Here is a 42155-nt window from a genome sequence, read left to right as displayed (position 1 = left end):
ACGAACATCTTGAGCGTTACCGCGTGCTTCCATACCATCTACGCGACCACGACGAGATGTGATGTTACCCATAATGTCTCCAAGGTAATCCTCAGGTACAATTACTTCAACATTCATCATTGGTTCCAAGATGACAGGATTACATTTCTTAGCCGCGTTACGAAGAGCCATAGAAGCAGCCACTTTAAAGGCCATTTCATTGGAATCGACATCATGGTAAGATCCGTCATATAATTTCGCTTTAATATCGATTAGCGGATATCCTGCAAGCACACCATTTCCTAGTGCACCTTCAAGACCTGCTTGAACTGCTGGGATGTATTCACGTGGAACAACACCACCAACGATAGCGTTCTCGAACTCAAAGCCTTTTCCTTCTTCGTTAGGACTGAATTCAATCCAAACGTGACCATATTGTCCACGACCACCTGATTGACGAACGAATTTACCTTCGACTTGAGCAGATTGGCGGAATGTTTCACGGTAAGAAACTTGTGGATCACCCACGTTAGCTTCTACCTTGAATTCACGTTTCATACGGTCTACAAGGATGTCTAAGTGAAGCTCACCCATACCAGAGATGATTGTTTGACCAGTTTCTTGGTCAGTCTCTGTACGGAATGTTGGATCTTCTTCTGCAAGTTTCGCAAGAGCTTGACCCATTTTATCTTGGTCTGCTTTTGATTTAGGCTCAATCGCAACCGAGATAACTGGTTCTGGGAATTCCATAGATTCTAAGATAATTTGATTCTTTTCATCACATAGAGTGTCCCCAGTTGTAGTATCTTTAAGACCTACAGCTGCAGCAATATCACCAGAGTAAACGATATCGATTTCTTCACGGTGATTCGCGTGCATTTGTAGGATACGACCTACACGTTCACGTTTACCTTTAGATGAATTTTGAACGTAAGAACCTGAGTTCAAAGTACCTGAGTAAACGCGGAAGAAAGTAAGACGACCAACATAAGGGTCAGTCATAACTTTAAATGCTAATGATGAGAATGGCTCTTCGTCACTTGCATGACGTTCTGCTTCATCTTCGCTATCTGGTAAAATACCTTTGATAGCTGGAACATCAGTAGGAGCTGGAAGATAATCAAGTACTGCATCAAGCATCGGTTGTACACCTTTGTTTTTGAATGCTGTACCACATACAACAGGATAGAATTCTACAGCTAGTGTTCCTTTACGGATCGCAGCTTTCAATTCTTCTTTTGTAGGTTCTTCGCCTTCCAGATATTTCATCATAAGATCTTCATCTAAATCTGCAACAGCTTCAATTAGCTTGCCGCGATATTCTTCAGCTTGATCTTTAAGGTCAGCTGGGATTTCACGGATTTCAGGATCATTTCCTACATCATCAAGATAATACAAAGCGTTCATCTCAACTAAGTCAATAATACCTTCAAAAGTGTCTTCTGCGCCGATAGGTAATTGGATTGGGTGTGCATTTGCATCAAGACGGTCATGTAATGTACCTACTGAATACAAGAAGTCAGCACCGATTTTATCCATTTTATTAACAAATACTACACGAGGAACCCCGTAAGTAGTTGCTTGGCGCCAAACTGTTTCTGTTTGTGGTTCAACACCTGATTGTGCATCAAGAACGGCAACAGCACCATCTAATACACGTAGTGAACGTTCAACTTCAACCGTGAAGTCTACGTGTCCAGGAGTATCGATAATGTTTACGCGGTGACCTTTCCATTGCGCAGTTGTCGCAGCGGATGTGATCGTGATACCACGTTCTTGCTCTTGCTCCATCCAGTCCATTTGGGATGCGCCTTCGTGTGTTTCACCAATTTTATGAATACGCCCTGTATAGAAAAGGATACGCTCTGTAGTAGTGGTTTTACCAGCATCAATATGTGCCATAATACCAATATTACGCGTCTTTTCTAAGGAGAACTCTCTAGCCATGGGTATTTCTCCTTCCATTATTAACGATTTAGTTAGGCAGCAATTGTTGCCCGGTTTGTGCGGATAAGAAAAATCTTACCAGCGATAGTGAGCGAATGCTCTGTTTGCATCTGCCATTTTGTGTGTGTCTTCGCGTTTCTTAACGGAAGCACCAGTATTGTTAGATGCGTCAAGAATTTCGTGTGCAAGACGTTCTACCATAGTTTTCTCTCCACGTAGACGTGAATAGTTAACTAACCAACGTAGACCTAGTGTTGTACGACGATCAGCACGAACTTCAATCGGAACTTGATAGTTAGCACCACCGACACGGCGAGCTTTAACTTCAAGAACTGGCATGATGTTCTTGATTGCTTCGTCAAATACTTCCATAGGATCTTTACCACTTTCTTGTGCAATGATATCAAAAGCTGAATAGATGATAGATTGTGCTTTACCACGTTTACCATCAATCATAAGTTTATTGATTAGACGTGTTACCAATTTCGAATTATAAATCGGATCGGGCAATACGTCACGTTTAGCAACAGGACCTTTACGAGGCATTGGATATCCTCCTTTCTAATGAGTTTAGTTTATTTCTTAGGTTTTTTCGTTCCGTATTTAGAACGGCTTTGTCCTCTATTTTCAACACCAGCTGTATCTAAAGCACCACGTACGATATGGTAACGTACCCCCGGTAAATCTTTAACACGTCCTCCGCGAATAAGTACTACACTATGTTCTTGTAGGTTGTGTCCGATACCTGGGATATAAGCAGTTACTTCAAGACCGTTTGTCAAACGTACACGGGCATACTTACGAAGCGCTGAGTTAGGTTTCTTCGGAGTCATTGTACCGACACGAGTACATACACCACGTTTTTGTGGAGATGAAACGTCAGTTAATGATCTTCTGAAAGTATTCAGGCCTTTGTTAAGTGCTGGAGAATCTGATTTTTGAATTTTAGATTGACGCGGTTTGCGAACTAATTGATTAATTGTAGGCATTTTTTGGTTTCCTCCTTCCGGAATTTGTAGAGCCACACATCCAGGTGGTTCATTTTTTCTTTAAAATAAAATTGCTGATAGGTTCCCCTAGCAACAGCTTCTATTTTCTATACCTCAACACAAGTGAGAGAGGCACCTTTGATATAATAACACTTATCCGGTGATGTTGTCAAGGGTTTCGATTATATCTTCCCGCTTAAAAAGAATAGCTAAAACAGCCGTTTGGATTCGGTTGCTCTAGCTATTTCTTTCAAATTACTTATTTTTTGACGTAAGCTAGTCGGTAAGAGATATTTCGACCAAATGGATAGATTTGAACGCCTTCACGTTCGGGTCTAGCAAGTATGCTGTTGCGCCTTGATAAAATGGTGCAATAGCGGCATCGGTTTGGATGAGTTGCTTCTCAAGTGCCAGCATTTCATTCCAGCGTTTCTCTGGCTCAGTCGCGTATGTGCTCTTAACCGCATTTAGCCCCGCGTCATAAGTCTTGCTCTTATATTTCGAAAAATTAAGACCGCCATCGGATTGATAAACTTCTAAAAAGTTGATCGGATCACTGTAGTCTGGTGACCATGTACCATAGAAAATGTCATAATCGCCAGCTGTTGTAAGGGCTAGACGGTTCTTTAATGGGACACTTTTTAGTTTGATAGTGAGTCCAGGTAGGTTTTTCTGGATTTCGCTTTGTAGGAATTCGACGGTTTTCTTGGAGACTTCGGTGTCGGATGATAGGATTTCTAAAGTTAGTTTGTCAACGCCGAGTTCTTTTTTAGCTGTTGTCCATTCTGATTTTGCTTTGTCTGGATCGAATGTTACTAGGTCACCATTTTCAGCGCGGAAGTCTTTGTTGTTTGCTGGGTCTTTGGCGAAGTCGGCAGGAATGTAGCCGTTTAGTGGTTTGGAGCCGTCGCCGAGTATTGTGTTTGTGTAGGCTTCTTTGTCGAATGCCATGGATAGTGCTTTGCGCAGGTGAACATTGCCGGTAGATGCGCGGTCTTCGTTAAATCCGAGATAACCGATTAGTGATTTGGAATCGGAATGATAGGCTTTGTCGTTTTTGTATTTTTGGACGAATTCGTCGGTTAGAGCGGTGTATTGGACAGCCCCTGTTTCGTAGAGATTGACGCCTGCGCCTGTGTCTTTAGCGACTTGAGTGGCTATTTTGTTTAGTTTGACGTTTTTGGCATCCCAGTAGTCTTTATTCTTGATGTATGTCCACGATGTGCCGATTCCTGACCAGTCTTTTAATAGGAAAGGACCGTTGGATAGGACGGTGTCTGCGGATGTGCCGTATTTAGAGCCCTTAGATGTAACGAATTTTTCATTTTGTGGCAAAAATGGTGTGCCGGTTAGTAGTTTTGGTAAGTATGGAATTGGGTTTTCTAGTGTGATTTCAAGTGTTTTGTCGTTTATGGCTTTAACGCCTAATGTGCTTGGTTCTGCTTTTTCGTTGCGAATGAGATTCGCGTTTTTGATAACGTCGAGTTGGTTGGAGCTTGGGGATGCTGTTTTTGGGTTGACGACTTTTTGGAATGCGTAAACGAAGTCGGCGGCCGTGACTGGGTCCCCGTTTGACCATTTGGCGTCATCGCGTAATTGGAATGTGTATACTTTTTTGTCAGCGCTCACGGTTGGTTCGGCTTTAGCGATGCCTAATTCTGCCTCGTTATCGGGATTGACGCGGTATAAGCCTTCGGAAATTTGGCCGATGGCATCTGAACTGAATGTGTCGCTGTACAGCGCGCTGTCGAGTGTCGCGATTTCGCCTGCGGACGTGACTTTGATTGCTTGTTTTGTTTCGCTAGTGCTTGCTTGTTGCTTGTCCCCTTTACTACCTCCGCATGCCGCGATAACGACGCCGAGCAGTAGAATCATCGTGATAAGTATCCCATTTTTCATGTTGTTTCCTCCCTTTTGCTAACGTAATGTAGCTCTCTTTTTAAAATTTATTGGCGTTGCATTGTAAAATTGTTTGATAGCGCTATGTTCGGCGCTTTTTATGAACTCTTGGAAAAGGCGTTGCATTCCAATGTCGGTTTCGGCGATTAATTCTGGGTGCCACTGGACGCCGATGACGAATTGTGCGCCAGGCTTTTCGATTGCTTCGATGACACCATCTGGGGCTGTGGCACTTACGTGAAGGCCCGCGCCTAATGCATCGATTGCTTGGTGGTGAAAAGAGTTGACCTGCGCTGTATTACCTAACATTTTTGAAAGTCGTGATGTTTGTGCGATTTGCACGGAATGCGTCGCTGTGGTCGCAGTTACTTCTTGCATATGTGACAAGTTCGTGTGCTCCATGTAGCTCGTATCCTGATGCAACGTGCCTCCAAATGCAATATTTAAAAGCTGGGCGCCGCGGCAAATTGCTAGTATCGGTTTCTTTTGCGCCAACGCTTCTTGTAAAAGTGCTAATTCAAAAATGTCGCGGGCGTGTGATGTGTGACCTAACTTGCCGGTTGGTTCTGAGCCATATAGCGACGGGGAAACGTCCTGGCCACCAGATAAAATCAAGCCATCAATCTGATTGACAAAAGTAGTGACGAGGCTTGCGTCCGTGACTGGTATAACAAATGGCGCTGCCCCGCTTTTTGCAACGACGGATATGTAGTCGCCACCGACAAATGTACCATTGCGTGAAATCGTGTTCGGTATCTGCTCGCTTAGTTGTGCTGCAGAAATTCCAATAATAGCAGTCATGGTCGTGCCTCCCTTTTTAACAATTCGCATCGTTTTACTCGGAATTGATATTTCACTTATTATACCGCGTTCGAAATGGAAAGTAAAGTAATTTCAAAAAAACCTGAAAAGTCGCGCAGACCTCTCAGGTTGGATGACTATTTATAGAACGATTCGATAACTGGTTTCATTTTATCAATGACAAGGCCACTACCGCCACGGCCGTTGACGCCTTCAATCATAGCTAGCATTAAATACTGTGGATTATCACTATCGAATGCAAGTAGAAAGCCATTTTCAAGACCACTTTCGCCTTGCTTTTGTTTCAGTTCGGCTGTTCCTGTCTTGGCTGCGATGTTTTTGCCAGCGATTTGTAGTTTATGCGCGGTTCCTTCTGGTTTGGAAACAGCTTGCACGAGTGCATTTTTGACTGTATTAGCTGTATCTGCGCTCATGGAATCTTTGGCCGCTTTTGTTTTTTCTGTTTTCGGTTAGTTTTGGATAGACCATCTTGCCGTTGTTCGCGAATGGTGTGTAAGCTACAGCTTGTTGGATTGGTGACATGAGAAGTTCGCCTTGGCCGTATGCTGTATCTGCTAGTAAGATATCTTTTTTGATACCATTATTGGAAATTTGAGCAGGTTCCATGTTGAATGGTAAATCAAATTCTTCGCCAAAATCGAATTTCTTCAAGCCATCTTGGAATTTCGTTTCACCCATTGCTAAACCTTCTTGGGCAAAATAAATATTATCCGAGTTCACTAATGCGTCAACCATGTTTACTTTCGGAATATCATGAACACGGGTTACGAAATAGTTACCCCATGATGTGTCTTTTTGCCACTTCAATCCGGAAATCTCGCGAACTTTATCTGGCTTGGTAGTACCATTTCCTAGACCTACTGCTGCTGTGATTGTTTTAAAAGTCGAACCTGGTGCGTAGCGTGTGGCATAGCGGGCTAGGAATGGAAGTTTTTTGTCATCCGTGAGTTTCTTATAGTCTTCGCTAGAAATACCTGCTACCATTTGGTTCGTATCATAAGATGGTGAGCTCACTAACGCTACGAGGTTGCCGTTGGTTGGATTAATGACCGTCGCGGAACCTGCTTCGCCTTTTAGTGCATTAAATGCGTTTTGCTGAATCGTGCTATCGATTGTTAGTTTAATTGTTTCGCCATCTTTTTTCTTGTTTTCTTGAAGGACGGTCTCTTCTTTGGTGTCATCATTTACAACGATGATTTTACCGCCGTTTGTGCCGCGTAGTGCTTTGTCGTAGTAGCGTTCTAGGCCAGCTTTTCCGATGAAATCGCCGACGTTTAGCAACTTGTTCTTCTCGATGTCTTCCGCGCTAACTTCGCCAACATAGCCGATTAGATGTGCAGCGGCTTGACTTAGTGGGTAGTATCTCGTTTCAATTGTTGCGTAACTCACTCCTGTCATTTGCACAGGTGCACCAGTTGTTATAACTTTGATTGGAACAAATGTGTCCGCGTGTACCCAGCTTTGAGATAGTTTCTTCTCCAAATCGGCAACAGGAATGTCAAATTGCTTACTGATAGCCTCAAGATTTTTGGTCTTCGCCTCACCGTCTCCTAGTTCACTTGGGACGATGCCTGCTTCGCTCACGTTCTTGTTTATCGCAAGGCCTTTGCCATTAACGTCTTGGATTTGGCCTCGCTTGGCTTCGTCAGTTGTCAGGCGGACTTTATCTGATTTCACCATACCCGGAAAAATTAGGTTCGGCTGCCAGTCGACTTTCCAATTATCGTCTTCACTGGAGATTGTCGCTTTATAGTTCTGCTTGTCCATTTTGCCAAGCGTTGTTGTCATCGTTAAACTGTAGGCTAAGTTATATTTTTTTTTGCTGTCGTCATAGCTTACTTTTAGATTAGAAACGTTGATATCACGCGCATCGATGCCTGTATATACCGTTTCGTACTTCGCTTCCATTTCTTTTGCTGTAAAGCCACTTTGTTTTAATGATTGTTTGGTAACATCGTCGGATAGTTTGGTGAACTTTTGTTTCTTAATGTTGGTTGTGAAGTTTTCTGCTGCTTCGTTGGCTAGTTTCTCGTTCTTGGCACTGCTATTCATGAAATAATAGTACGCGCCTCCGCCCGCAATAACTAGTACTACAGCAACAATGATACTGATCCACAAGCCTTTTCTACTTTTCTTTTGTCTGCGCACCTTGGTTCCCCCAATTCTCTTTTTCCATCATTATAGCAAATATTACAAAAGCTAGCACTTAGCTAACGTTAATCTTTAATAATTCTTTATCTTCTTTAAACTGTTGTGTAAAATCGCGCTTTAACTCTAATAAATACCGCAAATCATTTAAAAACTGGAAAAGTAAAGCACGTCCTTCGAATTCTTCACGTGTTTTTGGTAGTTCACTTTGACGAAAATCTGTTAGGATTTGGTTTACGTCTTTGATTAAGTCTTCTGCGGGGTTTTGTTCAGAGAGTGATAAGGCGGTTTTTTCGACTAGCTCGGCCATTTTTGTAGCGTGGTTGGTTAAGATGCTGACACTGTGAATAGAAAGACTCATTTGTTTGATGACGCGGAGTTGGACAGTTCGCATATCGATGTATTTGATATAATATCGTGAATCCGCGAACAATTGATTGTCAAAATGGCGCCTTGATTGTTCGTTAGCCTCTGTAAGATAGGAGGATAATTGTTTGATGAGCTTCTTTTCGTCTAGGTAAACTGGTTCTCTTTTCAAATCTTGCGCGAAACAGAAGAAAATTTGACGCATGATTGATTCAATTTTTTGACGTTGTTGTTTCATCTCGATGTCCATTTTTGGCATGTAGAGGTTTAGGAGGATGCCGATTCCTGCGCCGACTGCCATGAGGAGCATTTCGTTGGTGAACCAGAATAGGGATAGTGATTGCTCGACTAGGATGTGTGTGACTAGCACGGAGCTTACTACAATGCCGTCTGTTACTTTTAGGCGCACTGCGATAGGAATGAAGACGAGTAAGTATAGCCCAAATGCAATAGCGTTAAACCCAAGTAGCAGGAAAAATATTGCCGAAATTGTTAGGGCAATAATCGTCGAATAGACGCGCTGCACAGCTAATTGTATGGAGCCCTTTTTTGTGTTTTGAATGCTGAGTACCGTGATTAGCCCAGCGGAGACGGCGTATTCGAGGCCAAGCCATTCTGCGATAAGGATGGCAAGTGTCGCGCCGACTGCGGTTTTTACGGTACGCAATCCGATTTTCAAAGCCTTTCACCTCTTTTTCATATACGTACCTATTTTACACTATTTATGACAAATAAAAAAGCCACCCACGAAAAACGAAATTTCGCGGATGGCTGTTAATATTAACCGCTGAACTTCACAAAGAGATTCAGCATCTTGGTCTATCGTGCTTCACGCGCCAGACCTTCGGCACTTTGTTGCTACTCTTAGAAAATCATTTTCTTAGAGTAGCAATATGAGTGCGAATACCGTGAGCATTCGTTCCTTGCGGAGGCTCCAAGTGCTTTCAGGTCTAAACGGGCGCGTTCAGCATCTTGGTCTATCGAGCTTCACACGCCAGACCTTCGGCACTTTCACCTCCTCCGAAAAAGTCAAAAGAAGACTTTTCCTGCGGAGGCTCCAAGTGCTTTCAGGTCTAAACGGGCGCGTTCAGCATCTAATTAAATATGCGTCGTTTCTTCTACGTCGGCAACTTCTTGTTCTTTTCCTAGTACGGATGATTTCAGTTTGCGGTAGTGGTGGATACCTGTACCGGCTGGGATCAGTTTACCTAGGATAACATTTTCTTTCAGGCCGAGCAATTCGTCGGTTTTACCTTTGATTGCTGCATCAGTAAGAACACGTGTTGTTTCTTGGAATGATGCGGCGGACAAGAAGGAATCTGTTTCAAGAGACGCTTTTGTAATACCTAGCAACACTGGGCGTCCAGTTGCTGGTTGTTTGCCGGCAAGTAATGCGTCGCGGTTAGATTCTGTAAATGTATGCACGTCCATTAATGTACCTGGCAAGATGTTTGTATCACCAGTGTCCATTACGCGGATTTTACGCAACATTTGACGAACCATAACTTCAACGTGTTTATCGCCGATTTCAACCCCTTGCATCCGGTAAACTTTTTGTACTTCGGCAAGTAGATATTCTTGTACAGAAAGCACGTCGCGAACGCGAATCAATGCTTTTGGATCAATGGAACCTTCTGTTAGAGCTTCCCCACGGTCTACTTTATCGCCAACTTTAACACGGAGGCGAGCAGTATAAGGAATGCTGTAGCTACGACGGTCTTCATCTTTCCCTTGAATCACGATTTCTTGTTGACGATCACGCGCTTCATCGATAGAGATGACTTCACCTTCTACCTCAGTAATAACGGCTTGACCTTTCGGATTACGTGCTTCAAAAATTTCTTGGATACGTGGAAGACCTTGTGTAATATCGTCACCGGCTACCCCACCTGTATGGAACGTACGCATTGTAAGCTGTGTACCTGGTTCCCCGATGGATTGTGCCGCGATAATACCAACAGCTTCTCCGACTTCAACTTCTGTTCCTGTTGCCAAGTTTTTGCCGTAACATTTCTTACATACGCCGTGTTTTGTATTACATGTGAATGCAGAACGGATAGTTACTTTTTCGATACCAGCTTCAACGACTAGACGTGATTTCTCTTCTGTAATCAAGTCATTTTCAGCAACGATAACTTCGCCTGTTTCTGGATGTCTAATCGATTTACGAGCGTAACGACCTTCAAGACGCTCTTCCAATGCCTCGATAACTTCTGTACCTTCGCGAATTGCTTGAATTTCTAGGCCTCGATCGGTGCCACAATCGTATTCACGAATGATAACATCTTGCGCCACATCAACCAAACGACGAGTAAGATAACCAGAATCGGCTGTTTTAAGGGCTGTATCGGTAAGACCTTTACGAGCACCATGGGTAGAGATAAAGTATTCCAAGACAGTCAGACCTTCACGGAAGTTCGATGTGATTGGAAGTTCTACGATACGTCCAGATGGATCGGCCATCAGACCACGCATACCTGCTAGCTGTGTAAAGTTGGAAATGTTACCACGAGCTCCGGAGTCTTGCATCATGAAAATCGGATTTAAACGTTCCAAACTCAAAATCAGCTTGCCTTGGATGACATCTTTCGCTTCATTCCAAACGGCAATAACGCGTTCGTATCTTTCGTCATCGGTAATCAAACCACGACGGAATGTTTTGGTGATTTTCTCTACTTTATCATGCGCTTCTTCAAGAATGTCATGCTTTTCTTCAAGCGTCAAGATGTCGGCGATACCTACTGTGATACCCGCTTGCGTAGAAATTTTGAAACCTAGGTCTTTCATACGGTCCAACATTTTAGATGTTTCTGTAATGTGGAATCGTTTGAAGACTTCTGCGATAATATTTCCAAGGATTTTCTTCTTGAATGGATCTACGACTGGTTGTTCTTGAATATGTTTCTTCACGTCAACGTTCGTATCCACGAAGTATTTCTCAGGTGTTTCAACTTCTAAATTGTAGCTTGTTGGTTCGTTAATATATGGGAATGACGGTGGCAAAATTGTATTGAAAACAAGTTTACCAACTGTTGTAATTAGCAATTGTTTGCGTTGTTTGTCAGTGAATCTTTCATTATCGATTGATCCTGCAACAACACCGATACGCGTATGCAAATGAACATAGCCGTTTTGATAAGCTAGCAATGCTTCGTTAATATCAGTGAATACGGTCCCTTCGCCAACTGTGCCTTCACGTTCCAATGTCAAATAGTAGTTACCTAACACCATATCTTGGGAAGGAGTTACAACTGGTTTACCATCTTTCGGATTCAAAATGTTTTGAGCTGCAAGCATTAAAATACGTGCTTCTGCTTGTGCTTCGGCAGATAATGGAACGTGGACAGCCATTTGGTCACCATCGAAATCCGCATTATAAGCAGTACATACAAGCGGGTGAAGACGAATTGCGCGACCTTCAACTAGCGTAGGTTCAAAAGCTTGAATACCTAGTCTATGAAGTGTAGGTGCGCGGTTAAGCAAGACTGGATGCTCACGAATTACTTCTTCTAAAACATCCCAGATTTCTGGTGAAGAACGCTCAATTTTACGTTTTGCGCTCTTAATGTTATGAGCAAGGCCACGGCCAACGAGTTCTTTCATCACGAAAGGCTTGAATAGTTCAAGAGCCATTTCTTTTGGAAGTCCACATTGGTACATTTTAAGGTTCGGACCTACGACGATAACGGAACGACCAGAATAATCGACACGTTTACCTAGTAAGTTTTGACGGAAACGACCTTGTTTACCTTTAAGCATGTGCGATAGTGATTTCAATGGACGGTTACCTGGTCCTGTTACGGGACGGCCACGACGACCATTATCAATCAATGCATCTACTGCTTCTTGTAACATACGTTTTTCATTTTGCACAATGATGTTAGGCGCACCTAAATCAAGCAAGCGTTTCAAACGGTTATTCCGGTTAATAACACGGCGATAAAGGTCATTCAAATCACTTGTTGCAAAACGTCCACCTTCAAGTTGAACCATTGGGCGGATTTCTGGAGGGATAACTGGTAGTACGTCAAGAATCATCCAACTTGGATCATTGCCTGAGTGACGGAACGCTTCTAGCACTTCTAGTCGGCGAATCGCACGCGTTCTACGTTGTCCTTGTGCAGATTTCAATTCTTCTTTCAAGCCATTAACTTCTTTTTCAAGTTGAATGTCTTGTAAAAGTTTCTTGATTGCTTCTGCGCCCATTCCTGCTTGGAATGATTGGCTATATTTCTCGCGGTAAACGCGGTACTCTTTCTCAGATAGCAATTGTTTTTTCTCAAGTGGTGTATCGCCTGGTTCTGTAACAACGTACGAAGCGAAGTAAATAACTTCTTCTAGTGCACGTGGTGACATGTCTAAGGCTAACCCCATACGACTTGGAATACCTTTAAAATACCAAATGTGCGAAACTGGTGCAGCTAATTCAATGTGTCCCATACGTTCACGACGAACTTTGGACTTCGTAACTTCAACGCCACAGCGGTCACAAACTACGCCTTTATAACGAACACGTTTGTATTTCCCACAAGAACATTCCCAGTCTTTCATTGGTCCGAAGATTCTTTCGCAGAACAATCCGTCACGCTCTGGTTTTAGCGTACGATAGTTGATTGTTTCTGGTTTTTTAACTTCTCCGTGTGACCATGAACGAATTTTATCTGGAGACGCGAGACCTATTTTCATATACTCAAAATTTTTCACATCTAACAACTGGTCTACCTCCTAAATTCTAGCGAGTAGCTTATCCCAAATAAATCGGCGGCAAGCGATCGCATTCCGCCAATTTTGCGGACTTCCGGTTCTCACATACACAAGTATGCTCCGCTTCCGGCTTCCACAAAATTGGCGAAATACAATCGCTTTCGCTCGATTTGTGTGAAGCAGAATCTACATCTTAACCGAAAGTGCAAAAACTGGTTCGACACTCTACTCGTCTAACATTTTTGTTATTCAAGTTCTATTTTTAACTTCTCGCACCGTCTTCCTGATAAAAACGGTGCGTTCAGCTTTATATTTTACTGGTTAGAGTCAATGATACCCGCTGGCTTGGTTGGCTCGGATACGATGTTGAAAGCGTCATTTTGAGCGCCGAATTCTTCGTCTTCGAGGTCGCGTAATTCGATTTCTTCTTTGTCAGCAGAAAGGATTTTAACGTCCATTCCTAGACTTTGAAGTTCTTTAATTAATACCTTGAAGGATTCTGGTACGCCTGGTTCTGGAATGCTTTCGCCTTTGACGATAGATTCGTATGTTTTCACACGTCCTACTACGTCATCGGATTTAATCGTTAGGATTTCTTGGAGTGTATAAGCGGCACCGTATGCTTCTAGTGCCCAAACTTCCATTTCCCCGAAACGTTGTCCACCGAACTGCGCTTTACCGCCTAGTGGTTGTTGCGTTACTAGTGAGTAAGGACCAGTTGAACGAGCATGCAATTTATCATCAACCATGTGGGCAAGTTTAATCATATACATGATACCTACAGAAACACGGTTATCAAAAGGTTGCCCAGTACGTCCATCATACAAAATGGTCTTCGCATCTGGTGCCATACCTGATTCAGCTACTGTGCTCCATACATCATCATCGTTCGCACCATCAAATACTGGTGTCGCGATGTGGATGCCAAGGTAACGAGCTGCCATACCCAAGTGAAGCTCCAATACTTGTCCGATATTCATACGCGATGGTACCCCAAGTGGGTTAAGCATGATATCAACTGGCGTTCCGTCTGGCATAAATGGCATATCTTCTTCTGGTAAAATACGAGAGATAACCCCTTTATTTCCGTGACGTCCGGCCATTTTATCACCTTCGTGAATTTTACGTTTTTGAACGATGTAAACACGAACGAGTTGGTTAACGCCTGGTGGTAACTCATCGCCAGCTTCACGTGTAAAGATTTTCACGTCAAGGACAATGCCGTCGCCGCCATGTGGTACGCGTAGTGATGTATCGCGAACTTCACGTGCTTTTTCACCGAAGATAGCGTGTAGTAAACGTTCTTCTGCTGTAAGTTCTGTGACACCTTTTGGCGTTACTTTACCTACTAACAGGTCTCCGTCTTTTACTTCCGCTCCGACACGAATAATTCCGCGTTCGTCAAGGTCACGCAATGCGTCTTCCCCAACGTTAGGAATGTCACGCGTCATTTCCTCAGGTCCGAGTTTCGTATCACGAGCTTCTGATTCAAATTCTTCAATATGAATCGACGTGTAAACATCATCTTTTACAAGACGTTCACTCATGATGATCGCATCCTCGTAGTTGTAACCGTCCCAAGTCATGAACGCTACAAGAACGTTACGACCTAGTGCAAGTTCTCCAGCATCCATCGAAGGTCCGTTACCAAGGATTTCTCCTTTTGTTACGCGGTCTCCTTCTGCTACGTTTGGACGTTGGTTATAACAAGTACCATGGTTTGAACGGACAAATTTACGCAATGTATATTTATCAATTCCACCACTTACTTCTTTGCCATCTACTTCTGAGATACGGCGAACCCAGATTTGTTTTGCTTCTACGTGTTCTACAACGCCGTCATGTTTACAAACAACAGCAGCCCCAGAGTCACGTGCTGAAACGTGTTCCATACCTGTTCCAATGATTGGAGCTTCCGGATGCATCAACGGTACAGCTTGACGTTGCATGTTGGCTCCCATTAGCGCACGGTTGGAGTCATCGTTTTCAAGGAACGGAATACATGCCGTCGCGACCGAAACTACTTGTTTTGGCGATACGTCCATGTAATCGATACGTTCTTTTTCTACCGCTAAGTTGGCAGAACGGAAACGAGCCATTACTTCTTCTTCTGTAAAAGTACCAAGTTCATCCAATTTGGAGTTCGCTTGGGCTACTACGTAATTATCCTCTTCATCTGCAGTTAGGTAATCGATATGATCAGTAACGCGATTCGTTTCGGAATCAACGCGACGATACGGTGTTTCGATAAAACCAAACTTATTCACTTTCGCAAAAGATGATAAGGAGTTAATCAAACCAATGTTTGGTCCCTCAGGCGTTTCAATCGGACACATACGACCATAGTGAGAGTAATGCACGTCACGCACTTCATAACCAGCACGTTCACGCGTCAAACCACCAGGTCCAAGCGCTGAAAGACGACGTTTATGCGTCAATTCGGCAAGTGGATTCGTCTGATCCATAAACTGTGATAACTGAGAGCTACCAAAGAATTCTTTAATGGATGCCACAACTGGGCGAATGTTAATCAATTGTTGCGGTGTTACAGTGCTCATGTCTTGAATCGACATACGCTCACGAACAACACGCTCCATACGAGATAAACCAATACGGAATTGATTTTGTAAAAGTTCTCCGACTGAACGCAAACGACGGTTACCAAGGTGGTCAATATCGTCTGTGTCGCCTACTCCGTGAAGTAAGTTGAAGAAATAGCTGATTGAAGAAATAATATCGGCTGGCGTGATGTGCTTCACGTTTTCGTCGATATACGCGTTACCAATCACATTGATAATTTTCTCTTCTTCGCTGTTTGGTGCGTAAATTTTGATAGATTGAACAACAACGCTGTCTTCCATAACGCCATCTGTAGGGCGCAATGTACGGAAACCAACGCCATTTTCCAAGTTCTCAATGATTGAATCTAATTTACGACGATCTAAAATGTCACCTTTAGAAGCAATAATTTCACCAGTTTCTGGGTCTACTAATGTTTCTGCAAGTGTTTGATTGAATAGACGGTTTTTCAAATGCAGTTTCTTGTTGATTTTGTAACGACCAACGCTCGCTAAATCATAGCGTTTTGGATCGAAGAAACGAGATACTAGCAAGCTCTTCGCATTCTCAACAGTTGGCGGTTCACCAGGACGTAAGCGCTCATAAATTTCAAGCAATGCTTTGTCCGCATTATCTGTATTATCTTTCTCAAGTGTGTTGCGTAAGTAGTCATTTTCACCGATTAATTCTAAAATTTCGCTGTCGGAGCCGAATCCTAGCGCACGCAAAAGCACAGTAACTGGCAATTTACGCGTCCGGTCGATTCTCACGTGGACAACATCTTTCGCATCTGTTTCATACTCCAGCCACGCCCCACGGTTAGGGATGACAGTAGAACCGAAACCTTTCTTACCGTTCTTGTCTAGTTTACCGTTAAAATAAACACCTGGGGAACGCACTAATTGGGATACAATAACACGCTCGGCGCCATTGATAACAAATGTACCCATTTCGGTCATGAGTGGGAAATCACCCATAAATACTTCTTGGTCTTTCACTTCACCAGTCTCTTTATTGATGAGACGTAGCTTTACGCGTAGTGGTGCAGCGTAATTCGCATCACGGTTTTTCGACTCTTCTACTGAATATTTTGGTTCTCCCAAATCATAGTCGATAAATTCTAGTGACAAATTCCCAGCGAAATCCTCAATTGGAGAGATATCGCGGAACATTTCACGCAATCCTTCATCCAAAAACCACTGGTAGGACGCTGATTGAATCTCGATTAAGTTTGGCAACTCCAACACTTCACTAATACGAGCGAAACTTCTACGTTGGCGATGTCTTCCGTACTGAACTAGTTGACCTGACAACTCATTCACCCTCTCAAATAAACTAAATTTATTAAGCACATTGCAACAAAAATAGTACAATGGAACTTGGCAAAAATACCTAAAAAAGACAAAAAGAAAGTGGGCTCCTTAAAAGAAAACCACTATTTTCTTGCTATGTGAACCAAACAGGCTAAAACTGCAATTCCTCCATATTCACCGTCAAAAATGGCAATATCGATTCTTTTGGCATCTTACTATAATAGCATAGTGAAAAGACTGCGTCAACAAAATGCACTTCGTTGATTCAGCCTTTTTGTTTGGAGTTATTTGTATGGTTTGATATATGGAACAATGTCTGCTGTTGCACCGATTTCTGAGGCGCGGATGAATTTATGGTTCGCAATAGTTTTGAGATTTTTTTCTTGCCCCGTTACGATAATGCCTTGGATTTGTACTTCACTCCAGTTTAGCTTGTTATATTTTGCGTACATGTCCGCCATTTTGCTAGTTTTGTTTTGCAACTTATCCAGCCCAGCAAGGAAATTACTATAGTTTGCAGCGTACACTTCTTTAGTAGCGACTCCTGGAATTGGTTTTTGCAAGCCTTCAAATCCGTAAACTTGCGCCATATCTAACAGCTCATTCGTATTCTCAGCTTCCAGCCAAAACCACGCTATATTAAGATTAGTCGGTAGAAAACCTAGAACTTCTTGCAAATCGTATGGTTTATCAAATGAAATCGCAACCTCCATAACCTTATTCGCATTTCCCGTCAATCCTTCAAGCTCGTTTACCACTCTTTGATAGCTACCGTCAGGTTTATAAAAGTGCATCATTTTGTGATTCGTATTTTCTGCAAACTCTGTCGTACCATTCGTCTCGCTTATTGCACTCTCTTGGTACCAGTTATCTCCAGAATTGGTATAACTCGCATACACATCAGACCACGGAATTATGTATCCATCAACATCTTTCATTTGTTTATACATGAACTTACCACCAAATAAGTCTGCCGAAATTTTCACTTGATTCCCTAGTTTCACGTTTGGCGCGTTTACGATAGATTGATTCAGAACATCTTCATCTAATTGTACAGCGCTAGATGTCACAGATTTCAATAACACAACAAAAACAATGCCACAAAGAACTACCAGTGTCGCTAATGTCATTAAAATCTTTTTGGTACCAGTTTTCATAAATATGCCCTCATTTCATATGTTTTTCTTAATTATACGATATATGAACATATTTGACCACTAACAACTAGATATTGGCTATTTTATATACAAAAAGACTCCATTCAACAATTTCCCCACAAAAAAAGCCACCATCTTACTTAAAGATAGTAACTTCACTGCTCTTACTCTTTCACACTCCGATAAATAAAATACCCCTTATCCTTCGCCACAACTTCGACATTACCAAAAACCTCTTCCATCTTAGCCGCCGCAGAGGGCCCACCTTGCTTCTTCTGAATAACAATCCAAAGACTGCCGCCAGTTTGTAGGTGTTCAAAGCTTCCCGAAAGAATCTCATGCACAATTTTCTTCCCAGCACGAATCGGCGGGTTACTAATAATATCAGTATAATCACAATCCGCAACAGCGTCATACACCGAACTTTCAAAAACACGAACATTGCCCAAACCGTTATTCTTCGCGTTTTCTGCAGATAATTCCAGCGCCCGGTCATTCACGTCAACCATGTCCACTTGCACTTCCGGATAGCTTTTCGCAAAAGCAAGACCAATTGGGCCATAGCCACAACCGACATCCAAGAACTTCCCATCTGGACTTGTCGCTTCAAAGCTTTCAATTAACAAACGTGACCCAAAATCTACTGTTGTTTTCGAAAAAACGCCAGCATCACTAATAAATTGGATAGAAGAACCTCGTAGTTCAAAGCTCCATGTTTTACGGTTATGATCTAAATCACTATTTTTTGTATAGTAATGCTTATTGCTCATGTTCCCCGCCACCTTTCTATGTATAAAAAACGAAGAGCCCCAAGATCAGCATTAGGCTAACTTGGTGCTCTTCGTGTCTAGTTTCGCGTGCTGGTATCTAAACCCGCGCGCTACACTTATCGTTCTTATTTAACAACTACGTTAGCGCCAACTTCTTCAAGTTTAGCAACGATTTCGTCTGCTTCTTCTTTAGAAACGCCTTCTTTAAGAGCTTTAGGAGCGTTATCTACAACTTCTTTAGCTTCTTTCAAGCCAAGACCAGTGATTTCACGAACCACTTTGATAACTTTGATTTTTTGATCTCCAGCAGAAGCTAGTTCTACTGTGAATTCAGTTTGCTCTTCAGCAGCAGCGCCACCAGCAGCAGCACCAGCAGCTACAGGAGCAGCAGCAGTTACGCCAAATTCTTCTTCGATTGCTTTTACTAAATCGTTTAATTCTAATACAGTTGCTTCTTTTACGGAAGCAATGATTTCTTCAATGTTTAAAGCCATTTTGAAATTCCTCCATTATAATATATTTTCGGTCTATGCCGAGATTGGTTGTTGGTGAAGATTCACCATGTAAAACTTATGCGCCTTGTTCTTCTTTTTGGGTTGCAACAGCTTTTGTAGCAAGTGCCAAGTTACGAACTGGAGCTTGAAGTACGCTAAGCAGCATAGATAGCAAGCCTTCGCGTGATGGTAGAGAAGCAAGAGCTTTAACATCTTCAACAGAAGATACTTTACCTTCGATGATACCAGCTTTAATTTCTAATGCTTCGTGTGCTTTTGCGAAATCGTTAATGATTTTTGCAGGAGCAACAACGTCTTCGTTACTGAAAGCGATAGCGCTAGGGCCTGTCAATACTTCGTTCAAGCCTTCTAGTCCAGCAGCTTCAGCAGCGCGACGCATTAGCGAGTTTTTGTATACTTTAAAATCAATACCAGCTTCACGTAATTGTTTACGTAATTCGGTAATTTCAGCAACGTTTAAACCGCGATAGTCAACGATTACTGTTGAAGCACTGTCTTTTAATTTCGTAGTAATTTCGTTAACAGCACCTTGTTTTAATTCTAAAATTTTACTCATCTTTGTTTTCCACCTCCATCATGATTGTTTAAGTCAATACTGACTCAAAGCATATAAGAAACCCCTCACACCGTAGACGCGAGGGGTTCACGCAAGGACACAAAGTCACTTGCCAAAAATCCTCGGCGGGCAAATATTAAGCGTACATAGGACGCGCCAGCTGTCTACGGTTAGGATATTCTGTTTTGTTTCAACTATGCTATTCTATCAAAATAGAACAACGTCGTCAAGCTCATTTCTAAGATAAACTTAGAATGAAGATGGATCTACTTTTACGCCAGGTCCGAATGTAGTTGTAACAGTTACGTTTTTTACATAAGTTCCTTTTGCAGCAGCAGGTTTTGCTTTTTGAAGAACGTCGTTAATTGTACGGAAGTTCTCAATTAGCTTGTCAGTATCGAATGAAACTTTACCAATTGCAGTGTGGACATTACCAGACTTGTCAACGCGGTATTCTACTTTACCAGCTTTGATTTCGTTCACTGCTTTTGTTACGTCCATTGTTACTGTTCCTGTTTTAGGGTTTGGCATTAAGCCTTTTGGTCCTAGGACACGACCTAATTTACCAACTTCACCCATCATATCAGGTGTTGCTACGATAACGTCAAAATCGAACCAACCTTGGTTGATCTTCTCAACGAAATCTGCTTCTCCAACGAAATCAGCGCCAGCAGCCTCAGCTTCTTTTGCTTTTTCGCCTTTTGCAAATACTAATACGCGTTGTGTTTTACCTGTACCATTTGGAAGTACAACAGCGCCGCGGATTTGTTGATCTGCTTTTTTAGGGTCAACGCCTAAACGAAATGCTACTTCTACAGTTGCATCGAATTTAGCGAAGTCTGCTTTTTTAGCAAGTTCTACAGCTTCTTCAACCGAATAAGCTTTGTCAGCATCGATTAGCTTTACAGCATCTTGATACTTTTTACCTTTCTTAGCCATTCTTTTTTCCTCCTATTCTGTGGTTATATCGGAATTTCCTCCCACGTAAACCAGAACATTGTCTGATTTGAAATAAGAAAAGATGAACGTTTTATTCAAAAAATATGATAAACGGTTTGACCCGCTTCGTTCAGTGGTTCTTTTTCTTATTCCTGATACGCATTAAAGACATGATTGGTATTAGTCTTCGATTGTAATACCCATGCTACGCGCAGTACCTTCAACCATACGCATTGCAGATTCAACATTTGCAGCGTTTAGATCCGGCATTTTTAATTCAGCGATTTCTTGTACTTGAGCACGTTTCACAACCGCAACTTTATTACGGTTTGGTTCACCTGATCCTTTTTCAACTTTAGCTGCTTTTTTAAGCAAAACTGCTGCTGGCGGAGTTTTAGTGATGAATGTGAAAGAACGATCTTCATACACAGAAATCACAACAGGAATAATTAGACCAGCTTGATCGCTTGTACGCGCATTGAACTCCTTACAGAATCCCATAATGTTTACGCCCGCTTGACCTAGTGCTGGACCAACTGGTGGAGCTGGATTAGCTTTACCTGCTGGAATTTGCAACTTAACCTCTTTGATTACTTTTTTAGCCACGAGACACACCTCCTTAAGTCCGTGATGTGGTTTAATGGGGTTAATCATTTCCCCTCCCACGTTAAAAAGCACAAAAATTGTACCTCATATAGGATACCACTAACACGCTCTGATTGCAAGATTTTTTTGAGGTTATTCTGTAGCTTCAAACCTGTCTGTTGCAAAATTGTACGCGACGTTCTTGTTCGTTCGCCACATGTTGAGATATTCGGCGTAATGATATGCGGCTTGGCGCGCCCAATCTGGATTCATTTGCTTTAAAAGGCGAACCGTTTCTTCAAATGCTACTTTTCGCGTGTCGCCCTGGAGATCGTCGTCGTTTTTGCGAATATAAGTGAGATCGCGGTGTTTCAGTTCGTATGCAAGACCCATGCGAAATGCGAGATGGAGGAAAACTTCATATTTGAAGGTGTCAAAATCCTTTGTTTTGAAAAGGCTCACTCGTTCACCACGCTCGTCACCATACAGAAGATAACCGTCCGCATCATTCCAGTCCATGCAAAGTTCACCAAAGCCGCCGGAACTTTTTAAATATAGATGGAAATCGATATCGTAGAACGATGCAATGCTTTTTAGTTGGAAGTAGATAGATTCAGCGTACTCGTCTGCCATTTGCAAAACCTCCTTTTAACAAAGAAAGACCTGGATATATACCATCCAAGCCTCTCAATATTATTTTTTGATAGCTTTCCATATGATTGAGCCGCACATGAGCAATACGATAATGCCTAGGATGGCAATCAATGCTGCGGCTATAGCTGCTGATAGGCCTGAACTCATAGCATTACAGTCTTTCGATTTGGTCGAAATCAACCTCAACTGGTGTTTCACGCCCAAACATGTTAACCATAACTTTGGCTTTCGCTTTATCGTTATCGATTTCTTCTACTTTGCCTGAGAACTCAGCAAACGGTCCTTCTTTAACCATTACTGTTTCGCCAAGCTCGAAATCGGCTTCTTGACGACGTTCGTTCATACCCATGCTCTTCAGAATACGATCTGCTTCTTCCGGTAGCAAGGCAGTTGGTTTAGAGCCCGCTCCGGCAGAGCCGACGAATCCAGTAACACCCGGCGTATTACGAACCACGTACCACGAATCATCTGTCATAATGATTTCAACAAGTACGTAACCCGGGAAAACTTTACGTTTCAGTGTTTTTGTTTTACCATTCTTTACTTCTGTTTCTTCTTCTTCAGGAACCATCACGCGGAAAATCTTATCTGACATTCCCATGGATTCTACACGTTTCTCAAGGTTAGCTTTAACTTTGTTTTCATAACCAGAATACGTGTGTACAACATACCAATTCTTTTCCATGCTCTTGTTTGACCGCCACCAATTGGGGTCATCCTCCTTCTAAATGTATATAATAAAACCTCTATAATTCCTTAACATAGGTACTGTTCCAAAATAAAAAAACCCGAAATTGCCTCGGGTTCTATCTCAATAATTGTATTATAGCATTCTTTATCAAAAAAGCCTAGTCTTAAAGGATGAACTGAATAAGCATCTCGATTAAAAAGTCGACAACCATAAAGAACACAGCCATACAAGCTACGGCAATGATAACTGTAATTGTATATGTTCTAAGCTCTTTTCCAGTTGGCCATGTAACTTTGCTCATTTCAGACTTTACGTTACGGAAAAACTTTGAAATTGCTGACATGTTATAACCTCCAAATTCACTATTTTGTTTCGCGATGAAGTGTATGCTTATTACAGTGTCTGCAAAATTTCTTCACTTCGAGCCGTTCAGTTCGCGCTGTGCCACCGACACCGACGGAATAGTTTCGTGATCCGCATTCTGAACATGCAAGTGACGTCTTCTTCTTCATAATCACAATCAACTCCGCTTATTTCTATGTTTTAGTGCCAAAATCCCCATTCAACACTTTACATCCATAATAATATACCATTAAATGCTGAATTGAGTCAAGAGTGAAAAGTATTTTACACCTAGCAACCCGCGGCACTTCTATGTTTGAAAATCTTTATAGTGAATCGTCCACTTGCTTCATCATTTTCTTCTTTACCCGCTGAATCGCATTATCAATCGCTTTTTCTTTCTTTCCGAAGTGCTGGGCCATTTCTTGATAGCTCTTGCCTTCCAAGTACTGATATAAAACTTCTCGCTCAAACTCACTCGTTACTTCTTCAAGCTTATGTGCGACTCCTGCTAATTTCTCATTCTGAATCAAGAAATCTTCTGGCGTCATCGCTTCCTTCTCGGAAATCACGTCTAGCAATGTCCAATCAATCGTATCGCTTTCGTCAACGGGCGTGTCAATGGAGACAGAATGGTTCAATGCATAATTCTTCTGACGCATCGACCGCTTCACTGCAGACAGAATCTGGCGGTTAATGCAAATCTCTGCAAACGATCGAAAGGATGCTTCCCGATCCTCTTTAAAATCACGAATAGCCTTGAACAACCCAATCATGCCTTCTTGAATGAGGTCATCCCGCTCGGCTCCTTGTAAAAAATACTGTGTGGCTTTCCAATAAATGATAGATTGATATGACTTAAAAAAATGTTCAATGGCCTTAGTCTCGCCTGATCTGGCAAGTTGCAACATTTTCATTTCTGCTTCTTTACTGTCATTTGTTTTCAATGGAACCGTCAAAAAGCCTCCTTCGTCAAGCTTCGTATTTTCTTGTGAATCCCATTATACAAGGGTTCTAACGTCTTCGTCAATGACTATTTTCGGCCTCTTCGTAGCTTTTCCAAGGCTTGAATTGTCTCAAAATCGATATTTAGACCTGTTTTGGGCTGTTTTTCTTGGATTTCTTTTACTTTGCGGGTAATTTGATGAGTCATTTCCTTAATTTCAAAAACTAACTCCCTCGCTGAAATCCGCAATGCGCCTTGGCCAAATATCGCCCATTGTTCCGTATAATCACTCGTCGCCACCATGACTTGTGTTTTAACATTTTTGTATTCGATGGCTTTTTGTTCAATGTATTCATCTGCAGTTTCGTCTTCTTTTGTGAACACGATTTCAACTTTGTTTTTCTTGTATTTGCGCTCTTTGGCACGGACGTATTGTGCGTCGAACACGACAACCACGCGGTAACCAGTGTAGCTTTGATATTCAGCCATCCATTCTACCAACTGGTTTCGCGCCGTTTCCAAATCCTTTGCTTTTAAGCGCGCTAGTTCTGGCCATGCCCCGATTACATTATAGCCATCTACTAGCAAAACACGATTCATCTTTATTCACCTAACGGCAGGCGTTTTCGATAAATTTCATACATTAATACACTCGCTGCTACTGACGCATTTAGTGATGTTACTGCGCCACGCATTGGTAAATGTACAAGAAAATCGCATTTTTCACGAACGAGGCGACTCATACCAAAGCCTTCACTACCAATAACAAGCGCAAGCGGCATGTTCGCATCCATCGTCCGGTAGTCACTGCTCCCACTTGCATCCGTACCAAAAATCCATAATCCCCGCTTCTGCAAATCTTCCATTGTTCGACTAATATTTGTTACGCGCGCCACTGGAATATGTTCAATCGCGCCTGTCGAAGCCTTCGCAACCGTCTGCGTCAAACCAACCGAACGACGTTTTGGAATAATAATACCGTGTGCCCCCACCGCATCTGCCGTACGCATAATCGACCCCAAATTATGCGGATCTTCCAACTCATCTAAAATAATGAAAAACGGCATTTCCTCACGTTCTTCCGCTTTCGCAAAAAGATCGTCTAGTTCTGCGTATTGATAAGCTGCTACTTGCGCCGCAACACCTTGATGTGAGCCGCTTACGATTTTGTCAATTTTTGATTTCGGCACGATTTGAACTTGGATTTTGCGTTCTTTCGCTGCGCCGATGATTTGTTGCATGCTTCCCTTTTGCGAGCCTTCCGCAATGAGAATTTTATGAATGTCGCGTTCTGATTTCAATACTTCACTAACAGGATTTCGACCTGCAATCCACTCTTGATCTTGCTCCATCTTGATTTTTGCCTCCTTATTTCGTTTTAATAATTTCCGTAGCTAAATTAAGCCATTCCGTAAGCCGCGCTGTTTCGCCGCCCAAATATAAATATCCAATCACCGCTTCAAACGCCGATGATAAACTGTATGTTTGCAAATCCGTATTTTTCGGCACGCTATTAGATTTTGCATTTCGCCCTCGTTTCGCAATCCGATCCTCTTCTTCTGTCAAAAATTCCTGTGCATACATCGCTTGTAAAATATAAGCCTGCGCCTTCGCCGATACATATTGCGTCGCCGTTTTGTGCAGATGGTTCGGCTTTGTTTTGCCTTCTGCTAAAAGTAGTTCACGAATATGGCGTTCATACACCGAGTCGCCCATGTACGCCAAAGCCAAGCCGTTTAGCTGTTTGTAGTCCTTCACAATCGCCATCCTTAACCTCTTTTCCAGCGCGTACCTTGAGCTGTATCTTCCAAAATAATTTGTTTTTCCTTCAACATATCACGAATTTCATCCGATCTTGCAAAATTTCGTTCGTTGCGCGCCTGAATACGCTCTTCAATCAGCGCCTCAATATCCTCATCACTCAGCCCGCTTTCACTCACTTCCACGGCTAATTTAAAGCCAAGAACATCTGCAAGCAACGTCATCATCCCTAAAAACTCACGCAAAACTGTAATCGAGATTTGCTCATTCGTTAAATAAATGTTCGCCCGTTTTGCCAGTTCATAGAAGACCGAAATCGCATTCGCCGTGTTGAAATCATCATCCATTTCATCTTCGAATTGTGTTTTCAGCTCCGTTAATTGCTCTAGCCAATCATCCTCTTCTGGCGTACCTGTGTAATCCTCTTCTGCTACCTGCAAACGATGGTCCACGTTTTGATATGCCGTTCGCAAGCGATCCAATCCATTTTCCGCATCTTGCAATAACGCCTCGCTATACGAAATCGGACGACGATAATGTACAGATAACATGAAGAACCGCACCACATTAGGATTATGCCGCTCCAATACCTCATGCAGCGTAATGAAATTCCCCAGTGATTTCGACATTTTCTCACCATCGATATTCATATAACCATTATGCATCCAATATTTCGCAAAAGTTTTACCAGTCAATGCTTCAGACTGCGCGATTTCATCCTCATGATGCGGGAAAATCAAATCTTGCCCACCAGCATGAATATCAATCGTGTCGCCCAAATACTTACGAGCCATCGCCGAGCATTCAATATGCCAACCTGGACGCCCAGCTCCCCAGGGACTTTCCCAAGAAATCTCACCCGGTTTCGCCGCTTTCCATAAAGTGAAATCAAGTTGATCCTCTTTTCGGTCATTGGCCTCCACACGAATCCCATGCTGCAAATCCGCCAACGGTTGCTGAGACAATTTTCCATAATCCTTAAATTTCTTTGTTCGGAAATACACATCGCCCGCCGACTCATACGCATAGCCCTTTTCAATCAGCGCTTCTATAAAAGCAATAATATCATCCATATCCTGCGTCACCCGAGGATGAACATTAGCATCGCGAACATTCAACTGACGCACATCGTCAAAATATGCCCCAATAAAGCGCTCCGCAACCTCTGGCACCGTCAGTTCCAACTCATGCGCCGCACGGATCAGCTTATCATCCACATCCGTAAAATTCGAAACAAAAGTCACATCATAACCACGATAAGTCAAATAACGACGTACCGTATCAAAAACAATAATCGGTCGCGCATTCCCAATATGAATATAATTATAAACAGTTGGCCCACAAACATACATTTTGACCTTCCCATCTTCAAGTGGCGTAAAAACCTCTTTTTCACGAGACAATGTATTAAAAATTTGTAAAGTCATTGTTCCTCTTCTCCTTTTTCCATCTTATTTTTTAAGTCTTCTAATTGTTTCTCCATTTCCAGTATCCGCCGTTTCATCTCTGCGACTTGCGGCTCCGTATGTTGCGTCACGCGTCCATTTAGCCGCACAACTTTTGCAGGAACCCCAACCACCGTCGCACCAAGCGGCACATCCTTTATGACCACAGCGCCCGCACCAACTTTTGCGTCCTCACCAATATTTATCGGTCCAAGAATCTTAGCACCCGCAGAAATCAGCGCTCGGTTTCCCACAGTAGGATGGCGTTTCCCTTGATGTTTTCCCGTCCCACCAAGCGTCACCCCATGAAAGAGCACGACATCATCACCAATCTCCGCCGTCTCCCCGATTACAATCCCAGCCCCATGATCGATAAACAAACGCCGTCCAATCGTGGCCCCCGGATGAATCTCCACATTCGTCAAAAACCGTGCCACTTGCGACAACCATTTCGAAAACACCACCATCCGATGCCTATAAAAAAAGTTCGCAAACCGATGCCACCATATCGCATGGAGACCCGGATAATTCAGAAACGCGTCCACATAACCACGCGCCGCTGGATCATTCACCATCACCATTTTCATATCCTCTTTCATACGACTAGCCATTGTAATCCCTCCTTATCTACTCTGAATTAAAACACAAAAAAGACCCCTCAACAGAGGCGTCACGCGGTTCCACTCTGATTCAAGTGAAGTTTGGAGTTCCAAATCTAATAATCGGCGGCAAGCGCTCGATTTGCGTGTAAACACCGTTTTGAAATCCTTTCTTTCAAAAGACCTTTGACGTTGTTTCGCGTTAGGGACTCGTTCACTAAACTTATCTCATCTGAATAACGGTCAGTCGCCGCTTTGCGATACTATGATTTCCCACAAAGATTCCGAGATGCATTTCAGAATACGCCTGCACTAAGCCACTCCCAGCCTTGGTGGCACTCTCTGTTTAGCCGTCATATTTCCTACTTCTTCTCATCAACATTTTCGCTTATTAAGTCTCATTGTACCACAGACCACTTCCACCGTCACCAAAAATCTCTTCTTATTCGTTCGCCAATTTCGTTAGCGTTTCCCCAGCAATCCGATACACCGTCCAATCCTCCATCGGCTCCGCGCCCATCTTCAAATAAAAGTCAATACTCGGCTTATTCCAATCCAAGCACCACCACTCTAAACGACCACATCCACGCTCCACCGCAATCTCCGCCAACCGCTTCAAAAATGCCTTCCCGAATCCCTTCCCGCGCACATTCGGCTGCACATATAAATCCTCCAAATAAATTCCCGAACGCCCCAGAAAAGTTGAAAAATTATGAAAAAATAACGCGAATCCCACCGATTCACCATCATACTCACCAATCAAAACTTCCGCTTTCTCCTTCTCAAACAACCACTTGTGCAACGCCTCTTCCGTTGCCACAACTTGGTCCAACATCCCTTCAAACTCCGCCAATTCCTTAATAAATCGCAATACTAACGGAACATCGCCCTCCGCTGCAAATCTAAACTGTAATTCTCCCATCCTAATTCCCCCTAAATATCTATAATTCGCCATTATTATACACTAAAAAAGAACATACCTGCAAAAAACAGATACGTTCTCCAAATTTATTATTTTGCTTCATTTAGTCGGTTTTCCAAACGGTTTACCACTTTTTCACGACCTAGTACTTCGATTGATTGTGGTAATTCAGGACCGTGCATTTCACCAGTAACAGCAACACGAATCGGCATGAACAAGCCTTTTCCTTTTGCGCCAGTAGCTTTTTGCACGCGTTTAATCGCAGCCTTCACTTCATCCGCTGCAAATGGTTCAATAGTAGCCATTTCTTCTTTAAACGCCGCCAAAACTTCTGGAACTTGTTCGCCAGCAAGCACTTCTTTTTCTTCTTCATCGAATTCTACATCATCCGTGAAGAACATCGCTGAAAGTTCCACGATTTCCGCGCCAAAACTCATTTGTTCATGGTAAAGCGATACAAGTTTATGCACCCAATCCAACTCTCCCGCATCAGCTGTTGCTGACACAAGGCCTGCTTTCACTAAGTGCGGCAAGCATAAGTTCACAACTTGCTCTAAATCTAATTGTTTCACATATTGGTTGTTCACCCAAGTCAATTTATGCGTGTCAAACAACGCCGGCGACTTCGATAAACGCTTCGGATCAAAGATTTTAATAAACTCTTCTTTAGAGAAAATCTCATCTTCGCCCTCCGGAGACCAACCAAGCATAGCGATAAAATTAAACAACGCATCTGGCAAATAACCTAAATCTTTATACTGCTCGATAAACTGAATAATCGACTCATCACGTTTACTCAATTTACGTTTGCTTTCATTCACGATGAGCGTCATATGCCCAAACGTTGGCGGCTCCCAACCATACGCTTCATAAATCATCAGCTGTTTTGGCGTATTCGAAATATGATCGTCTCCACGCAATACATGCGTCATTTCCATTAAATGATCATCAATCGCCACCGCAAAATTATACGTCGGAATCCCGTCTTTTTTCACGATAACAAAATCGCCAATACCATCTGATTCAAAAGACACATCGCCTTTGACCATATCATTAAACGTATACGTCTTGCCCGGTTGTACCGCATAACGAATACTCGGTTTCAAACCCTGCGCTTCCTTCTGCGCACGTTGTTCCGCCGTCAAATGACGACATTTTCCACTATAGCGCGGCATCATGCTGTTCGCTTTTTGCTCTTCACGTTCTGCTTCTAGCTCTTCCTCCGTACAATAACACTTGTAAGCCTTGCCTTCTGCCACGATTTGCTCAATTAGCGGATCATACAGATGCTGACGCTCACTTTGACGATACGGGCCATAATTGCCGCCCTTGTCCACGCCTTCATCCCAATCCATGCCAAGCCACGCCAAATTCTCTAACTGGCTCGACTCACCATTTTCGATGTTTCGCTTTTGGTCCGTATCCTCAATACGAATCACAAAATCGCCATCATTATGTCTTGCAAACAAATAATTAAACAACGCCGTACGCGCATTCCCAATATGCAAATGCCCCGTTGGACTTGGCGCGTAACGCACACGCACTCTCTTTGCTTCACTCATTTTTATCACTACTCCTTCATTTTTCTAAAAGTACAACCGCAAGACTAGCGATTCCTTCGCCGCGTCCTGTAAATCCTAATTTTTCCGATGTCGTTGCTTTGACATTCACCTGCTCTGGCGTCGCATGCAACAATTCCGCGATACGCGCTTTCATCGCATCCACATATGGCGCCATCTTAGGCTTCTCCGCAATAATCGTACAATCAATATTGCCTAGCTTATAGCCCTCCGCCTCAATCTCCGACCAAACCTTCGTCAAAAGTTCCGCCGAATCCGCGTCCTTATAAGCCATATCCGTATCTGGGAAAAAATGCCCAATATCACGCTTACCAACCGCGCCAATCACCGCATCCGTCACCGTATGAAGCAACACATCCGCATCACTATGACCTAGCAGACCTTTCTCATATGGAATCTCAATCCCACCAATAATCAGCTTACGTCCTTCCACTAGCTGGTGCACATCATAGCCTTGCCCCACTCGAATCATATCCGATTCCTCCATTTCGCCTGCAAAATCGCTTCCGCAAAAGCAATATCCTCTGGTGTCGTCACTTTAATATTGTTATAGCTACCTTCGACCATATGAACCGCAACACCCATTCGTTCCACCAGACTCGCCTCATCCGTCCCTAAAAACTTCTCCTGTTTCGCAATCTCATGCGCCCGCTGCAAAATCTCCGTCCGAAAAACCTGCGGCGTCTGAACTTGCCATAAAACCGAGCGATCAATCGTCTCCTCAATCACACCGTCACGCACCCGCTTCATCGTGTCCTTTACTGGTACACCACAAATCGTTGCACCATGAATCGCCACATCCGCAAGCAAACGATCAATCATCACCTGATCCACAAAAGGTCGCGCACCATCATGCACCATAACAAAATCCGCTTTTTGACCACATGTAGCAAGTCCTTTCGCAACACTATATTGTCGCTCCGAGCCTCCCGCCACAATCAAAACCTCTTTTTGAACATGCAGTTCTGCAAGCATATCACGCACATAATCCAACTCATCCTTTTGCACCACAACGACAATCCGGCAACAAGCCGCATCTTCCAAGAACGTACGAATCGTATGGATAAACAAAGCATTGCCCGAAAGCTCCAGCCACATTTTATTTTGGCCCAATTGCATTCGCTTCCCTTGACCAGCCGCCAAAAGAATCAATTCATATTTCATTAAACATTTCTCCTAAAAAGCCAAATTAAGCCGGTTTTGCAAAAATCATCCGTCCTGCAGAAGTTTGCAAGACACTCGTTACTTCCACTTGAATCGTATCATTAATAAACTTGCGCCCATCCTCAACGACAATCATTGTGCCATCATCCAAATAAGCCACACCTTGATTATGCTCCTTACCATCTTTGACAACAAGAACCGTCATCTTCTCACCTGGCAATACGACAGGCTTCACAGCATTCGCCAAATCATTAATATTCAGCACTGCAACGTTTTGGAATTCACAAACTTTATTCAAATTATAGTCATTGGTTACGACTTTACCTTGCATTACTTTTGCCAGTTTCACAAGCTTGCTGTCTACTTCCGCAATGTCCTCGAAATCGCCTTCGTACATTTCTACTTTAATCTTGTCCTCTTTTTGCAGTCGGTTCAAAATATCTAATCCACGACGACCACGCGTACGCTTCAACGTATCCGACGAATCCGCAATATGTTGCAACTCCGCCAATACAAACATCGGAATCACAATCGTCCCATCAAGAAAACCTGTTGTTAAAATATCCGCAATCCGGCCATCAATAATAACGCTCGTATCTAAAATCTTGTATTCGCGCGCCGCCGTAGCCTCTTCCTTCACTTCCTCAGGAGTCTTCTTCTTCGCACCACGCGCCGCAAATAAGTTGCCCCATTCATTACGCCGGCTAATCCCCACTCGAAAGCCCAGATAACCAAGCACCAATGTCAAAATAATAGGTACAACCGAATTCAAAATCGGAATTTTCGTCTGATTCAGCGCATTTCCCGCAAAAAAAGCAATGACTAAACCAATCATAAGCCCCAGACCACCGTAAATAATCACTGTATTAGAAGTTTTCGTAAGCCCGTTTTCTAACCAGTTCAAAGCGGCAACCACATACTTCACCGCCCAAAAAGTAAAAAGATAAAATATAAGTGCACCAACCAAGGCGTCTGTATAAGGATTATTAATGACAAAAATATCGTGAACACCGAGCGTTTCCCAAAGTTCAGGCAACGTGAACACACCAATCGTACCGCCAATAATCATAAAACAAATTCTAATTACCCATCTCAGCATTAGTTCTCCTCCTTTCGCTTCATTTCTAGTCTCACCTCTTCATTCTACACTAAGGAAAGCCCGTATCGCAATTAAAACGAGACTGTATCGCAAAATAACAGCCCCGCCAACCGTATCATTTCGGTAATGCCTTGCTCAGCGCCTCGCCAAGTGTAGCAACTCCAACAAGCTCCACGTCTTTTGGAAGTTTCCATTCCCCTTGATTGTTCGCCGGAATAAAGATGCGTTTAAAACCTAACTTGGCGGCCTCTTGCACCCGCTGTTCAATCCGTGACACCCGTCGTATCTCACCAGTCAAGCCAATCTCGCCGATGAAACAATCTGTACTTTTCGTAGGCTTATCATTGTAACTGGACGCAATGCTCACCGCCACAGCCAAATCAATCGCCGGCTCATCCAGTTTCACACCACCAGCCGCCTTCAAATAAGCATCCTGGTTTTGCAGCAACAAGCCAACCCGCTTCTCCAGCACCGCCATAATTAGCGACACCTTATTGTGATCCATCCCCGTCGCCATCCGTTTCGCATTTCCAAACATCGTCGGCGAAATCAGCGCCTGAATTTCCACCAAAATCGGTCGCGTTCCTTCCATAGAAACAACAACCGTCGAGCCCGAAGCCCCGTCCAGCCGTTCCTCCAAGAATACCTCCGACGGATTCGCGACTTCCACAAGCCCAACATCCCGCATCTCAAAAATACCAATCTCATTCGTCGAGCCAAACCGATTTTTCACAGCCCGCAAAATTCGGTACGCGTGATGCCTCTCGCCCTCAAAGTAAAGCACCGTATCCACCATATGTTCCAACAAACGAGGTCCCGCAATGGCACCTTCCTTCGTCACGTGGCCCACGATAAAAACAGCAATATTGCCACCTTTCGCAATCCGCATCAATTCCGCCGTACACTCCCGAACCTGCGACACACTTCCCGCCGCACTCGTCACATCCGGATGATATACCGTCTGAATCGAATCAATAATCACGAAATCCGGCTTCACATGCTGGATCGTCTGCTGAATCGCCTCCAGATTCGTCTCCGCATACACATACAAATTGTCCCCCGTCACAAGCAACCGTTCCGCTCGCAACTTCGTCTGTTTCACCGATTCCTCACCAGAAATATACAGCACTCGCTTCCCAGTTGTCGTCAATTGCGCCGAAACCTGCAGTAACAGCGTCGACTTCCCGATTCCCGGATCACCACCAACAAGCACCATCGAACCCTGAACAACACCACCACCAAGCACCCGATTAAGCTCAGGCATCTGCGTCTCAAATCGCGGCTCATTCTCACTCGTTATTTTCGTAATCGGAACAGCCGCAGCCGCTTCACCCGTATGCGTAAACGTTGAACGTCCCTTTTTCGTAGGCTCCAACATCTCTACCATCTGATTCCAAGCCCCACAATTCGGGCATTTCCCCATCCATTTCGGTGATTCATAACCACATTCCTGACACATGAATTTCACACTACGCTTCGCCTTCGCCATTCTCAAATCACCTTCCAATTTTTCATATCTGTCCCTATTCTACCACACTTTCCCTAACAAAAATCGCCCAACTCTAAAATTCTATTTTAACCCTTGTTCCTATTTTTTAACGCCTAATTCCTCCTTCAAACAATCTAAAAAAAGCTGTTTCATCCCCGACAAAAATTCAAAATTCCTCCGTCTCAATACACCAATCGATAGTAATTGATTTTTTAGCGGTATCGAAATTCTCACAACACCATCAGGTATCACCGTAGACGACAAAACAACCCCCACAAAATCCGTGGCCGAAATAATAGTCGGTATTGCCGAAATCTTGCTTACAGAATGAACGAAAGGCGTCACTTCTTGCCTTGCAAACTCCCGCTCCAATTGCAATCTATATAAACAACTAGGACCGCCCGTAACCAACGTGTATGAAAGCAAATCTTTAATAGTCATACCCATTTTCCTAGCAAACGCATGCTCTTGATTTACAATAAACTGTATCGACTCACTATAAAGATGTTCATGATGCAGCCCTGCCAAATCCTCAGGCTCCCCCGAAATCGCAAAATCAAGCGCTTCCTCATCTAATAATAACCTAGCAAGCATATCCGTATTTCCCACCGTAATATGACAACTAACATGTGGCTTGCGAGCATTAAACCTCCTCATTGTATTAGCCAAAACTAAATCCGATAGCGATTCAATAACGCCTATACGCAACGTCCCAATCTCCTCTTCCTTCAAATCCGCCGCCCTTTCAGTAACTAAATTCCAATGATTGATCAACATATTCACTTCATTCGCATATATCTTCCCCGATTCCGTCAATTCCGAATTCCAACCACGTTTAAACAAAACAATCCCTAATTCTTTTTCCAATCTTTGTATCTGATTAGTCACTGTCGACTGAGAATAATGCAACTTCTCCGCAGCTTTAGAAAACGTCCCTTCCTCCACAACCGTTCTGAAAGTAATTAATTCTTTCAAATCCATAAAATCATCTCCATTCTAAAAATCGATAATGATGTTAAAATAATTCAATTATACAAATAAAGATAAGTCATGTAAACTAAAACAAAAGGAGGCGTTTAAAATGCCATTTGTACGAATAGAATATATGAAAGAAGCGCACGATAGCAAAAATTTAAACAAAATTAGTAAAACCATTCAGCAAACCCTAATCAATGAATTCGATGTCCCCAACAAAGATTATTTTCAAGTTTTTCAAAGCCATGAGGCACACGAATTTTTCTATGACGATTCTTATTTCCTAAATAGCAAGCGCTCCAATAAATTATTATACATCTACGTAACACTAGCACCCGGTCGTTCTAAAGCCAAAAAGCTTCGGTTTTACAAAGAGCTCTCCATCGCACTATCAACCCATTGCGGCATACAAATGGAAGATATATTTATCCTGCTTGTTGAAACAGAACGTGAAAACTGGTCATTCGGAAATGGCCTCGCCCAAGCATTAGAAGGAGGGATTCCCATTGAAAAATAGACCAATCCTATCCACTGCCAAAGAAAACTATGACAATCTAGCTCCCACATTTGTCGAATACACAGAGAAAATTCTGTTCGGTGATATCTGGCGTAGGGAAAACCTATCACTTCGAGACCGTAGCCTCATCACAATTAGCGCACTAATCACCGCCGAGCACCTTAATCAACTACCGTATCATTTAAATTTGGCCCTCGAAAACGGGCTTTCCAAAGAAGAAATCATCGAGACTATCACACATTTAGCATTCTACGTTGGATGGCCTCGTGCAGCCTCTGCGCTAGACATCATAAAAAAAAGAAGGCGAAAAATCACCTCCTCCTCAAAATTAATTATTAGGATCTGGAATCAAGCCAACCGGTGGGTGCGGAATATATAGCTCTTCCAAATACGCCACCTCTGACTGCTCAAGCCTCACATCAAGCGCACCAACAGCACTCACCAAATGGCTCTCCTTCTGCGCACCAATAATCGGCGCCGTAACTTGACTTTTTTGCAATAACCATGCAAGCGCAATCTTATCACGCGTCACACCATGATTAACAGCCACTTCGGCCAACCGTTCCACAATTCCCCGATCCGCATCCATCATCCCGTCATATTTCGAATGTTGCACCTGATCCGTCTCCGAACGAAAACTCGTTTCCGACCAATCACGCGTCAAACGTCCCGAAGCAAGCGGGCTATACGGCGTCACAGCAATCTTTTCATCCCGACAAAACGGAATCATTTCACGTTCTTCCTCCCGATAAATCATATTATAATGATTTTGCATCGACACAAATTTTGTCCAACCATTGCGCTCAGCCACCCGTTGCGCCTTCTGGAACTGCCACGCATACATCGCACTAGCCCCAATATACCGCGCTTTTCCAGATTTCACAACATCATGCAATGCCCCCATCGTCTCCTCAATCGGCGTATCATAATCCCAACGATGAATAATATACAAATCCACATAATCCGTTCCCAATCGTTCCAAACTATGGTCAATCTCACTCAAAATCGCCTTCCGTGACAGACCGCCACCATTTGGCTGACCAGGTCGCATGTTTTGATGAACCTTCGTTGCAAGCACGATATCATCACGATTCGCATAATCATTCAGCGCCCGTCCAAGAATTTTCTCACTCTCACCCATCGAATAAATATTCGCCGTATCAAAAAAATTAATTCCTAAATCCAGCGCCTTTTTAATAACTGGGCGACTATTCTCCTCATCCAAAACCCATTTATGCGTCCACTTTTCCACATCACCACAGCCCATCGCACCTAAACAAACCCGCGACACATCCATACCAGTATTGCCAAATTTAACGTATTCCATCCCAATTCCTCCTCACTTCATCTATCTAACATCACCATTGTATCTCTTAGAGTTCACTCCAAGGCAAGCAAAAAGAACATCCTACACGCCGTCACAAAATCCGACCCATAGGATGTTCTACTATTTATTCTTTTTCTGCCGCCTTAGTTTTCGGCTTTGCTTTCGGTTTTGCCTTCGTCGTTGTCACTTTTTTCTTCGCAACTGGAGCTTTCTTTTCCTTCACTTGAACCGTCAATTCGCCAGCTTTCGTTCCGATAACGACCGTATCGCCAACTTTCACCGTTCCGCGAAGTAGCTCTTCAGACAACCTATCCTCAATATTTTTCTGGATAGCCCGCTTCAGTGGACGCGCTCCATATTCAGGATCATAGCCCTCTTTTCGCAATTTTTGCTTTTGCGCTTTCCGTCAAGCTCACGTGAATGTTACGCTCACCCAAACGCTTCGTCAACTGTCCAGTTAGCAATGTCACAATTTGTTTCAATTCCTTCTCATCCAGCGAATGGAAAACAATCGATTCATCAATCCGGTTAATAAACTCCGGACGGAACGCTTTTTTCAATGCCTGAAGCATGCTATGTTGCATCGCTTTGTGATCCTTCGTCATATCCGAAACGTTGAAACCAACCGACTTATCATCTTTTAGCTCCTGCGCTCCAATATTCGAAGTCATAATGATAATCGTATTTCGGAAATCGACAACGCGACCTTTAGAATCCGTCAAACGCCCATCATCAAGAACTTGTAGCAACATATTAAACACATCTGGATGTGCCTTCTCAATTTCATCTAAAAGAATAACCGAGTAAGGTTTTTGGCGAACTTTTTCAGTTAACTGGCCACCTTCTTCATAGCCAACATATCCTGGAGGAGCCCCAACCAAACGTGCCGTCGAAAATTTCTCCATGTACTCTGACATATCAATCCGAATCATGGCTTCCTCATCACCAAACATCGATTCCGCAACCGCACGAGCCAATTCCGTTTTACCAACACCTGTTGGGCCTAGGAAAATGAAAGAACCGATTGGACGCTTCGGATCTTTAAGTCCCGCACGAGCACGTCTCACAGCTAGTGAAACAGCTTTAACAGCTTCAGCTTGACCAATTACCCGTTTATGAATTAATTCTTCCATATTAAGCAATTTGTCCGTCTCGGTTTCCGCCAATTTCGTCACCGGAATACCCGTCCAGCTTGCCACGACCTCAGCCACAACGTCGTCTGTCACTTCACTATTATCCTGACCTTGCTTCGCTTGCCAATCTTTCTTCTTCTCCGCAAGTTCCCGACGCAGTTTTTGCTCCTTATCACGCAATGATGCAGCCTTTTCAAATTCCTGACCTTGAACCGCCGCGTCCTTCTCTTTTTTCAACTCAGCCAAGTTCGATTCCATTTCCTTCACATTCGCAGGCGTTGTATAAGCCTTCAAGCGCACCTTCGAACCAGCCTCATCAATCACATCAATCGCCTTATCCGGCAAGAAACGATCCGAAATATAACGATCAGACAACGTCACCGCAGCCTCAAGCGCAGCGTCCGTAATCGCCACACGATGATGTGCCTCATACCGATCCCGAAGCCCACGCAAAATTTGAATCGACTCATCCACAGTTGGCTCCTCAACACGAATCGGTTGGAAACGTCTTTCAAGCGCCGCATCCTTTTCAATGTACTTGCGGTATTCATCGAGAGTTGTCGCACCAATACATTGCAGCTCACCACGGGCAAGTGATGGTTTCAAAATATTCGACGCATCAATCGCACCTTCCGCACCACCAGCACCAATTAACGTATGCAGCTCATCAATGAACAAAATCACATTGCCCGCTTGGCGAATCTCGTCCATCACTTTTTTCAAACGATCTTCAAATTCACCGCGATATTTTGTGCCAGCAACAACCGTCCCCATATCCAGCGTCATCACACGTTTTCCGCGCAACGTTTCCGGCACTTCATTACGAACAATCTGTTGCGCCAAGCCTTCTGCAATCGCCGTTTTACCAACACCCGGTTCACCGATAAGTACCGGATTATTTTTCGTCCGACGGCTCAGAACCTCAATCACACGTTGAATCTCTTTCGAACGCCCAATCACAGGGTCCAAATTCTCTTCTCGTGCAATTACCGTCAAATCACGAGCCAAACTATCCAAAGTTGGTGTCGCTTGCGTATTCGTCGAACGACCCGAAGTTCCACCATCCCCGCCACCAAGCAGTTGCAACACTTGCTGACGCGCTTTATTTAAACTAACGCCAAGGTTTCCAAGAACGCGCGCTGCGATCCCCTCACCCTCACGAATCAATCCTAGCAAAATGTGCTCCGTACCAACATAAGTATGACCAAGCTTTCGAGCCTCATCCATCGACAACTCTATGACTTTTTTCGCACGCGGCGTATATTGAATCGATTGAACCGCCGTCTCACCCTCACCAATCAAACTTTCTACTTCCTTTTGAACCTTATCAGAACTAATTCCAAGCTCGTATAATGCCTTCGCAGCAATACCTTCGCCTTCACGAACCAGTCCTAGCAAAATATGCTCCGTCCCTAAGTTACTGTGTTTTAATCTCATTGCTTCTTCCTGCGACAAAGCCAGTACCTTCTGAGCTCTTTGCGTAAATCTTCCAAACATCATGGCAGTTCCTCCTCTAATTTTCGAAGCTAGTATGTATCCAAAATTTCTCGGATAGCCGCAGCCCGAATCACTTTTTCTTCTAATTCATTCATATCCCGCTGCGCAAATCTTCGCAAAAAAGCTGGTTGCGAAAATAATATCAATTCATTGACCTTTTGACTAGGTATATGCTCAATATATCCCATCTGTATCCCTAATCGCAAATCAGAAATAGCGTCCGCGGCTTCTTTCTGCGCCAAAATCCGGCTATGTTTCAACACCCCATACGCCCGAAAAATTCGATCTTCCATCGCAATATGAAATGTCTGTTTCAGCTTGGTTCGGCAAACCCGTTCCTGCATAATCACCTGTTCCATCACATCCGACAAATCCTGCACAATCTCAAGCTCTGTCTTACCTAATGTCACCTGATTCGAAATTTGAAAAATATTGCTTGCAGGCCGACTTCCCTCCCCATACATTCCTCTTACCACAAAACCGTACCTTCTAATCGCTTCTACCGTTTTTTGTAATTGTTTTGTTGCAACTAACCCAGGCAAATGGACCATCACTGAAGCTCTTAGTCCCGTCCCAACATTCGTCACACACGTCGTCAAATACCCCAACCGCTCATCAAAAGCATACGGCATATTTATCTCCAACTCATCATCCAGCACAAACGCCTCATTCAAAACTTGCTCCAACTGCAATCCCGGCGCCATACACTGAATCCGAATATGGTCCTCCTCATTAAACATCACACTAGCTCGCTCATCATCGCTAACCATCACAGCCCCGAAATCTTGTCGCCGCATCATCTCCGGACTAATCAAATGCCTCTCAACCAGCATCCCACGCTCCAAAACCGACAAATCCCCCATCGCTAAAAAAGAGAACCCATCACGCGTACCGAACTCTTCCCGAACCCGAGAAAACAACTCCACCCCAGCACCAGAAAAATTCCAGTCCTTAAAATTCCGAGCCAACCTCACACGCGAACTAATCACAACATCACTCTGCGGTCCATCCTGCTCCAACCAAGAACTAAGCACCGGTTTAAATAAATTTTCAAACCCCATCAAAACCAGCTCCATCCTCTTTCAAAGCTTTAATCTGATCCCGCACAATCGCAGCTTCCTCAAAAGCCTCATCCGCAATTAAATGTACCAGTCTTTCCTGCAAAACACGGATCTGTTCCTGCTCAGCAAGCGCACCCCTCTGACTTATCGGAACCTTCCCAATATGGCCCTTGTTCCCATTCTGAGCCCGTTCCACCATCACATTCACCTTCTGCGCAAACTGCCCATAACAATGCTCACAGCCTAACCGAGAAGAATCCAGCACCGCCTGCAAGGACATCCCGCAATACGTGCATTCCAGCATCTCACTATCCTCTTCCGAAGCTTTCTGCAACAAACTTAAGAAGTCCACACTAGCCTCCGCGATTTGCTCCTGCATATAAGCCATGCTCTGCTTCTCCGCACAATTCTTACACAGAAAAACCGAGAACGTCTCACCATTAAATTCATGTCTAATTTCAATATTCGCTTCATGTTCCCCACAACTCTGACAAATCATAAAACGCCTCCTACTCGTATTTCAACGCCTCAAGCATCGCCTCAAGTATCCGACTACGCATAATATCTCGCTCCGGTAACGGCAAAGCAATAACATTCCGATCCATCGCAGAAAGCATCAGCCTAGCCTCACGTTTCGAAACGACCTCTTCCTCCAATAACCGCAACAACACATCCTCCGCAAAATTCTGCGACACCTTCTTCTCATGCACCATCACAATAATCGCGTCCAGCAACTGTAGCTTATCATTCATTTTTACCTTAATAATCCTGATATAGCCTCCACCGCCTCGCTTACTCTCAACCAAATATCCACGTTCCATCGTAAACCGCGTATTAATCACATAATTTATTTGCGACGGCACACACTGAAACTGATCCGCCATCTCACTCCGCTTAATTTCCACAGCCTCGCTAGCCTCCAAGACCTGCTTTAAATAAGCCTCAATAATATCCGATATATTCTTCACAAGGATCCACTCCTCTCATTACACTGACTTTGACTATTTTTGACTTTAATTATACTAAAAAAAAGAGCCCAATTGCAAAGAATTAGCCCTAAATAAACAAAAAACCAAACTTAAATGCTTGGTATTTTTCTAAAAATATGTACATTGCCCGGCGACGACCTACTCTCACAGGGGGAAGCCCCCTACTACCATCGGCGCTGAAAAGCTTAACTTCCGTGTTCGGGATGGGAACGGGTGTGACCTCTTCGCCATCATCACCAGACAATGTGATTCGAAAGAACGCTGTTCTCTCAAAACTAGATAAGAAAGGATCGTGCTAACGTTTGTATTTCACCGAAAAATCATGTATTGGTTAAGTCCTCGATCGATTAGTATTTGTCCGCTCCATATGTCGCCATACTTCCACTCCAAACCTATCTACCTGATCTTCTTTCAGGGATCTTACTTTCTTAAAGAAATGGGAAATCTCATCTTGAGGGGGGCTTCACGCTTAGATGCTTTCAGCGTTTATCCCTGCCACACATAGCTACCCAGCGATGCTCCTGGCGGAACAACTGGTACACCAGCGGTGTGTCCATCCCGGTCCTCTCGTACTAAGGACAGCTCCTCTCAAATTTCCTGCGCCCGCGACGGATAGGGACCGAACTGTCTCACGACGTTCTGAACCCAGCTCGCGTGCCGCTTTAATGGGCGAACAGCCCAACCCTTGGGACCGACTACAGCCCCAGGATGCGACG

The 42155-nt window shown here is 43.5% G+C and carries 37 protein-coding genes, 2 rRNA genes, 2 pseudogenes and 1 other annotated feature; of the genes and pseudogenes, 2 read left to right on the top strand and 39 right to left on the bottom strand.

Annotated elements, in window-relative coordinates; translation table 11 throughout:
* From fusA to PRIP_RS00050, 32 genes and pseudogenes are all read right to left on the bottom strand, one after another.
* Window positions 1-1926 (bottom strand): elongation factor G (gene fusA / locus PRIP_RS00200; protein ID WP_036098858.1); only part of this gene is annotated, 1926 nt, incomplete at its 3' end.
* A 75-nt stretch (window positions 1927-2001) separates the two neighbouring features.
* On the bottom strand, window positions 2002-2472 hold the full coding sequence (gene rpsG / locus PRIP_RS00195; RefSeq protein ID WP_036088137.1) for a 30S ribosomal protein S7: 471 nt from the start codon (window positions 2470-2472) through the stop codon (window positions 2002-2004).
* A 29-nt stretch (window positions 2473-2501) separates the two neighbouring features.
* Window positions 2502-2915 carry a 30S ribosomal protein S12 gene (rpsL, locus tag PRIP_RS00190; RefSeq protein WP_036088138.1) on the bottom strand — a complete coding sequence of 138 codons (414 nt, stop codon included), beginning with the start codon at window positions 2913-2915 and terminating at the stop codon, window positions 2502-2504.
* Window positions 2916-3191: 276 nt separating this feature from the next.
* A complete protein-coding gene (locus PRIP_RS00185) occupies window positions 3192-4814 on the bottom strand; it encodes a peptide ABC transporter substrate-binding protein (protein ID WP_206538178.1) in 1623 nt (540 codons plus the stop codon).
* An 18-nt stretch (window positions 4815-4832) separates the two neighbouring features.
* Window positions 4833-5615 carry a gamma-glutamyl-gamma-aminobutyrate hydrolase family protein gene (locus PRIP_RS00180; RefSeq protein ID WP_052008644.1) on the bottom strand — a complete coding sequence of 261 codons (783 nt, stop codon included), beginning with the start codon at window positions 5613-5615 and terminating at the stop codon, window positions 4833-4835.
* A 137-nt stretch (window positions 5616-5752) separates the two neighbouring features.
* Window positions 5753-7784: pseudogene (pbp4, locus tag PRIP_RS00175) on the bottom strand (penicillin-binding protein PBP4(5)).
* Window positions 7785-7842: 58 nt separating this feature from the next.
* Window positions 7843-8829, bottom strand: a complete 987-nt coding sequence (locus tag PRIP_RS00170) for an aromatic acid exporter family protein (protein ID WP_036098857.1) — start codon at window positions 8827-8829, stop codon at window positions 7843-7845.
* Window positions 8830-9248: 419 nt separating this feature from the next.
* Window positions 9249-12863 carry a DNA-directed RNA polymerase subunit beta' gene (rpoC, locus tag PRIP_RS00165; RefSeq protein ID WP_036098856.1) on the bottom strand — a complete coding sequence of 1205 codons (3615 nt, stop codon included), beginning with the start codon at window positions 12861-12863 and terminating at the stop codon, window positions 9249-9251.
* A 305-nt stretch (window positions 12864-13168) separates the two neighbouring features.
* Window positions 13169-16726: a DNA-directed RNA polymerase subunit beta gene (gene rpoB / locus PRIP_RS00160; protein ID WP_036088145.1), complete on the bottom strand. Its 3558-nt coding sequence runs from the start codon at window positions 16724-16726 to the stop codon at window positions 13169-13171.
* Window positions 16727-17010: 284 nt separating this feature from the next.
* The gene (locus tag PRIP_RS00155) at window positions 17011-17883 is read right to left on the bottom strand and encodes an anti sigma factor C-terminal domain-containing protein (protein ID WP_036098854.1); all 873 of its coding nucleotides are present in this window, start codon (window positions 17881-17883) and stop codon (window positions 17011-17013) included.
* Between the two features lie 164 nt (window positions 17884-18047).
* Window positions 18048-18653, bottom strand: coding sequence for a class I SAM-dependent methyltransferase (locus PRIP_RS00150; RefSeq protein ID WP_036098853.1), 606 nt, complete (start codon window positions 18651-18653; stop codon window positions 18048-18050).
* 125 nt (window positions 18654-18778) lie between these two features.
* Window positions 18779-19147: a 50S ribosomal protein L7/L12 gene (rplL, locus tag PRIP_RS00145; RefSeq protein WP_036098851.1), complete on the bottom strand. Its 369-nt coding sequence runs from the start codon at window positions 19145-19147 to the stop codon at window positions 18779-18781.
* 76 nt (window positions 19148-19223) lie between these two features.
* On the bottom strand, window positions 19224-19724 hold the full coding sequence (rplJ, locus tag PRIP_RS00140) for a 50S ribosomal protein L10 (protein ID WP_036098849.1): 501 nt from the start codon (window positions 19722-19724) through the stop codon (window positions 19224-19226).
* Window positions 19725-19770: 46 nt separating this feature from the next.
* Window positions 19771-19912: a sequence feature (ribosomal protein L10 leader region), on the bottom strand.
* A 61-nt stretch (window positions 19913-19973) separates the two neighbouring features.
* Window positions 19974-20663 (bottom strand): 50S ribosomal protein L1, encoded by a 690-nt coding sequence (gene rplA, locus PRIP_RS00135; protein WP_036088152.1) that lies wholly within the window; start codon window positions 20661-20663, stop codon window positions 19974-19976.
* 180 nt (window positions 20664-20843) lie between these two features.
* Window positions 20844-21269, bottom strand: coding sequence for a 50S ribosomal protein L11 (rplK, locus tag PRIP_RS00130; protein WP_036071367.1), 426 nt, complete (start codon window positions 21267-21269; stop codon window positions 20844-20846).
* A 132-nt stretch (window positions 21270-21401) separates the two neighbouring features.
* The gene (locus PRIP_RS00125; RefSeq protein WP_036098847.1) at window positions 21402-21881 is read right to left on the bottom strand and encodes an Imm63 family immunity protein; all 480 of its coding nucleotides are present in this window, start codon (window positions 21879-21881) and stop codon (window positions 21402-21404) included.
* Between the two features lie 172 nt (window positions 21882-22053).
* Window positions 22054-22587 carry a transcription termination/antitermination protein NusG gene (nusG, locus tag PRIP_RS00120; protein ID WP_036088155.1) on the bottom strand — a complete coding sequence of 178 codons (534 nt, stop codon included), beginning with the start codon at window positions 22585-22587 and terminating at the stop codon, window positions 22054-22056.
* A gap of 169 nt (window positions 22588-22756) precedes the next feature.
* The gene (secE, locus tag PRIP_RS00115) at window positions 22757-22936 is read right to left on the bottom strand and encodes a preprotein translocase subunit SecE (protein ID WP_036088156.1); all 180 of its coding nucleotides are present in this window, start codon (window positions 22934-22936) and stop codon (window positions 22757-22759) included.
* A gap of 19 nt (window positions 22937-22955) precedes the next feature.
* Window positions 22956-23105, bottom strand: coding sequence for a 50S ribosomal protein L33 (gene rpmG / locus PRIP_RS16570; RefSeq protein ID WP_077912854.1), 150 nt, complete (start codon window positions 23103-23105; stop codon window positions 22956-22958).
* A gap of 156 nt (window positions 23106-23261) precedes the next feature.
* Window positions 23262-23882 carry an RNA polymerase factor sigma-70 gene (locus PRIP_RS00110; RefSeq protein WP_077912856.1) on the bottom strand — a complete coding sequence of 207 codons (621 nt, stop codon included), beginning with the start codon at window positions 23880-23882 and terminating at the stop codon, window positions 23262-23264.
* An 86-nt stretch (window positions 23883-23968) separates the two neighbouring features.
* Complete coding sequence (locus PRIP_RS00105; RefSeq protein ID WP_036088157.1) at window positions 23969-24481, bottom strand: NYN domain-containing protein; 513 nt, start codon at window positions 24479-24481, stop codon at window positions 23969-23971.
* Window positions 24482-24483: 2 nt separating this feature from the next.
* Window positions 24484-25233, bottom strand: coding sequence for a 23S rRNA (guanosine(2251)-2'-O)-methyltransferase RlmB (gene rlmB / locus PRIP_RS00100; protein WP_036088159.1), 750 nt, complete (start codon window positions 25231-25233; stop codon window positions 24484-24486).
* Between the two features lie 16 nt (window positions 25234-25249).
* Window positions 25250-25648, bottom strand: coding sequence for a Mini-ribonuclease 3 (locus tag PRIP_RS00095; protein WP_036098845.1), 399 nt, complete (start codon window positions 25646-25648; stop codon window positions 25250-25252).
* 2 nt (window positions 25649-25650) lie between these two features.
* Entirely contained in the window at window positions 25651-27069 is a 1419-nt protein-coding gene (cysS, locus tag PRIP_RS00090; RefSeq protein ID WP_036098844.1) for a cysteine--tRNA ligase, read from the bottom strand.
* Entirely contained in the window at window positions 27066-27698 is a 633-nt protein-coding gene (gene epsC / locus PRIP_RS00085) for a serine O-acetyltransferase EpsC (protein WP_036098843.1), read from the bottom strand. Before epsC ends, cysS begins: the two co-directional genes overlap by 4 nt.
* A 430-nt stretch (window positions 27699-28128) precedes the next feature.
* Window positions 28129-28608, bottom strand: a complete 480-nt coding sequence (locus PRIP_RS00080; RefSeq protein WP_206538177.1) for a GNAT family N-acetyltransferase — start codon at window positions 28606-28608, stop codon at window positions 28129-28131.
* Between the two features lie 89 nt (window positions 28609-28697).
* Window positions 28698-30170, bottom strand: coding sequence for a glutamate--tRNA ligase (gltX, locus tag PRIP_RS00075; RefSeq protein WP_036098841.1), 1473 nt, complete (start codon window positions 30168-30170; stop codon window positions 28698-28700).
* Window positions 30171-30186: 16 nt separating this feature from the next.
* Window positions 30187-30660: a 2-C-methyl-D-erythritol 2,4-cyclodiphosphate synthase gene (gene ispF / locus PRIP_RS00070; RefSeq protein ID WP_036088167.1), complete on the bottom strand. Its 474-nt coding sequence runs from the start codon at window positions 30658-30660 to the stop codon at window positions 30187-30189.
* Window positions 30657-31352, bottom strand: a complete 696-nt coding sequence (ispD, locus tag PRIP_RS00065; protein ID WP_036098840.1) for a 2-C-methyl-D-erythritol 4-phosphate cytidylyltransferase — start codon at window positions 31350-31352, stop codon at window positions 30657-30659. Before ispD ends, ispF begins: the two co-directional genes overlap by 4 nt.
* Window positions 31353-31377: 25 nt before the next feature.
* Entirely contained in the window at window positions 31378-32451 is a 1074-nt protein-coding gene (locus PRIP_RS00060; protein WP_036098838.1) for a PIN/TRAM domain-containing protein, read from the bottom strand.
* 115 nt (window positions 32452-32566) lie between these two features.
* Entirely contained in the window at window positions 32567-33940 is a 1374-nt protein-coding gene (gene radA / locus PRIP_RS00055) for a DNA repair protein RadA (protein ID WP_036088171.1), read from the bottom strand.
* Between the two features lie 99 nt (window positions 33941-34039).
* Window positions 34040-34921 carry a LysR family transcriptional regulator gene (locus PRIP_RS00050; protein ID WP_036098837.1) on the bottom strand — a complete coding sequence of 294 codons (882 nt, stop codon included), beginning with the start codon at window positions 34919-34921 and terminating at the stop codon, window positions 34040-34042.
* A 100-nt stretch (window positions 34922-35021) separates the two neighbouring features.
* Between PRIP_RS00050 and PRIP_RS00045 the strand changes: the two genes are divergently transcribed.
* Both PRIP_RS00045 and PRIP_RS00040 read left to right on the top strand, forming a co-directional pair.
* Window positions 35022-35432, top strand: a complete 411-nt coding sequence (locus PRIP_RS00045) for a tautomerase family protein (protein WP_036098836.1) — start codon at window positions 35022-35024, stop codon at window positions 35430-35432.
* Window positions 35422-35811: a carboxymuconolactone decarboxylase family protein gene (locus PRIP_RS00040; protein WP_077912852.1), complete on the top strand. Its 390-nt coding sequence runs from the start codon at window positions 35422-35424 to the stop codon at window positions 35809-35811. The genes PRIP_RS00045 and PRIP_RS00040 overlap by 11 nt, the downstream gene beginning before the upstream one ends.
* On the opposite strand, the gene PRIP_RS00035 is transcribed toward PRIP_RS00040, so the two are convergent.
* The 7 genes and pseudogenes from PRIP_RS00035 to PRIP_RS00005 form a co-directional block, all read right to left on the bottom strand.
* Window positions 35761-36759: an aldo/keto reductase gene (locus tag PRIP_RS00035; RefSeq protein ID WP_036098835.1), complete on the bottom strand. Its 999-nt coding sequence runs from the start codon at window positions 36757-36759 to the stop codon at window positions 35761-35763. The two genes, PRIP_RS00040 and PRIP_RS00035, sit on opposite strands and share 51 nt — an antisense overlap.
* A 124-nt stretch (window positions 36760-36883) precedes the next feature.
* Window positions 36884-39392: pseudogene (locus tag PRIP_RS00030) on the bottom strand (ATP-dependent Clp protease ATP-binding subunit).
* 26 nt (window positions 39393-39418) lie between these two features.
* Window positions 39419-40450, bottom strand: a complete 1032-nt coding sequence (locus PRIP_RS00025; RefSeq protein WP_036098834.1) for a protein arginine kinase — start codon at window positions 40448-40450, stop codon at window positions 39419-39421.
* On the bottom strand, window positions 40440-40949 hold the full coding sequence (locus tag PRIP_RS00020; protein ID WP_036098833.1) for a UvrB/UvrC motif-containing protein: 510 nt from the start codon (window positions 40947-40949) through the stop codon (window positions 40440-40442). Before PRIP_RS00020 ends, PRIP_RS00025 begins: the two co-directional genes overlap by 11 nt.
* A gap of 10 nt (window positions 40950-40959) precedes the next feature.
* Window positions 40960-41418, bottom strand: coding sequence for a CtsR family transcriptional regulator (locus PRIP_RS00015; RefSeq protein ID WP_036098831.1), 459 nt, complete (start codon window positions 41416-41418; stop codon window positions 40960-40962).
* A 146-nt stretch (window positions 41419-41564) separates the two neighbouring features.
* A 5S ribosomal RNA gene (rrf, locus tag PRIP_RS00010) occupies window positions 41565-41680 on the bottom strand.
* Between the two features lie 86 nt (window positions 41681-41766).
* Window positions 41767-42155 (bottom strand): 23S ribosomal RNA (locus PRIP_RS00005); the annotation flags it as partial.

It is taken from the genome of Paenilisteria riparia FSL S10-1204 (genome assembly GCF_000525995.1).
GTDB classification, from domain to species: domain Bacteria; phylum Bacillota; class Bacilli; order Lactobacillales; family Listeriaceae; genus Listeria_A; species Listeria_A riparia.
Note: the sequence above shows the minus strand (reverse complement) of the source record. Positions and strands in the feature narration are given on the sequence as shown.

What these genes read in the sequence shown, in the direction of transcription:
- rpsG (WP_036088137.1), bottom strand. Translation starts at nt 2,472, where the DNA reads ATGCCTCGTAAAGGTCCTGTTGCTAAACGTGACGTATTGCCCGATCCG.
- rpsL (WP_036088138.1), bottom strand. Translation starts at nt 2,915, where the DNA reads ATGCCTACAATTAATCAATTAGTTCGCAAACCGCGTCAATCTAAAATT.
- PRIP_RS00185 (WP_206538178.1), bottom strand. Translation starts at nt 4,814, where the DNA reads ATGAAAAATGGGATACTTATCACGATGATTCTACTGCTCGGCGTCGTT.
- PRIP_RS00180 (WP_052008644.1), bottom strand. Translation starts at nt 5,615, where the DNA reads ATGACTGCTATTATTGGAATTTCTGCAGCACAACTAAGCGAGCAGATA.
- PRIP_RS00155 (WP_036098854.1), bottom strand. Translation starts at nt 17,883, where the DNA reads ATGAAAACTGGTACCAAAAAGATTTTAATGACATTAGCGACACTGGTA.
- PRIP_RS00150 (WP_036098853.1), bottom strand. Translation starts at nt 18,653, where the DNA reads ATGAGCAATAAGCATTACTATACAAAAAATAGTGATTTAGATCATAAC.
- rplL (WP_036098851.1), bottom strand. Translation starts at nt 19,147, where the DNA reads ATGGCTTTAAACATTGAAGAAATCATTGCTTCCGTAAAAGAAGCAACT.
- rplJ (WP_036098849.1), bottom strand. Translation starts at nt 19,724, where the DNA reads ATGAGTAAAATTTTAGAATTAAAACAAGGTGCTGTTAACGAAATTACT.
- rplA (WP_036088152.1), bottom strand. Translation starts at nt 20,663, where the DNA reads ATGGCTAAGAAAGGTAAAAAGTATCAAGATGCTGTAAAGCTAATCGAT.
- PRIP_RS00125 (WP_036098847.1), bottom strand. Translation starts at nt 21,881, where the DNA reads ATGGCAGACGAGTACGCTGAATCTATCTACTTCCAACTAAAAAGCATT.
- nusG (WP_036088155.1), bottom strand. Translation starts at nt 22,587, where the DNA reads ATGGAAAAGAATTGGTATGTTGTACACACGTATTCTGGTTATGAAAAC.
- secE (WP_036088156.1), bottom strand. Translation starts at nt 22,936, where the DNA reads ATGTCAGCAATTTCAAAGTTTTTCCGTAACGTAAAGTCTGAAATGAGC.
- rpmG (WP_077912854.1), bottom strand. Translation starts at nt 23,105, where the DNA reads ATGAAGAAGAAGACGTCACTTGCATGTTCAGAATGCGGATCACGAAAC.
- PRIP_RS00105 (WP_036088157.1), bottom strand. Translation starts at nt 24,481, where the DNA reads ATGAATCGTGTTTTGCTAGTAGATGGCTATAATGTAATCGGGGCATGG.
- rlmB (WP_036088159.1), bottom strand. Translation starts at nt 25,233, where the DNA reads ATGGAGCAAGATCAAGAGTGGATTGCAGGTCGAAATCCTGTTAGTGAA.
- PRIP_RS00095 (WP_036098845.1), bottom strand. Translation starts at nt 25,648, where the DNA reads ATGGCGATTGTGAAGGACTACAAACAGCTAAACGGCTTGGCTTTGGCG.
- cysS (WP_036098844.1), bottom strand. Translation starts at nt 27,069, where the DNA reads ATGACTTTACAAATTTTTAATACATTGTCTCGTGAAAAAGAGGTTTTT.
- epsC (WP_036098843.1), bottom strand. Translation starts at nt 27,698, where the DNA reads ATGGCTAGTCGTATGAAAGAGGATATGAAAATGGTGATGGTGAATGAT.
- PRIP_RS00080 (WP_206538177.1), bottom strand. Translation starts at nt 28,608, where the DNA reads ATGGGAGAATTACAGTTTAGATTTGCAGCGGAGGGCGATGTTCCGTTA.
- gltX (WP_036098841.1), bottom strand. Translation starts at nt 30,170, where the DNA reads ATGAGTGAAGCAAAGAGAGTGCGTGTGCGTTACGCGCCAAGTCCAACG.
- ispF (WP_036088167.1), bottom strand. Translation starts at nt 30,660, where the DNA reads ATGATTCGAGTGGGGCAAGGCTATGATGTGCACCAGCTAGTGGAAGGA.
- ispD (WP_036098840.1), bottom strand. Translation starts at nt 31,352, where the DNA reads ATGAAATATGAATTGATTCTTTTGGCGGCTGGTCAAGGGAAGCGAATG.
- PRIP_RS00060 (WP_036098838.1), bottom strand. Translation starts at nt 32,451, where the DNA reads ATGCTGAGATGGGTAATTAGAATTTGTTTTATGATTATTGGCGGTACG.
- radA (WP_036088171.1), bottom strand. Translation starts at nt 33,940, where the DNA reads ATGGCGAAGGCGAAGCGTAGTGTGAAATTCATGTGTCAGGAATGTGGT.
- PRIP_RS00050 (WP_036098837.1), bottom strand. Translation starts at nt 34,921, where the DNA reads ATGGATTTGAAAGAATTAATTACTTTCAGAACGGTTGTGGAGGAAGGG.
- PRIP_RS00045 (WP_036098836.1), top strand. Translation starts at nt 35,022, where the DNA reads ATGCCATTTGTACGAATAGAATATATGAAAGAAGCGCACGATAGCAAA.
- PRIP_RS00035 (WP_036098835.1), bottom strand. Translation starts at nt 36,759, where the DNA reads ATGGAATACGTTAAATTTGGCAATACTGGTATGGATGTGTCGCGGGTT.
- PRIP_RS00025 (WP_036098834.1), bottom strand. Translation starts at nt 40,450, where the DNA reads ATGGGGTTTGAAAATTTATTTAAACCGGTGCTTAGTTCTTGGTTGGAG.
- PRIP_RS00020 (WP_036098833.1), bottom strand. Translation starts at nt 40,949, where the DNA reads ATGATTTGTCAGAGTTGTGGGGAACATGAAGCGAATATTGAAATTAGA.